Origin of the sequence: Streptomyces sp. NPDC102278 (assembly GCF_044766345.1) — a bacterium.
Lineage (GTDB): Bacteria > Actinomycetota > Actinomycetes > Streptomycetales > Streptomycetaceae > Streptomyces.
Map to the genome: position 1 here is coordinate 1 of NZ_JBIWLV010000018.1, position 55,592 is coordinate 55,592.

Below are 55,592 nucleotides of genomic sequence, written 5' to 3' on the forward strand. Positions count from 1 at the left end.
AGGTCGCGGATGGCCTGCGGCGGCGGACCGATCCACGTCAGGCCCGCGTCCAGGACGGCCTGGGCGAACTCGGCGTTCTCCGACAGGAACCCGTACCCGGGGTGGATGGCGTCCGCGCCGGAGTCCGCCGCCGCCCGCAGGACCTTCGCGATGTCGAGGTAACTGGCGGCCGGGGTGTCACCGCCCAACGCGAAAGCCTCGTCCGCCGCACGCACGTGCAGAGCGTCCCGGTCCGGATCCGCGTAAACAGCCACACTCCCGATACCCGCATCCCGGCAAGCCCGAGCAACGCGGACAGCGATTTCACCACGGTTGGCGATGAGCACCTTGCGCACGATGGACGTCTCCTGACTCATTCGGAGTCACCAGACTGTGCGGTGTTCGGCCATTTGTTCAATGAGCCCGTTTACAGGACTCCGTCAGAATCGCCAAGACGGCTACATCCGTCATACGCCCGTGTCGGAATTTGGGAAAGAAACGGCCAGGTGTCCGTCAAACCGGTCGGACGGGGACGCGGACGCGTCCACCATGTGCGGGTGCGGCAGCACCGCGCCGCCGCACCCGCGAGGTGATATCCGGTCAGGCCGCCCGGACCAGTTCCCGGTACCACTCCCCCGTCGCGGGGAATTCCTCCTCGAATCCCGGGCCGGGTGTCATGCCGAGGTCGGTCCACAAGGGTGCGCTGTCGAACCAGTGGCCGGTGGCCAGCATGTCGATCGCCTTCGTCGCGTACGCGTCCCCCGCCAGGAGGGCGCGCGCCTCGTCGACCGTCGCGCCGCCCCCCGCGGAAGGCAGCCCGGCGCAGCGGGCCACCGCGGCCAACAGCGCCCCCGCGGTGACGGGGCGGGGGTGGGCGGCGTGGTAGACGGACGCGGTCAGGCTCGTGGCAGGCGCGCGTGCGACTCCCACCAGCAGGGTGGCCAGTTCGGCCGCGGAGACCATCGACATGCGCGCGGTCCAGTCCGGTACGCCTGCGGGCAGCGCGCTCAGGAGCCGGACCAGGCCCGGCACGATCCAGCGGTCCCCCCTGCCGTACACGAGGTGGGGGCGCAGGACGATCCCGCCGGCGTCCAGGACCGTGTCCTCGGCCGCCGCCCGGGTTCGGGAGGTGGGCGAGGACGGGCGGCGGGTGAGCCGCTCCGGGCGGGCACGGTGGTAGGTGCCCCGCCCGTAGACGGAGGCGGTGCCGAGGTACACGATGCGGGACACGCCCGCACGCCGGGCCTCGGCGACCAGGGCGGCGGTGCCCCGGGCGTTGACGGCCTCGTTGTCCTCGGCCGTCCCTCCGATGCGGGAGGCGCAGTGCACCAGTACGTCGATTCCCTCGCACACTCCCCGCAGCGAGCGCGGTTCGGCGAGGTCGGCCCGTACGACACGGACGGGACCGGCGATTGGGAGGGCGGAGGCGGACGGAGCGGGCGGGCGGTGGTGGGTCATCACCGTCAGTGCCGCGCCATGACGGCCGGCTTCACGTGTGACATGGCTTCCGACGAAACCGGCCGCACCAGTGATCATGATCGTGAGCACGCGGACTCCCGTCAGGATGGGATCAACCGTTGCGGGGACTGAGCACCAGGTCGGCGGCGAAGACGGTCTGGTCGTCCTGGAAACCGCAGACCTGTACGAGGATGTGGCCGGCGGCGTCGACGAGGCCGGGGTGGGCCACGATGCGGCAGGGCCTGTCGAGTTCGGCGTAGCGGGCGAAAGTGCTGTCGAGGCTGATGACGAGGGCGTCGGGCAGGCCGGTGGAGGCGTGCGCGGCCTGTCGGGCGGCCTCCAGGAGCACCATCCCCGGGACGTGGTCGACCGGGTGGTCGAAGAAGATCGGGTGCGTGCTGTCGACGCGCAACTCCCACTGGTGGTGGTCCCGCTCGGCCGTGGGGTCCTCGGTGAGGACCACGTGCGTGGGGGCTGTACGACCGACCAGGGCCGGGTCGATCGGGCGACCCGGGACGCGGTCCGTGGTGGTGGGGCGGTCCCCTCGCAGTCTTCGGTGCACGGCCGGGCTGGTGCAACTGAACGCCGCGCCCGCGGTGGCCAGCGGCACGCCGTCGACCAGGGCGGTGACGTCGTACCGCATCCCGGAGAGGACCCTGCCGCGACGGACCACGTCGTGGCACACGGTGCGCAGTTCCACCTCGGCGGGAGCGGGGCCGGCCACGAGGAGGTCCTTGGTGGTGGCGAAGGACATGTCCCACATCAGGAACTGGTGACCGAAGGGGACCTCGAACTCGGCGTGCGAGAGCAGGGCGCCGATCTGGCGTACGGACTCGATCAGCAGCATCGGGTCCTGGTAGCCACCGGTCTGGGAGAACAGCGAGTGTCCTCGGGGCCATTGGGACCGGACGACGAAGGCGTCGGGTCCGTCGGAACAACCGCCGGGGCCGGGCCGGGCACCCGGGTGGAGGGCGGACGGGTCAGCGGTGGCCGGCTCCCATCCGGTGAGCAGGACTTCGGAGACGGCGGCGCGGTGGACGTACTCACGCGGGACGGTCGTGGTGAGGCCGGGCTGCGTGGTGGGCCCGGGCTGCGTGGTGGTGGTGCGAGGTTGGGGAACCGCAGGGCGAGGCTGCGGAACCGCGGTGCGAGGCTGCGGAACTAAGGCGCCGTTCCGACGGGGCTCGCGGGTCGTGGACGCAAGAGACGGCATGCGTAGCACTCCTGATCTGATGCTGGGCAGGGGTCGGCGAGCCAAACACCAGCAGCCACCCCCCGTGGCTGACGCTCTGTTGCGGCCTCAAGATACAGACAGGTCGGTTCGGTAGGTCAAGTAAAGGCTTGGTCTGCAAATCGCCCAGAACCCGTGCAGTGCACACCTTCCTCACCCCCTCGCCCCCCAGACTCTCGCAGAGCATTCCGGACGGAGGTGGATACGTCCTGACGTGCGCGTTTCGGCCACCCGACGACCAGCCACCCCGTCGGGAACCCGACCCCTCCGACCTCGTTAAACATACAAAGCTGCCCGATTTCCGTGGGGTTACGAAAAGCCGGCACAGCGACTCCTGTCCGCACCGAACACCCGGCCGACCTGCTGGAATCGATCAAACCCCCGTCACCTTAGGGTTGGTGACGGTTCGTCAGAACCGATACCAGCACGTGCGAGGTGCGTTGACAATCAGACAAGTCTGTTTGGTATCTTCGACAAACGCGAGCATTCAGCAGGCCGTGATGCGACGCCGTGCCTCAGGAGGAACAGATGAACCGGCAGGCCTTAGAGCTACTCGAACCCCGCACAGAGCGGCATCACCCCTTGATCCACCAGCCGCACCGCCCCACACCCGCTCCGCAGGCCGCCCCGGCCACCGCCGAGCGCGCCCCGCTGCGCCTCCTGGTCGTCGAGAACGAGCCGCGAGCCGCCGACGCGCTCGTCCAGGGCCTGCTCAGGCAGGGATACCTGGCCGAGAGCGTGGCCACCGGCGGGGAGGCCCTGCAATCGCACCCGCGGGTCGACCTGGTCCTGCTCGACCTCGACCTGCCGGACCTGGACGGCCTGGAGGTCTGCCGGGGCATCAGGGCCGTCAGCGACACCCCGATCATCGCCGTCACCGCCCGCGGCAGCGAGCTGGACCGGGTGCTGGGGCTCCAGGCCGGCTCCGACGACTACATGGTCAAGCCGTACGGATTCCGCGAACTCCTGGCCCGCATCGAGGCGGTGATGCGCCGGGCCCGGCCCCGCCAGACGGCCGCCCGCGCCATCGACCACGGGCCCCTGCACATCGACGCGACGACCCGCGAGACCACGCTGCACGGGCGCCCGGTGGACCTCACCCTCAAGGAGTTCGACCTGCTGCACGCCCTGGCCTCCCAGCCCGGCGCCGTGCTCTCCCGGCGCCAGTTGATGACCCAGGTGTGGGAAGACGCCTGGTCGCACCGGGGCCGCACCATCGACACGCACGTCAGCAGCCTTCGCGGCAAGCTCGGTTCGAGCAACTGGATCATCACGGTCCGCGGAGTCGGCTTCCGCCTCGGGCACCCTTGACACGTCCGTACGACCCCGGCCGGGGCTCCCGAGGGGCGCCTCGCCCGGGAGCGCCGTTCCGGTTCGCCGGCGCCCGTTGCTCCCGCCCCGCCCGTCTGGCAATAGGATGCAGACAAGTCGGTTCGATATCCAGGCGAGTGCGAGGGTCCGGGATGGGACAGCAAGAACGCGGAACGCGGTCGCGGCGCTCGATTCTCGAGGCTGCGGCGCGGGTCTTCGACGTACGCGGATTCGACGCCGCGAGCACCAACGAGATCCTGGCGAGCACCGGGCTGACCAGAGGGGCGCTCTATCACCACTTCCCCTCGAAGGAGGCCATCGCCGTCGCCCTGATGGCCGCGCACAGCGAGGCCCTGGTGGTGCCGGAACAGCCGGTGAAACTGCAGGCCATCATCGATCTGACGCTGGAGTTCGCCTGCCGGCTGCAGCGAGACCCGGTGCTGCGCGCCAGCGTGCGGCTGGCGGTGGAGCAGACCTCCTTCCCCCGCCCCGCGATCACCCCCTACGAACAGTCGAGCGCGGCCATCCTCGGTCTGCTCGAACAGGCCCGGGCGCAGGGCGAGACGCTGCCGGGACTGAACCTGCCGGAGGCGACGGACATCATCGTCGGGACGTTCACCGGCATGCAGGTGATGTCGCAGGTGTACACCGACCGACGCGACCTGATCGAACGCGTCAGCACGCTGTGGCGGTTCCTGCTGCCCGGCATCGCCGGCGCGGGCATGATCGGGCTGCTCCGGGTCACGCCGCCGCCGACCGCCGGATCCGAGGCGCAGAGCCCCCGGATCCCCGCTCAGCCCTGATCCGTCCCGCCCGGGCCATCGGTGCCGTCCGTGCCCGAGGTGCCGTCCCTGTCGGCGGTGTCGTGCGCACGGGCGGAAGCGGAACCGGACGCGGCCGGCTCCGCGGCGTCGGCCGGCTCCGCCCCGGCGGCCTCCTCGAACAGGGGCAGCACCATGGCCCAGATCCGTCGGGCCGTCCGGGGGTCCCACCACCGGACGTCGGTGTGACCCAGCGACTCCAGGCCCGCGGTCACCACGACGGCGAGGTCGGCCAGGTCCTCCGGACGCGCGTCGGACGATCCGCGCCGACCGGTCGCGGCGCCGTGACGGGCCCCCTCGACGACCCGGGCGTGCACCCGGTCCAGGAGTTCGTCACGCAGCCACGGCGGCTCCTCGGAGCCTTCGGCGCTCAGTCGCATGCCCGCGCGCACCAACCGGTCCTCGCCCATCGCGGCGCCGAGGGTCGCGCTGAACCGGGCCGGTGCGCCGGCCCCGGAACCCTCGAAGCTCTCCTCCGCCAGGGCGGTCGTCCGTGCGTGCGCCTGCGCGTACACCTCGGCGACCAACTCCGCGGTGGAGGAGAAGTGGTGGTACAGCGCACCCCGGCTCACCCCGGCGATGCGACAGATGTTCACCAGGCCGGCGTCGGCGAGCCGGCCGTTCGCGATGAGCTCCGTCGCCGCCCGGACGAGGGCCTGGCGAGTCAGCTCTGACCGCTTCTGCATCGCGCTGTGCCTGCCTCTTCCTCGACATGACCATTCAAAGAGGGGCAGAGCGCACGGACCGGCGTCACCACCCAAGCGGAACAATACAACCCTGCCTGTTTCTACTGACACCCCCTAGGTGAATCATCCCCCGCACTCCACCAAGATTCCGTCAGTTTTGGAGCACAGAAGCCGACTTGACGGATTTCCCCGTCTCGATTTGCATCCGGTGAGGTATTGACAATCAGACAGGTCTGTTTGTTATGTTCGGGCCGTCGTCAGCGGCCCCGAACGTCGAGGAGTTCCGATGCACAGCTCGACCGCCACCCTCGCGGGAAGCGGCTTCAGCGAGGCCCTGAACGAAGGACTGCTGCGCGCCGCCCCGCGTCTGTACCGGCCGCGCACCGCGCCGGTGGTCACGGGCTCGCGCCGCGACCCGGCCACGCCCGACTCACCGTCCCCGGCGGGGACCACCACCGCCCCGGTACTGGCGACGTGGGAGACCGCGGCCGTCCTGGAGCGGTTCGCGGTCCGGCTGCCGTCCGTACTGACCCCCGCCGAGGCGGACCTGCCCGAACTGCGCGCCACGTTGGTGTCGTTCGCCCGGACCGTCCTTTCGCGCGCCGGCGATCCGGACCTGCCGGAGAGCGCCGAGGAGGCCGTCCCGCCCGCGGTCGCCGGGCACCGGCTCGTCGGCGCCGCCTCGTTGCTCTTCGAGTGCGCCCTGCTGCACGTCATGGAGCACGGAGCGGCCCACAACGGCACCGGACTGCTGCGCGCGGTGGCCGTCGTACGGAGTCTCGGCGAGGCCATGTCCGGTGCGGGCGCGGACTTCTGGCAGGGCGACGGCGGCTGGAGCGACAGCCGCCGGCTGGCCCGGCAGTTGCACGACGAGTTGGGCGGCGCGCTCGCCGCGGCCCGCAGGAGCCTCACCCTGGCAGGGCGCGAGCCGGAGGCCGTCGCGTCCCATCTGGCCGCCGCCGGCAGGGCGTTGGACGAGGCCGGGCAGGAGAACCGGGCTCTGGTCGACGGACTGCGCAGGCGTTCGCGACTGCCCTCGCTCCGCGAGGCCCTCGACTCCTTCCTCGCGGCCGCCCGGCCCGCCGCGAGCGTGAGCGTGCGGGTGACGGGCGACGAGACGCTGCTCCCCGAACGGTTCCGACAGGAGCTGTTCCTGGTCCTGCGCGAGGCGCTGCGCAACGCTTTCGCGCACGCCGCCGCCGAGCGCGTAGAGGTGGGCGTGCGCACGACGCGCCGCTGGCTGTACGCGAAGGTGGAGGACTTCGGTCCCGGTGCGGTCCCGGAAGCGCAGGCGCAGGCGCAGGCCGCGCCCGGTCCGGCGTACGGGCTGTGCTCGATGACCGAGCGCGTGGAGGGACTCGGTGGTCGACTGCGGATCTCCGCCGGTGAACACGGCGGCACGCTCGTGGAGATCCACCTGCCGCTGGCCCCGCGCGTGTAGGCCCTGTCGTCGTGCGGTGACCGGGAACCCTCCCTCGCGGCACTCCCCCGGGACCCGCCCGTGTCTCCGGGCGGAACCCGGGAGGGCGCGCGGACACGGCCGCGGGGGTCGGCCGGTCCGCGCGCCGGCCGCCGACCGGCTCGGATCTCCGGTCAGGTCGATGCGCCCGTCTCGGGGGCAGGCCGCGGGAGGGCGCCGCGACGAGCATCCGGCGCCGCGCCCCGCGAGGAATCCCTCGAACGCGCCGTCCCTCAGGCGCGCGTGCTCCGACTGAGGACGTGGCTCAGGCCCTTGACCATCTCCGTCGCCATGACCGCCTGTCCCGAGGTCGAGAAGTGGATGCGGTCCTCGCTCAGCAGGTCGTCCCGGTCGTTGACGGGGTGGTGCCACATGTCGACGACGACTGCCTCGTACTCGGCGGCCAGGCCGCGGGTGATGTCGTTGATCCTGGCGACCCGCTCGCTCCAGTCCGGGAAGACGGGAATCACGTACGCCCTGCCCAGCGTGAACGTCGTCAACTGGGCGCCGGTTTCCGACGCCGCCTCGTACATGCGGCGCAGCTTGCGCTCGATCTCGGCGAAGTCCGGCGTGCGCCGTACGAGGTCGTTCGCCCCGCACGGCAGGTGCAGCAGGTCCGGCTCGAACTCCAGCGCGTGGTCGATCTGCTTTTCGAGGGTCTGCGCCGTCGTCGCTCCGTCCTCGGCCGTGTTCAGGTACGCCAGATCCGGTCGCACCCGACGCAGGACGTCGGCGAGCCGGTCGGACCAGCCCTTGTCCACGTAGCCGGGGCTGGCGTCGCCGGTGCCCGCCGACAGGCTGTCCCCGATCACCGCGAACCGGTGCCACGGGGCGTCGAAGAGCAGCGCCGCGGCGTCCAGCGGCTGCAGGCAGAAGGGGTCGGACTCCTCAGTGAGGCGCGTCGAAGTCATGAGAAAAGAATACGGACGATCGTATGTAGAAGCAAGAGTCAAGCGTCAGGCCCCCGGTCGGCGCCCTCCCCGCCCTCCCGGCCGTCCGCGCGGAACCGGCGGTCCAGGGCCATGGAGAACTCGGCCTCGACCACGCGCTCGGCCAGCGGACGCAGTCGCTCCGCGTCCGCGTCCGCGACGTGGGCCAGCACGGTCGTCGCGAAGACGTCGGCCAGCGCCTCCGCGTGCCGGCGGACCCGGGTCGCGGCCTCCAGGACCGCCGCCAGCGGCACGCCCTCGCGCACCAGCGAGGCCGAGACGTCGAGCAGCCGGCGGCTGACGTGCACGAGGGCGTCGCCGTCGGTGCGGAGGTAGCCGAGGTCGAGGGCGGCGGCGAGGTTCGCGGGCGTGACCTGCCCCTCGAAGTGGTCGGCCAGCTCCTCCGGAGCGAGCCGGACCGGGTCCTCCTCGGCCGGCCGGTCCAGCCCCAGGAGTTCGCCGACGCCCCGCCCCGACTCGAACGCCTCGGTCAGGTCCACGATGGTGCTCAGGGTGTGGCCCCGCTCCAGGAGCGCGATCACGGTGCGCAGGCGGGCCAGGTGGTGGTCGTCGTACCAGGCGATCCGCCCCTCGCGGCGGGGCGGCGGGAGCAGCCCCCGCTCGCGGTAGAAGCGCAGGGTGCGGACCGTGATCCCGGCCTTTCCGGCCAGTTCCTGCGCGCGGTACTCGGCGGGGGCGGTCGCCCGGCCGGCGGCGACGGCCGGGCGGTCACCGTCGCGTCGGCCGCTTCGCGCCCGGGACGCGTGATCCGTTATGACGGCGCGCCGATCATGATGCGTTCCCGGTGGCGCTGCCGTCCGCCCGAGATCGGCGTGAAGCGGGTGGCGGGATCGGAGGTGGCCCGCAGCTCGATGCCGGGCCTGATGCCCAGTTCCCGACTGAGCACGGTCTCCGCGTTGTTGTAGGCCTCGGTCGCCTCGGCGTGCCGTCCCATCCGCTGGAGCGCGATGATGTGCCGCGCGCGCATCGACTCGTTCAGCGGGTCCTCGGAGATGAACTTCCTGGCGTTCAGCACCACCTTCTGGTTGTGGTCGAGGGACAGCCACGCGTCGATGAGCGTTTCCCGTGCCGCCGCGCGCCAGCGGTGGAGTTCGTCCGCCGCCGTGGCGACCAGTGGCCCTTCGAGGGCGTCGATGAGGGCGTCTCCCTGCCACAGCGAGAGGGCGTCCTCCAGGATGGTCGCCACCACGGAGGGGGTGCCCGGCGCGAGGTTGAGCGCGCGCTCCACCAGCCGTACGAACCGGTGGGCGTCCACCGCGTCCCGGTCGATGTTGAGCCGGTAGCCGGAATTGACCGTCTCCAGCAGGTCGGCGTTGCCGCCGTGCCGTTGCAGCCAGCGGCGCAGCCGGGCGACATGGGCGTGCACCGCGTTGATCGCGTCACCGGCCGTCCGGATCAGGTCCAATTCCTCGATCAGTTCGTCACGGCGGACCTCGCTCTCGGCACGGAGCGCGAGAACGGCGAGAATACTTCTCAACTTCGCGCCACTCAGCATGATTTCAGTGTTCTTGAGCTCGATCCGCTGCGGCCCCAGAATATGTATTCCAGCGACGGTCACTGTTCTTCTCCCCCTGTTGTAAGAGATCAGAGACACACGCGGACACCGTCGAGGCCGCCCGAATGCTTGACGCTTTTTGTCCGGAATCGCCAAAAAGACGACCGAGGGAGATCCTATTGGTGCTCAAGTTGCATATGCAGCCGCACGTTCGAGCAGGGGCCTACTCGGCGTGCGCCCCCTCGTTCGAGTAGGGGCCCTACTCGTCCCACGCCGGCCGGCCCGGCCGCTTCGGCCGGCGCACGACGCCCGAATCGGCACATCGGCCGGCAAATGCTGTACGATCGACCGTATGGGTAGTGCTACAGAGCCGGTCACCTCGTCTTCGAGTGGCCCCGGGTCGTCTGCGCTCCTGCCCCAGGAGCAGACCGAGGTCACGGACAAGCGCCTCCTACGGGGCGCCCGTACACGCAAGATCGTGCTCCGCCAGGCTGTGGACGTCGCCTCGCTGGAGGGTCTCGGCAGTGTCAGTTTCGGCCGTCTCGCGCTCGACACGGGGCTGAGCAAAGCGGGCATCCAGACCCTGTTCAAGACAAAGGAAATCCTGCAGCTCTCGGCCGTCGAGTTCGCGCGCGGGCTTTTCATCGACGCCGTCATCCGGCCGGCCAAGTCGGCGCCCCACGGTGTCGCCCGACTGCGCGCCCTGCTCGACCATTGGATCGTCTACGCCGAGACGCCGCTTTTCGCCGGCGGTTGCTTCCGGGCCGCGAACCTCGCGGAGTTCGACAGCCGCCCCGGCCCGGTCCGCGACGCGCTCTTCCACGATCAGCGGGAATGGCGCGAAGTCATCGCGGTCGAATTGCGCCACGCCGTGGAGGCGGGGGAGATCGCGGAACTCGACGTCGAACTCGCCGTCTTCCAGATCGACGCCCTGCTCTGTGCCGCGAACACCGCCTTCCAGACCGGTGACGCGGAAGCGGTGGGCAAGGCCCGCCGCATCATCGAGGGTCTGCTCGTCCCTCCGCGCTGACCCTTCGTTCCGCCCGGGGCACGCGCCTCCCGCACCACACACGCCGATGCGGCGGACCGTCCGGTCCGCCGCATCGGCGTCGTCGCGTTCCCCTCCGACGGACGAGATGTCAGCCGCCGGCCTGCGCCTTCTTGTTCGGCAGCAGGAAGACCAGGACGGCCGCCAGGACCGCGATGGCGAACGTGGTCAGGGAGGACATGGCGAACGCGTGCCCCGCGGCCTCCGTCCGTCCGTCGGTCTCGGGGCGGAACGAGTTGAAGAAGATCGCCCCGATCACGGCGACGCCCAACGCGCCACCGATCTGCTGGGCGGTCGACAGGACGCCCGACGCCATGCCCACGGTCTCCGGCGCGATCCTGCTCAGGACCGTGTTCAGCAGCGGCGTGATCAGCAGTCCGCCGCCGACGCTCTGCAGCATCAGAGTGGGGATGATCAGCCCCGGGGTCAGCCTCGGCCCGGAGAGCAGGACGATCGCGGTCGTCAGGTAGCCGGAGGCGAGCACGACCGCGCCGATCTCCAGGACCCGCCGGCCGTACTTCGGCACGAGCCGACCCGCGATCTTGCTGAAGACGAAGAAGGTCACCGCGGCCGGGGTGTACACCAGGCCGGCGCCGAGCGCGGACATGCCGAGCCCTTCCTGCATGGCGATGGACAGCGCGAGGTAGTAGGAGGTCAGCAGCGCGTACACGGCCAGCACCAGGACGATCCCGAGCGAGAACGAGCGCTGCGCGAACAGGCTCAGCCTCATCAGCGGATCGCCGCCGCGCTTGTCGACCGCGCGTTCCAGCATGACGAACAGACCGAACGCCACGACACTGGCGACGAAGCAGGCCCAGGTCCACCACGGCCAGCCCGCCTCACGCCCCTGGATGAGCGGGAACGTGAGCAGCAGCAGGGCGGCGCTCAGGGCGAGCACGCCGGGGATGTCCAGCTTGCGGTTGCCCGCCGCGCGGGATTCCGGTACGTACTTCACGGCGCAGAGGATCGTGACGATGCCGATCGGCACGTTGACCCAGAACACCGAGCGCCAGCCGGTCCCGAACAGGTCGGCGCCGATCAGCAGACCGCCGACGAGCTGCCCGCTCATGGTCGCCAGACCGATCACGATGCCCAGGGTGCCGAAGACCCGGTGCCGTGCCTTCTCGGCGACGACGAGCGTGATGACCGCGAAGACCTGGGGCACCATCAGGGCCGCGCCCAGGCCCTGGAGGATGCGCGCCCCGATGAGCGTGCCGGGGTCCTGCGCCATGGCGCAGGCCAGCGACGCGAGGGTGAAGACCGCGGTGCCGGTGATGAAGACCCGCTTGCGTCCGTACAGGTCGGCGAGCCGGCCGCCGGTGATCATCAGTACGGCGTAGCTGAGCTGGTAGCCCGCGAGGATCCACTGCAACTGGCCCACGGAGGCGCCCAGGTCGGCCTGGATCGCCGGTCCCGCCACCACGACGATGAACGAGTCGAGGATCGCCATGAACATGCCGACCATGACGACGGACACGGCGGGCCACGGCACCGCGGGAACGGCCTCCGGCTCCGCCGCGACGGCTTCTACTTCGGCATTCGTCACGAATGCATCCCCTTCTCGTCTTTCCACTCCGCGCCGGACACGACGGCCCGGCGGGAGGCGGTCGGAACCGCCCGGGCCGATACCCGTGAGATGAGTGTACGCACGACCGTATGCTTACTTCAATCCGTACGCGGAATCACTCCGCGTCGGTGGGGCTCGGCACCGAGGAGAGCCGGCGGCCGGCGGGGCGGCGCGTCAGCGAGAACGCCCGCGGGTCCGGCCGGCGGGTCGCGCGCCAGTACGAGGTGCCGGTCCCGGGCCAGGACTGCCGGTTGAGTCCCGTGTGGTCCAGGAACCAGCTGTGGCAGCCGCCCGTGTTCCACACGGAACCGGCGAGCTTGCCGTGCAGCCGGGCGTTGAACGCGCGCTGGACGTCCGCGCGCACCTCCATCCGGGTGGCCCGGCGCGCCCTCATCAGGCGCAGGCACTCGACGACGTAGTGGAGCTGGGCCTCGATGACGAACAGGATCGACTGGGCGCCGCCGCCCGAGTTGGGGCCCATCAGCATGAACATGTTCGGGAACCCCGACACCGTCGTGCCCAGGTGCGCGGTCATGCCGTCCCGCCACGCCTCCTGGATGGTGACGCCGTCGCGGCCGACGATGTGCTCCGTGGCGCAGCGGTTGTCCGTGGCGAACCCCGTGCCCAGGATCACCACGTCGGCCTCGTGCAGCTCTCCGTCCGCCGACCTGATCCCCGTCTCGGTGAACTCCGCTATCGGCGAGGTCACCAGGTCCACGTCGGGGCGCTGGAGGGCCGGGTAGTAGTCGTTCGTGAGCAGGATGCGCTTGCATCCGATGGTGTAGTCGGGCGTCAGCTTCGCGCGCAGTTCCGGGTCCGGCACCTGCTTCCTGAGCATGCGCAGCGACGCCGCCTCCAGCACCTTGAGGAACTTCGGGTTCAAGAACGCGAGCACCGGGACCTCGTGCGTCCAGTAGGCCGTGAGCCGGTACAACTGCTGCACGAACGGCAGCGACTTGAACAGCCTGTGCTCCAGGGCCTTCAACGGCCGGTCGGCCTTCGGCAGCACCCAGTGCGCGCTGCGCTGGAAGACGTCGACGTGCGCGGCGGTGCCGGCGATCTCCGGGATGAACTGCGCCGCGCTCGACCCGGTGCCCACGACCGCGACGCGCTTGCCCGACAGGTCGACGGAGTGGTCCCACTGCGCCGAGTGGAACAGCTTTCCCTTGAACCGGCCCATGCCCGGCAGGTCCGGGATGTTGGGCTGGTGCAGCGATCCGTGGGCCAGGACGACGACGCGCGGCCGGTACTCCCGGCCCGACCGGGTCCGTACGGACCACCGGTCGCTCGTCTCGTCGAACTCGTAGGAGACCGCCTCGGTGTTGAACCTGATGTGCGATTCCAGGGCGTGGTCTTTGACGACGCGCTTGATGTAGTCGAGGATCTCCGGCTGCGAGGCGTACATCCGGCTCCACGCGCGGTTGGGGGCGAAGGAGTACGAGTACATGACGCTCGCGACGTCGCAGGCACAGCCCGGGTAGGTGTTCTCCCGCCACGTGCCGCCCACGTCGTCGGCCTTCTCCAGCACGACGAAGTCCGAGTGGCCGGCCGCGAGCAGTTTCATCGCCATGCCGAGGCCGGCGAACCCGGTTCCCACGATCAGCACGTCCGGCGTTTCGACTGCCTCTGATGTCGCCGGTGTGGAAGCCATCAGGCGTCTCCTTACCTGCTCGATTGCCAAGAGCGGACGATTCATCCTCCGGAACGGCTCTGACACCGTTCTGCCCTGTGACCGGGGGCGGTTCAGAGGCCCGTCAGAGGCGATCTGGGACCATCCGGGTCCATCGTTCGGGACGGGTGTGACGGGAGATCTGATCCCCCCTTGAGTCCTACAAACCAGAACAAGACGACAGACGCCGCGCCCACGGCGTCCGGGCGGGCCGGTCCCCCGGTCGAACCGGGCCGGCGCACGCAGGTCCTCGTGATCGGCGGGGGGCTCGCGGGGCTCGCCGCCGCGATCCGTTTCCGTCGCGAGGGGTGGCACGACTTCCTGGTCCTCGAACGGGGCGACGAGGTCGGCGGCACGTGGCGTGACAACACCTACCCCGGTGCGGCGTGCGACGTGCCGTCGCACCTCTACTCGTACTCCTTCGCCCTGAACCCCGGCTGGAGCCGGTCGTTCTCCACCCAGCCGGAGATCCAGGCGTACATCACCCGGGTGTCGAGGCGGTACCGCGTCCGGGACCGGCACGTCTTCGGGTGCGAGGTGCTGAGCGCGCGCTGGGTGGAGGACTTTGCCCGGTGGGAGGTCGAAACCTCCCGGGGACTGTTCGTCGCGGACGTCCTGGTGGGCGCCTTCGGGGCGCTGTGCGAGCCGTCGCTGCCGGACATACCGGGGATCGAGACCTTCGCCGGGAAGATCTTCCACTCGGCGCGGTGGGACCACGACAGCGACCTGGAGGGCCTGAAGGTCGCGGTCGTCGGAACGGGCGCGTCGGCCGTCCAGATCGTGCCGGCCATCGCCCCCCGGGTCGCCGCACTCCAGGTGTACCAGCGCACCGCCCCGTGGGTGCTGCCCCGACTGGACCGCCCCTACTCCGCGCTCGAACGCCTCGCGTGCCGGTACGTGCCCTTCTACCAGCGGCTCGTGCGCGGCGGGATCTACTGGGCGCACGAGGCGCAGGCCGTCGCCCTGGCGAAGCGGCCCGCGCTGATGCGGCCCGTCGGGGCGTTCGCCCGGGCCAAGTTGCGGCGCGAGGTGCCCGATGCGGCCCTGCGGCGCCGGCTCACGCCCGACTACCGCGCCGGGTGCAAGCGCATCCTGCTGTCCAACACGTACTACCCCACCTTCGGGCAGGACCACGTCACGCTCGTCACCGACGGCATCGCGGAGGTCCGGGAGAAGTCCGTGGTCACCGCGGACGGGACGGTCCGCGAGGTGGACGCCCTGGTCCTGGCCACCGGGTTCCGGGTGACCGACTCCCCCACCTACCGCAGGATCCTCGGCAAGGACGGCCGAAGCCTCGGCGAGGTCTTCGACACCGTGGGCCGGCAGTGCTACAAGGGCACGGCGATCGCGAACTTCCCCAACATGTTCCTGCTGGTCGGCCCCAACACCGGACTCGGCCACAACTCGATGATCTTCATGATCGAGTCCCAGGTGAACTACCTGGTCGACGCCCTCGCGACCATGCGACGACGGCGCGTCCGCTCGCTGGAGGTGCGCGCCGACGCGCAGGAGGACTTCTCCCGGATGCTGCGCCGGCGACTGTCGCGGACCGTCTGGAACGTCGGCGGCTGCGCCAGTTGGTACCTGGACAAGCACGGCGACAACACCACGATGTGGCCCGGCTTCTCGTACGAATTCCGGCGGATCACGCGGAAGTTCGACATCGACGCCTACCACGTCACGACCCGAGGACCACAATGACCAGGAAAGCGGAAGCCGCGGGCTTCGCAGGGAAAGTCGTCGTCATCACCGGTGCGGGATCGGGGATCGGTCGCGCGCTCGCGCTGCGCCTCGCCGACCTCGGCGCCGATCTCGCGCTCTGCGACGTCGACGTCGACGGCGCCGAGGCCACCGCGGTGCGGTGCGAGGCCAAGGGCGTCAGGGTCAAGGTCGACCGGCTCGACGTGACCGAACGGGAGGCCGTCCTGGCGTACGCGGGCGAGGTCCGCGCGCACTTCGGCCACGTCAACCAGGTGTACAACAACGCGGGCGTCGCCTTCTACGGCGAGGTGGCGCGGGAGTCGTTCAAGGACATCGAGCGCGTTCTGGACGTGAACTTCTGGGGCGTGGTGAACATGACCAAGGCCTTCCTGCCCCACCTGATCGAGTCCGGCGACGGCCACGTGGTCAACGTCTCCAGCCTCTTCGGGCTGATCACCTATCCGGGACAGAGCGCTTACAACGCCTCCAAGTTCGCGGTGCGCGGGTTCACCGAGTGCCTGCGCCAGGAGATGCTGCTGGCCCGGCATCCGGTCCGGGTGACCTGCGTGCACCCCGGCGGCATCAAGACCGCCGTCGCCCGCAACGCCACGGCCGCGGCGGGCCTGGACGCGGCCGGCATCGCGCGCGCCTTCGACCGGCGGCTGGCGCTGCACAGCCCGGAGATGGCCGCCGACACCATCGTCGAGGGTGTCGCGCGGGGACGGGCGCGCGTCCTGGTGGGCGCGGAGGCCAAGGCCCTCGACCTGCTGGGCCGGGTCAGCCCGGTGGGCTCCCAGCGGTTCGGCACCTGGATGTCCCGCCTCCTGCGGATCGCCCCGCGCCCCGGGACCACGTCGTGAAGCCCCTACCGACCCTGCCGCTGCCGCTCGCGCGGGTACTGCTGCACCCCGGGTTCCGGCTCGCCTTCCACCACCGCCTGCCGTTCCCGGCGCAGCGCGCGCTGCTGAACGGCCTCGCCCGCCTGCAACCGCTGCCGCCGGGCACTTCCGTACGGGCCCTGCGCCTCGGCGGGCGGCCGGCCGAACGGATCACCGTCGGGCCGACGTCCGGGGCCGGAGCCGTGCTCTACCTGCACGGCGGCGGACACACGGTGGGCTCGCCCGCCACGCACCGCTCGCTCGCCGCCCACCTGGCCCGCGAGATCCGTCGGCCCGTCTACCTGCCGGACTACCGCCTCGCCCCCGAACACCCCTGCCCGGCGTCGACGCGGGACGCGCTCGCCGCGTTCGAGGCGCTGACGACCGTGGAGGGCCACGCCCCCGACACGGTCGTCCTGGCCGGTGACTCGGCGGGCGGCGCCATCGCCCTGGCGACGGCGCAACTGCTCGCCGCCGACCGGGAGCGCCTGCCCTCCGCGCTCGTCCTGGTCTCCCCCTGGACGAACCCCAACCTGGTGGCCGACCGGAGCCGCGATCTGGTGATCAACCGCCGGTGGGCGCTGTCCTGCGCCGCCGCCTACCTGGGCGCCGGCGACCCCGCCGACGCCCGCTACGCCCCGCTGCTCGGTCCGATGGCGGGGCTGCCGCCGACCTACCTCCACACCAACACCCGCGAGCTGCTGTACTCCCAGTGCCTCGACCTCGCCGTGGCCCTGCGGCGGGCGGGCGTCCCGCTGCGCTACGCGGAGAGCGCCGTCCTGTGGCACGCGGCCCAGGCACAGGCGGGGCTGGTCGCGGAGGCGGCCGCGTCGCTGCGCGACATCGGCGACTTCCTGACGGCGAACTGGTCGCGCGGCCGGGCGGAGGCCGCCGCGGCCGCCGGCCGCGACGGGGCGCGCTCCTCTTGAACGCGGGTGGGCCCCGCGCATCGGCCGGTTACCGGCCGTTGCGCGGGGCCCACCCGCGTTCAGGGTCCCGTCGGGGCCAGGCCGAGCTTCTCGGCCCACAGCACGGCGAGTTGCGCGGCCATGCCCGCGGCCGCGTCGCCGCGAAAGCGCCGGCGGGCGGGCGGCGCGGGCGCCGGTTCCGGGAGCGCCGGAACCCCGTCGAGCAGGACGCCACCGCGCGGGGTACACCAGCCGAACGCGGCGGTGTCCACCCACCGGCGGACGCCGGCGGCGCCGCGGATCTCCAGTTGCAGCCGGCCCCGCAGGCCGACCGGCAGCCGTGTGCCGTCGGTGTCGTCGACGATCCGGGCTCCGGTCGGGGCGCCGCCCGGGACGTCCGGCAGGGCCCCCGGCAGTACGGCGAGGGCGGCCGGCGCACGCACGACCCGCGCGGGCGGCGCGAAGGGGATCGAGCCGACCGCGACCGACGGGTCGGCGACGGCCGCGGCGAGCAGGTCACCGTAGTGACGGGCGAGCAGCCGCACCGTGGCCTCGTCGAACAGTTCCTCGGCGTAGCGCAGGACGAGGTCCGTCGCGCTCACGTCGAGGGACACGTCGCACGGGGTCGGCCTCGGGCCGCCGGGCGCGAGCAGCGGGGTGACCTCGGTGACGCCGACGCCCGGCAAGGTCAGCGGCACGGATTCGCCGACCACCCGGAAGGAGAACCGGGGCGCGAGCGCGGGCGCGCCGTCCCGGTCGAGGCCCGCCTGCTCGGCCTCGCGCACGACCAGCGCCTCGAAGGGCTCGTCGGGACGGTACGCGCGGCGCAGCAGGGCGACCGGGTCTGCCTGGCGGCCCGCGCGTTCGGACGGCGTCGGATCGACGGCGCCGGGGTGCGCCACGAGGACGGTGACCTCCCGCGTCCCCGACCAGCGGGCGAGTAGCACCTCCAGGCCGGCGAGCAGGACGACGAACCGGGGCACCCGGCACCGGTACGCCAGGGCCTCGACTCCCGCGAGCACCGCCGGGTCCCACCGGTGGCGCACCACGGCGGCGGTGAAACGATCCGCCGCGGGTTGCGGGAGGGGCGGTACGGCCGGACTCCCGCGGCGCCGGCCCGCGCGGCCGCGCAGGCGCGCCGGCGGGGACGGGGGCGGGGGCGGCGCCTGCGCCTCACGCGCGTACAGCGCGCCCAGTTCGCGGCGGAACACGCCTTCGGCCCGACCGTCCCACGGGCCGCGGCCGGCGCGGACGACGAGGACGTGGTCCCGCGTGCCGAGCCGGAACAGTTCGACGCGCGGTCGCGACGGGGCCGGCGCGGCGGCCGCCGCGCGGGCGGCCGGCAGGTCGCGGAGCGCGGACAGGTCCGGTACGTCCGTAATGGTCAGGGGCGCGGGCGCCTCCTGCCCCGCGCGGGGGGTGAGCGCGCCGAGGGCCCGCTCCAGCGCGTCGACGTCCAGCGCGTGGTCGAGCCGCCAGGCCCGGGCGAGTACGTCGGGCCCGTGGCGCGGTACCGGCCGCGCCGCCGGGCGGCCGGATGTCCGGTCATCGGAGACCGGTGCGGCTTCGACCACGTGACGTTCCCTTCCCTGCTGCCCGGCGCCGGGGCGGGGCCGCGCGGCCGTCGCCACTACTTCGGGAGGTCGGCGGCTCCGCGTCCGGTGTCGGCGCGCACCACCTCGTAGTACTCGGCGACCCGCTTGGAGATGTTCGCCGCGGTGTTGCGGGCGGCGGTGGCCACGAACGGCTCCAGCGTCTTCTCGATCGCCCTGCCGGCGATTCCGCCGGGCAGCCTGAACTCGATGCGGAACTCCACCGTGCTGCGGGTCGCGTCGACTGCGGCGAAATCGAAGGTCGTGGACGAGTCCATGCCGGAGACCGACGTGTAGGCGATGCGGACGTCCTTCTCCCATTCGACCGTCTCGATGGTCGATTTCAGGGTGGACGGGCCGATCTTCGATATGGCCTCGTAGATCGAACCGGGGCCGTGGTCGAGTGCGCCGACCGGTTTGTAACTCGTCATCCCGTGCCAGTATTCGGTCACGTTCCGGTAGTCGTCCAGATAGGCGAAGGTGACGTCGAGAGGGGCGTCGCAGGTCGCGACGAAACGGACTTCGGTCACAGCGGGATCCGTTCTGTGCTCGATGGGGCGGGGCGGAAGGAGCAGGATTCGAACCTGCGTGGGCGTGAGCCCGACCGGGTTTCCCCGGACCTCGTTCGGCCGCTTCGAGTACCCTTCCAGGGTCGTTCTCTCACAGGATGTTCGTCGCCCGTACCACGCTCCACAGGGAACGCGGAGATATTCCTCCGTCGAAGGCGAAGTATTCGGGCAGCACCGCGTTCGGGTACCACTTCGACTTGTATTCGAGTTGGCTCTTGGCCGGATAGACGCGGTCGCCGTGTTCGGCGATCAGACGGATCATCCGGGTGGCGGCGCGGCTCGCGGTCGGCAGCCGGTGGATTTCGTCCAGGCCGGTGAACGGGGTGAAGCCGAAGTGCAGCCAGGGCGCCCCCAGGGCCCGTACGTGGTCGATGGCGTGGGAGTTGATCGCCTCCATGACACCCGGCGGGCAGTCCGGCAGCCGCCGGCTCAGGTCGTGCAGCCAGCCGGGGCGTGATCCGTACACGGGGGCATAGGAGACGTAGCCGATCGCGGCGCCTTCGATCCTTCCGACGAACAGCTTCCGCAGGGGCTGCCACGGGCCGCCGATCTCGCCGATCAGGAAGGTCAGTTCCTTGGTGTGCTTGCCCTTCTCCCGCAGCCACCTCGCGTCGATGTCCGCGATCTCGCCGGCGACGGCGTCGGCCCCGGCGTCGACCACGGAGACCTCCAACCCCGCGCGCTGGGCGCGGGAGATCTTGTTCCGCAGTCGTACGAAGCGCTTGCCGCGCAGGCTGAAATCCGCGAGTTCCACGGCGTAGGACGCCCCGACCTGATTCACGGTCAGTCCCAGTTCCGCCAGGAGTTCGGCGTCCTCGCGCTGGAGTTGCACACCGACGACCCGGCGGCCGTTTCGATGCGCGTGTTCGAGGAACCGGGACTGCAATTCCCTTCTGCCCGGTTTCCCGGTGAACGGCCCCCCGAATTGGATCCACCGCCGGCCGTGCGGCCGGTAGCAGATGAATCCCTCGATGCCGGTGAAGGCGAAGTACTCGTTGCCGCGGTTGAGGGCGAGGAACGCGCTCGGATTGTCCGCGTACCGTTCGAGAGCGGACACCATCGAGGCGGAGTCCTGCGGTTGGAGCGAATCGGGCACCTTCATGCGCTGTCCCCACGATCGGCGATGCGTTGGAACAGACGTTAGCGACCCCCTCTGACGCCCGTCCGACGTCACCGCCCACGGGACGTCAGGGGCGTTTCAGAGCCGCCGTCGATACTGCGGTGACGCACCACTGACGCAGGCGGCCCACCGCCACCGAGTTGTCATCGGAATCCAGATTGCAGAGGTCACTTTGACAGCGAACGTCGAATCCCGACCCATACCTTCACTGAGCAGTTACGTACGCGGAAAGGACGTGGAGAGCGGCCAGTGGGTGTACGTGCTCTCCACGCGCGCCGTGCTGGACGATTCGTTCGCGAGCCTGAGCCTGAAGCGAAAACTCGAGTCGGGCAGGATCTCGCCCGACGAGGTACCGGAGGGCGTGATCGCCGGCCGGGTGGCGGTCGCCGACAAGGAGACGTCCCTGGACGCGCTGGCCGCCGCGGCCGAGGCGACCCGGATCTGGCGCTCGGTACCGCTCACGACGCGGTTCGACGGCTGGATGGAGCTGCTGCGCGCCACCATCGACGAACACGGCGACGAGCTCGTGCGGCTGCTGACCCTGGAGGGTCATCCCCTGGAGCTCGCCAAGTGGGAGATCTCCGGGATGCGCGAGCTGACCCGCAAGGAGACGACGCAGTACCTGCGCGGGCAGCTGTGGCAGGAGTTCGCCGTGGACGGGCGTCGCAACATCGTGCGGCGGCAGGCCGACGGCGTCGTGTGCATCACGCCGCCCGCCAACGCCCCGCTGGTCAGCGCGCTCCTGGGCACCATGTGCATTCCCGGGGGCAACGCGGCCGTCGTGCGCGCCCCGCGCACCGCGCCGTTCGGCGTGACCTACGCGCTGCGCCACCTGATCGCGCCGATCCTGGACGAGATCGGCGCCCCGCCGGGGCTCCTCAACATCGTGTGCGGGCATCCCGGGCCGATGCTGGACGCCTGGATCAACAGCCCGCACGTGGACGACATCATGTACTTCGGTGACGTCCCCAGCGGCCTCAAGCTGGAGGGCCGGTGCATCGAGGCCGGCAAGAAGCCGATCCTCGAACTGGCCGGCAACGACGTGGTCCTGGTCTGGAAGGACGCGGACCTCGACCGGGCCGCCGACGCGCTCGTCGAGAGCTTCTACGGCTCCGGCCAGCTCTGCATGATCCCCAACCAGGCGGTCGTCCACCCGGACGTGGCGGACGACCTGATCGCCCGCGTCGTGGAGCGGGCGAAGGCCCTGCGCCCGGGTTACCCGGACGAGGAGGGCGTGCTGCTCTCCCCCGTTCTTCGGCACGACAAGTTCAACCAGTTCCTGGCCGATGCCGTCGAGCACGGCGCGACCGTCGTCACCGGCGGCCACGGCATGCAGATCGACGGGACCCGGGACAGTTCCGGATTCTTCCTCGAACCGACGGTGCTCCGGGTCGACGGGCTGCGCGGGGCGCGCGAGGCGGACGTGGTCAAACACGAGACGTTCTTCCCGTTGCTTCCGATCGTCGTCCCCGAACCCGCCGACGACGACACCCTGTTCGACAGCTTCGTCGAGTTCGTGAACACGAACCTGTACGGGCTGCGGAACTCGCTGTGGGCGCGGGACGGGTCGGTGATCGACCGGTTCGTGTCCGAGACGGTCAAGGGCGGACTGCTCAAGGTCAACGACTCGCACATCGCCTTCACCGCGCCGCTGCCCTCGCACGGCGGCACCGGGCTGACGGGCGGGGCCTTCGGTGAGGCCAACTACCCCGTGTTGCGGACCACGCACCTGCAAGGGGTGTCCATCGTCGCGAACGACTGCGCGCGACCGTCCGAGGAGGAGGAGCGCGATGCGCACGCTTGACGAGGCCCGCGAGGTCTGTGAGAAGTACCTGCCGGGTCTCCTGGGCAAGCTGTCGGAGATCCCCCTCGCCGAGTTGGAGAAGCCCGGCAACCGCGCCCTGGAGCTGTTCCGGGCGAGCGGTGGTCCGGCCCTGGTCATTCCGAAGAGCTACTCGGGATCGGGCGCCACCCCGCTGGAGGCGATCCAGGTCACCCGCGCGATCGGGGCGGCCGCGCCGTCCCTGGCCGTGGCCTCGACGATGCACCACTTCTCGGTGGCGACCATCTTCACGCTCGCCGAGAGCCTGCGCTCCAGCGGTGTCGAGTGGGCGCTGCTGGAGGGCATCGCCTCGCAGAACTTGTTGGTGTCCTCGGGGTTCGCCGAGGGGAACCCCGGACAGGGGATCCTGTCGCCCACCGTCGGCGGTGTGCGCAAGGACGGCGGCATCGTCGTCAACGGGTCGAAGCGTCCTTGCAGCATCTCGCGCTCGATGGACCTGCTGTCGGCGAGTGTCTCGGTGCCCGCGGAGGGCGGCGGATCCGAGACGGTGCTGATGCTCGTGCCGGCGGACACGCCCGGTGTGTCCGTCCACCCGTTCTGGGGCAGCAACGTGCTGGCCGGCGCGGAGAGCGACGAGGTCCGGCTGACCGACGTCTTCGTCGACGACCGGCTGCTCGTGCCCACCGACATCGGTGACCAGGGCGAGCTCGACGAGTTGCAGACCGTCGGGTTCATGTGGTTCGAGATGCTGATCACCTCCTGCTACCTGGGCATGGCCAGCGCCCTGGTGGAGCGGGCCTTCGCGAGCGGGAAGCTGAGCGCGGAGCAGGTGACGGACCTGGGCGTGCGCGTCGAGAGCGCGGCGCAACTGCTGGAGGGCATCGCCCGGCAGTTGATCGCGAAGGAGGGCGACAACGCCGCCCTCACCAAGGCCATGATCGCCCGGTACGGCGCCCAGGAGGCGATCGTCGACACCGCGAAGCGGGCGGTCGAGGTCCTGGGCGGCATGGCGTTCATCTCGTCGCCCGACGTGGCGTACCTCGCCGCGGCCTGCCACTGCGTGAGCTTCCATCCGCCCTCCAAGGCCGGCACCAGCCGGGCGCTGGCCGCGAACTTCGCCGGCGACGTACTCAGGTTCGAGTGAGGTACCAGATGCCCGACAGAACAGGCACGGACAACACACCGGTCGCGAACGGCGCACCGGCCACGAACGGCGCACCGGTCACTTACGGCGCACCGGTCACGGACACCCCGCCGCCGGCGGACGACGCGTGGGTGGCTTCGGCGTACCGACGCACGATGAGCTCGGGCCGCGCCCGTCTGGCCGACGTACTGGGCGGCCAGGTGGAGGTGGAGTCGTCCGGCGCGTGGATCACCACGAGCCGGGGACAGCGGATCCTGAACGTCGGGGGGTACGGGGTCTTCATCACCGGCGCCCGGCACCCCACCGTGGTGCGCGAGGTCGAGCGCCAGCTGCGGACGCATCCGATCGGCACCCGGATCTTCCTCGACCCGGCGGCAGCGCGGGCGGCCGACCTCCTGACGTCGGTGACCCCGCCGGGCCTGGACCGCGTGCACTTCTCGGGATCCGGGACGGAGGCCGTCGAAGCGGCGATCAAGCTCGCCCGACTCAACGGCCGTCGGCGTCTGGTGTCGATGACGGGCGGCTACCACGGCAAGACCATGGGCGCCCTCTCGGTGACCGCGCGGGAGACGTTCCAAAAGCCGTTCCGGCCGCTGCTGCCGGACGTCGAACACGTACCGTTCGGCGACGTCGAGGCGTTGACGCGGACCCTGAGCCGGCATCCGGGCGAGGCCTGCGTGATCGTCGAACCGGTGCAGGGCGAGGCCGGGGTGGTGATCCCGGCCCCGGGCTACCTCCGGGCCGTGCGCGAGGCGTGCACCCGGTACGGTGCGCTGCTCGTCGTCGACGAGGTGCAGTCGGGTCTCGGCCGGCTCGGCGCGTGGTGGGGTTGTGACGCGGAGGGCGTCAGCCCCGACATCCTCCTGTCGGGGAAGGCGCTGGGCGGTGCGGTGATCCCGGTCGCGGCGACCATCGCGACGCAGGAGACCTTCTCCGTCCTGGACCGCGACCCGATCCTGCACACCTCGACGTTCTCGGCGGCGCCGATCGCGATGGCCGCCGTGTGCGGCGCGATCCTGGCGATCCGGGAGGACGGCCTGGTCGAGCGGGCCGCCGCGCTCGGCGCCCGGCTCACACCGGAGCTGGAGCGGATCATCGCCACGTACCTGCCGCACCATCCGTACGAGGTGCGCGGCGCGGGCCTGCTGATCGGGATCGAGTTCGCGGACCCGGCCATGGCGGCGGACCTGTTCATGGCGCTCGTCACCCACGACGTCATCGCGAACCTCTCGCTCAACTCGGATCACGTCGTGCGGCTGACGCCGCCCGCGACGATGACCGATTCCGACGTGGCCTTTCTTTTCGAACGGTTCGAGCGGGCGGCCAGGTCGGTCGCCGAGCGGAACCCCGAGTACGAGGTGCCGGCACATGCGTAGCCTGGAATTGAAGTTGCAGTCGTTCACCGCGGACGCGGACCTCGCGTACCGGCGCATCACCGACTTCGAGAAGTACCCGGAGTTCGTGGACGAGGTGCGCTCCGTCGTCGTCCACGGGAACAAGGGCGACGAGCCGCTCGTCAGCGAGTGGGACATCCTCTTCCGCAACGGTCCGCTGCGCTGGTCCGAGGTGGACTACCTCCAGCCGGACCTGCGCCGGATCGTCTTCGAACAGACCGCCGGGGACTTCGACGTCTTCCGCGGGTCCTGGCGGGTGGAACCCATCGCGGGCGGCTGCGAGGTGACGTTCGAGGCCAGCTTCGACTTCGGCATCCCGAGCCTGGCCGGCGTGCTGGAGCCCATCGCGACGAAGGTCCTCAAGGAGGCCATCGCCACCATCGTGTACCGGCTGCTCGGGGAGGCGCACGTCGTCGGCGATCCGGCGACGGCCATGGCGGTGACCGCGCGGCTGGGCGCCCGTCGCGAGCCCGACACCGCGCTGTCGGCGTAGTCAGGAGGCCGGCGATGGATCACGTGAACCGGTTCGAGAGCCGGGTGACCTTCCGACTGCTGCGCGCGGAGTACGCCGTCGCGCTCGTCGTGAGCGCGGCGCTCATGCTGCTGCACCTGTCGGAAGTGCGCTGGTGGGTGGCGGTGCTGCTGTTCGTCTACATCGACCTGATCGGCTACATCCCGGGGGCGATCGCGTTCCGGCGCGCCCCGGACGGTCGGATCCCGAAGGTCTACCACGTCCTCTACAACACGATGCACAGCTTCGTCACGCACGCCGTCGTCCTCGGCGTCTGGGCGGCGGTCGCGGGCTTCGAGTGGGCCTTCCTCGCCGTGCCGATCCACCTGTGCGGCGATCGCGCGATCTTCGGCAACTTCCTGAAGTCCTTCCACGTGCGGTTCGAGCCGGTGGCGGTCCCCGCGTTCGTGGAGTTCGAGGAGCGTGTCGTCGCACAGCACACCGCGGAACATTCGACGCCCGAACGGGTCTGAGGTGAGGAACACATGTCCGTGCGCAGTGAACGCCCGATCAGTGAACGCCCGATCATCATCGGCGCGGGGCCGGGCGGCCTCGCGGTGGCCTGGACGCTGAAGGAGGCCGGTCTCGATCCCCTGCTCATCGACCGGGAGAAGATCGCCTGCTCCAGTTGGCACGCCTACTACCCGTCGCTGCGGATGAACTCGTGGCGCCGGTTGAGTTCGCTGCCCGGCATGCGGCTCTCCGCGGAGTTCGGCCCGTGGCCGATGCGCAACGACTTCCTCGCCTACATGAAGAAGTACGTCGAGGTCCTCGACCCGGACGTGCGCTACGAGACCGAGGTGCACCGCGTCGATCGGGAGGCGGGCCGCTGGGTGGTGCGGACCTCGGGCGGGGACCTGCACACGCGCACCGTCGTCGTCGCGACCGGTCTGCACCGCAAGCCCTTCGTGCCGGACTGGCCCGGACTGGACGAGTTCGAGGGCGAGTTCCTGCACGCCCGGTCCTACACGGTGCCCGATTCCTTCGTCGGCAAGGACGTCCTGGTGGTCGGCTGCGGCCCGACCGGGATCGACATCGCGGTGGCGGTGGCGAACGCCGGCGCGTCCCGGGTGCGGATGTCGATCCGCAACATGCCGGTGCTGTTCAAACTCAGCCCGACCACGTCGTTGCTGTGCCAGGCCATCAAGCACGGCCCGCTGCCGCACGCGCTGGTCAACCGGGCCAGTCTGCTGATGCACAAGATGCAGTGGGGCGACCTGTCGGAGTACGGTCTGGCCGCGCCCAAGGAGGGCACGATGGCGGGCGTGGCCCGCATCGGGCACTCGTACGGGGCCATCGACCGCGGCCTGATACCCGCCGTGCGGGACGGGTCGATCGAGGTCGTCACCGGGGTCACCGGGTTCGACAAGAAGGCCGTGCTCCTCGAAGACGGCGCGAGCATCAAGCCGGACGTCGTCATCGCCTCGACCGGACAACGGCCCGACATGGAACGCTTCCTGGGGCACCTGGACGTCCTGGCGCAGCCGGGCGGACGTCCGATCGTCCACGGCGGCCGGACCGCCGCGCACGCGCCCGGAATGTACTTCCAGGGCTACCGGCTGCCCCCCGGGCAGCTGCCCGACATGGCGGTCGACGCCCGGGCCATCGCCCGCGCCGTCACCGGTGGCCGCCGGTTCCCCCTCGCGGGCGTGCGCGGGAGGCGCCGGTGAACGGCTCCGGGACCCCTTGGGCGAGCGGCGGGGACACGGTCGCGCGCCCCCGCCTGCACGGGCGCCTGCGCTGCGACGTCGCCGTCGTCGGCGCGGGGCTGACCGGGCTGTCCACCGCGGTCGAGCTCCTCGAACTCGATCCCGACCTGAGGGTCGTGGTGGTGGAGGCGGACCACGTGGCGGCCGGTGCGAGCGGCCGGGGCACCGGGCTGCTCGGCCCCCGGGTGGGGCCGCCGCTGCGGGTGGCCCGCCGGCGGTACGGCGACGACGTGGCGCGCGCCTGCCACCTGTGGTCGATCGCGGCGGTCCGGCACGTCCTGGACCTGGTGCGGCGCCACGAGATCGCGTGCGACCTGACCCCGGGGAGCCAACTCGTCGTCGCCCGCGACGAGAAGGGCGCCGAGGAACAGCGGCGGGAGGCCGATGCCGCCGGCGCCCTGGGACTGCCCGTCGCGCTGGTCGAGCGGGACGAGCTGCCCGCCGTCGCCTCCCGCCATCTCGGCGGACTGCGCTACGGAGGGGCCGCGACCCTGGACCCGGCCGCGCTCACGGGGCAGCTCGCCAGGATCGGTGAGCAGCGCGGCCTGACCGTCCTCGAACGCAGTCCGGTGCGCGCCGTCCGGCGGGGGCTGCTGACCACGCTCGCCACCGACGACGGCGAGATCGTCGCCGATCACGTCGTGGTGGCGGTCAACGCGTTCGGTGCGGCGCCGGGCGCGCCGGCGGGGGTGGTGGGGGTGCGGGTGCAGGCCGGGGTGACGCGCAAGCTCCCGCAGGAGGCGCTCTCCGCGTTGGACGGTTTGCACTCCGAGCCCCTGATCGAGCACGGCGAGCTGTCGCCGTACTTCCGGCTGACGCCCGACGGGCGGCTGGTGGTCGGCGGCGGCGCGGTGCGGCGGGGCCCCTTCGGTTCCGTGGCGCCCGCGCCGGGCCGGCTGCGGGCGGCCGTACGGGCCCTGTCCCCGACGCTCGCCGACGTGGAGATCGAGTCCTCCTGGGCGGGTCCGGTCGCCATGACGCGCGACGGGCTCCCGATCGTCGGTCACCACCGCGACGAGCCCGGCCTGCTCCACGCCGGGGGGTGCAACGGGCACGGGCTCGCGGTCTCGGCGTACAACGGCGCCCATCTGGCGCGCCGGATCGTCGAGGGCGCCGGGGACGACCTGTCGTTCGCCCTGCCGTGGGTGCGGTCGAAGGGGCCGTGGGTGCCCCGGGGGCGCCTCGTGGACCGGGCGCTCGACCGCTATCTGGCCCATCTGAGCGCCGAGACCGGACGGTCGTCGGCGCCGGGCCCCGGCCCGGTCGCCGCGCCGGCCGGGCGGAGCAGCCACGCACGACGGACGGAGAGCACATGAGCAGGGTCGGGCGCGACAACGCGAGCGCCAACGAGCGGTTGATGACGTCGGCGTCGATCAGCAACGTGTCGATCACCGGGTCGATGGACCGGATGCCTCCGGGACCGTCGGAATCGGTGCTGCGGCAGACCATCAGGTTCCGGCGGGGGCGCCAGCACTACCTGCCGCTGATGCACGACCGGTACGGGGACATCGTGACCCTGCGGGTGGTGCCGGGCGGCCCGTTCGTCATCCTGCGCGATCCCGAGCACATCAAGGAGGTGTTCCGGGGCGCTCCGGAGGTCTTCCACGCGGGCGAGGGGAACTCGCTCCTCGTGCCGATCGTCGGCCGCCATTCGCTGCTGACGCTCGACGCCCCCGATCACAAGCCGGCGCGCAAGCGGATGATGCCGCCGTTCCACCACGACCGCATCGCCGCGCTTACGACGACGATGCGGGAGATGGCCGAGCAGGAGGCGCGCGGTTGGCCGGTCGGCGAACCGGTCCGGTTCCTGGACCGGGCGTACGCGCTCACCCTGGAGATCATGGTCCGGGTGGTGTTCGGCGTCGACGACCTGCGGCGCGCGGCGGAGCTGAGCGCGGCCCTGCGCCGGGTGTCGGACATCGGCCTGTCGGACATCCTGGTGTGGATCCGCCCCGAACTCGGCCGGGTCTGGCCCTGGCGCAACGTGGTGCGCAACCTCGAACACGCCGACGCGCTGATCTACGCGGAGATCGCCCGGCGCCGCCGCGATCCCGGGCGGTCGGGGCGCACGGACGTCCTGTCGATGCTGGTGGAGAGCGAACCCGACGACGAGGTCGTGCGCGACGAGGTGATGACGCTGCTCGTGGCGGGGCACGAGACGACCGCGGTCGCGCTCGCCTGGCTCTTCGAGCGGCTGCTGCGCCACCCCGACGTCCTGGCGCGGGTCCGCGAGGGGCTCGACGATCCCAAGGACGCGTACCGGACCGCGGTCTTCAAGGAGGCGCTGCGGGTCCGGCCGGTGATCCACAACGTGGCCCGGCGACTGACCGAGCCGATCGAGCTGGGGGGGTACCGGCTTCCGGCCGGCGTCGCGGTGCTGCCGTCCGTCGGGGCCGTGCAGTGCGATCCGCGGTTGTGGGGCGCCGACGCGAGGCGCTTCCGGCCGGAGCGGTGGCTGGAGGGCTCGCCGCCGCAGAACGCCTGGATCCCGTTCGGGGGCGGCGTACGCCGGTGCATCGGCGCCATGTTCGCCCAGGTGGAGGTGGAGACGGTGATGGCGGGGGTGCTGCGGACCGTGGAACTGCGGGCCGTCGATCCCGGGGACGAGGGCAGCGCCATGAACCACATCACCATGATCCCCAAGCGGGGGGCGCGGGTCAGCGTCGTGCGCCGGCTCCGTCCGTAGCGCCGGCCGGAGCGCCGTCGCCGGCCGGAGCGCCGTCGCCGGCCGGAGCGCCGTCGCCGGTCCGAGCGCCGTCGCCGGTCGGGAACAGCGTGTCGAGAAGCAGCATCAGGAGAGGTGGGAGCATGACACGAGGTCTGCGCGTCGCCGTGGTGGTCAACCCGGCGGCAGGGGGTGACGGGGATCGGATGGTGGCCGCCCTGGAGGCGGTCGGCGCCGCCGAGGTGCGCACCGTACGGACGACCGCCCCGGGCGATGCCCGCGACATCGCCTTCAAACTGGCCGGCGCGGCGGAGCCGCCCGACCTGATCGTCAGCGTGGGGGGCGACGGCACGGTCTGCGAGGTGGCCACCGGCCTCTTCCGTGCCGGTGAGGCGGGCGCCGGCGCGGTCCCGCCGCTCCTGGTCGCGCCGGGCGGCACCGGGAACTCGGTCTACCGCGGGCTGTGGAACGACGAACCGTGGGAGAAGGTGGCCGCGCTCGCGCTGCGCGGCGGGGCGGCCGTACGGACGATCGACCTGGCCCGGATCGAGCAGAACGACCACGTCGTGGTGCTCGGCTCCGGCAGCGGGCTGTTCGCCGCGACGTTGCTGGCCGCGCGGAACCGGCCGGAGAAGGGCCGGGACCTGTTGATGGCGGCCGCGCTGGCCGCGATGGAGGACCACGAGCCGTACCCGGGACGGGTGACCGTCGACGGGAAGGTGCTCCACGAGGGCGGTGTCGTCGAGACGATCGTCGGCGGATTCCGTTACCGCGGCGGGCTGTTGAACCTGGTTCCGACATCGATCGTCGACGACGGCCTGCTCGACGTCACGGTGGTGACCTCGGCCGTGGACATGGCGGCCTTCGCGCAGGCCGCCGTCCTGGGCGACGTGCACGACGTCCCCGGCATCCTGTGGGGCCGCGGGGAGCGGATCACCGTCGCGGACACCGGTGGTCGGGCGGTGCTGTTCGAACACGACGGCGAGGTCATGCCGCGGAACACGCCCTCCTACGACATCCACGTCGTCCCCGCGGCTCTGACCGTGCTGACGGCGGCGGACGCGCCGGCCTGGTTCAAGGAGGGCTGACCCGTGGTGGGTGTCGGTTCCCTGCGAACGGCCGAGGCGGCGCCGAGCGACGCGTCGTGCCGCGCGTACTTCCGCAAGCTCACGGCCGGCGTCGCCGTCGTGACCGCGTGCGGCGACTCCGGGTGGTCGGGAACGACCGTGAGCACCCTGACGAGCGTGTCGATGGATCCGCCCGTCGTGCTGTGCTGCGTGTCCCGCGAATCGCGCACGGTGGCCGCGATCCGGCACGCCGGGCGCTTCGCCGTGCACCTGTTGTCCGAGGACCAGCGGTACCTGGCGGAGCGGTTCAGCCGGCCGCCCAGCGACAGTGCGCGGTTCGAGGACCTGGGTCACGAGGTCCGGCTGGTCCGCGGCGCCCCGTCGATCGCGGGGGCGCTGACGATCGGCTGGTGCGAGGTGTACTCCCTGGACGAGGTCGGCGACCACGTCGTGGTGTACGGACGGCTGACCGCCGTGCGCGTCGGCGACGGGCGACCGCTGCTGTGGCACGAGCGCGCCTACCGCGCGCTGGAGGACCGGACCGGTTTCCCGAGCGGCACGGGGCGCGCGCTCCCCGTGCCGCCCCACGACGGGGGTACCCGCACATGACGTCCACCAGGCCCGTCGCCGTCGCGCCGGCTCCGCCCGACGACCGTCCGGGGGCGAGCCTGACCACCAGGCTGGCCGCCTGGGCCCGGACGGTGACGTACGAGGACATCCCCGAGCACACCCGGGCGGCGGCGCGCAGTCAGCTCGTCTCGAACCTCGCGGCCGTGCGCGGTTCGTTGGAGCACCCCGTCGGCGCGAGGATCGTCGGCGCGTTCGGTCCCCCGCTCCAGTCCGACGCCGGTCGGTCCGCCTACGTCCTGGCGGCCCTGGCGACGGCGCTCGACTTCGACGAGGTGGCCTACTCGGGGCACGTGTCCGCCGGCGCGGTGAACGTCGCGATCGCCGAGGCGGTACGGGGCGGCCTCGACGGGAGGTCGCTGCTGACCACGATCGTCGTGGCGAACGAGTGCGCGGCGCGCGTCTCGGCGGCCACGATCCTCAGCCCCTTCTTCCGCGGCCAGACGAACACGCACTGCCACCTGGCGAGCGCGGCGGCGGCCCGGCTCCACGCCCGGGGCGCGTCGGAGCGGGAGTGGACGGCGGGGCTGGGCATGGCGTTCGGGATCCTGGCCGTTCCCCTCCACCACGGGGTCGTCACCAGCGACGTCAAGGCGCTCGGCGCGGCGGCGCCGATCCGCCTGGCGCTCGACGCGTGCGACGCCGCGGCCCACGGGTTGGCCGGGCCGGACACGATCCTCGAACACCCCGAGGGGTTGTTGGCGCACCTGTCGGCCGTGCCCCTGCCGGACGCGGTGACCGAGGGGTTGGGGCGGCGCTGGCACACGGACACCCTGACGTACAAGCGCTTCCCGGGCAGCGCCTACCTGCACGCCGCCTTCGACTGCGCCGAACGCCTCCACCGGCGGCTCGGCGCGCTCGACGCCTCTCGCGTGCGGCGCGTCCTCGTCCACGGCTCGCTGCTCACCTGGCAGATGGAACGCAAGGTCGCCCGGGACCTGCACGGCACCGACACCAGTGTGTCCGCCGCGACCCTGTCGATCGGGTACGGCGTCGCCACGCTGCTCTCGACCGGGGCCTTCGGGGTGTCGGACCTGACCCCCGCGGCGATCGCCGACGAGGCCCGCTGGTCCCTGGCGGACAAGGTCACGGTCGAGCACGACATGCTGCTGTCGGAACGGATGGTGCGGGCGACGTCCCCGCTCGGCGAGGCCCTGCGACAGGCGGGCGACCGGGCGCTGGACTGGCCCGAACTGCACACGTGGGGCGGTGCGGACGTGCCGCGGATCCTGGCCGGGCTGGGCGCCCCGGAGGAGACGCTGGAGAACGCCACGATGGCGATCGGCGCCAGGGTCGCCGTCGAACTGGTCGACGGCACCGTCGTGACGGAGGAGTGCGAGGCCTTCATCGGCTCGGCGGGCCCGGCGACGCGCCGGGACCACCGGTCCCTCGTCCGCGCGAAGTTCCGGGCCGTCGGTGGCGCGGACGACGTGCTGTCCGAGTTGGAGGACGTCGACGTGCTCGATCCGGCCGGGACGGAGCGGGCCCTGCGCGGGGCGGTGCGCGTGGATCACCACTGAGTCCGGCGGTCGCGGATCGGGCGGTCGCGGCTCCGGTGGTCGCGGCTCCGGTGGTCAGGAGTCCGGTGGTCGGTCGAACTGCGCGACGATCGGGCCGAGTTTGACGCGCGTCGAGATCGAGAGCTTGCGGAAGATGTTGCGCAGGTGGAAGTTGACGGTGTGCGGGGAGAGGTCGAGTTGCTTGGCGACCTGTTGGTTGGTCATGCCGCGGCCCACGAACCGCGCGATCTCGCTCTCCCTCAGGCTCAGTGAGGCGATCGGCCTCGGCTCGGGGGGCGCGGGGTCGGCGGCTTCGGCCCGCGCCCGCGCCTGCGCGGTACGCGCGTGGTCGTCCGCGGCGGCCGTCGGTCGGGCGGCAGGTTGTGGGGCGGTCGGTCGCCGGGGGCGGGCCGGGGCGGCGGCGAGCGGCTTCGGGTCGGGGGCCGCCGGCGGGGAGGGCCGGTGCGGCGCCGGGGCCGCGGGCTGCCGGTCCGCGCCGAAGTCCAGGAGCGAGGTCAGTTCGGGCTTCTCCCCCGCCGCCGCGGCCCGCGCGCTCTGCGCGGCGCTCTCCAGCAGGGTGAACCCGCGGTTGTCGTTCGCCAGCCGTTCGATGGCCCGCAGGCAGCGGTCGGCGAGGGCGGTGTCCCCGGCCCGGCGTGCGACGGCGATCAGCCACGCCGGTCGTGCGGGGTCCTCGATGAGGCTCGCCGAACCGGTGTTGAGCAGGTGCCACTTGGCACGTATCTGCTCGGCGGCCGCGTGGGGCCCCTCCTGCGCGGCGACGAGGGCCGTTTCGGCGAACGCGGCGCGCGCGACGGAGTCGGGCAGGGCGTAGTGGTCGACCTTCGCGTGGAAGGAGTCCAGGGATTTCACGGCCCGGCCCCAGTCGCCGAGCGCCAGGTGGGCGGTCGCCGCGACGGAGAGGGCGAGCTTCACGCCGACGGCCGAGTCGTGTTCGTCGCTGACGCGCACGGCCGACGAGGCCGCCTCGATCGCCTGGTCGAACCGACCGGCCTGGAGGTGCAGTACCGAGCGCAGTGCCTCGGGCAGGGACCCGAGCACGTGGAGACCGGTGCTGTCGATGAGGTTGTCGAGGTCGCGCACGACGCGGTGTGCCTGGAGGGAGATGTGGATGTCACTGAGCTTCTTGGCGAAGAGCAGGTAGGCGTAGACGCGCCATACCGGGGCCACGTCGTGGGAGTGCTCGACGGCGGAGCGGTTGAGCGACAACCCCTGGAGCAGGCTCCCGGAATGCCAGTGCTCGTCCGATTCGACGCACAGGGCGGCCACTTTGAGCGCGTCCGACCCGGAAACGCTCTCGTCGGCCGCCTCGGCCATCCATCGCTTCGAGTCAGCGCCGATCACGGACCCCATGAACAGCCGGAGCGCGATCACGTCCCGGTACCCGGGCATGGACCCGTCCAACTCGTCGAGCGTCCGGTCGACGGCGGCCAGCGCGTCGCCGATGTCACCTCGGACGAATGCGATCCGTGCGTCGTCGAGCGTCCGGAGGATATCGATGGGTAATGATCCGGAGCAATAGGAATTGATGAGGTAGAGAATATCGCTCATGGATGTCGGGGCGGCGGATTCTAAATTGGATGAATTCCGAACCTTCCGCTCCGCGCCGCTCTGCGGCCCTTCCATCTTTCCCCCCGGTTGAGCTTCAAGGTCGGGCCGGCCGCCGCCGGTCCGCCGCCCGCCTCCGACGACGGCTCCGACTCGGTCCGCACCGGCAGGGGGTGACGGGACACGAACGGCCGCCATCGGCGGTGATTTGCGGCAGCCTCGCCGGGGACCGGAGTGAATGAGGTCGACCCCTTTACCACACGACCCTTGCCTCCTGTCCACACATTGACCCATTTCCGCATGGCCCGGGCAACCCTAAATCGCGCGGGTGTTCAATTGCTAGACCTACCCACAAGTCACCCGGATCCTCGTACGAATTCCCCACGAATGAGAATGGCCAATTTTCGAGCCCGACTTGGTGCCGGGAATCCCGTTCATTTCGCTTGTCAGTGATTGGCCTGATTGCATCGGTTTCATGCCGTTCCTCGCCACCGGTCGCGGGCGGCGAGGCACGGCCGGAGGCCGCGCACGACGGCGAGGGCGGCCCGGCGGGGGTGACGCGGACGACACGGTCGCCGAATGAAATCGGCCCGGACCACGAGGTCGTGGTCCGGGCCGCGATCGGGCCTGGCGTTCGGTGCCGGGCGCGGGGCGCCGGGCTCAGCCGCGCAGCGCGGAGGCGAAGATTCCGGGCAGCGCCGACCAGCGGGGCGCGGCGGCGAAGTCGGCGAGCAGCCGGCCGGTGCCGGCGGCGGTCCGGTTGCCGACGAACCACGGGGGCTTCGGGGACAGGGAGAGCTCCCCGTGCACGAGGGAGCGCGGAGCCGGACGGAACGGGCCGCGTACGACAGTCCGTTCGGGGCCGTCGAGCAGGATCGCGTTGTGCACGACCCCGATGCCGCTCTGCACGTCGTCCACGGTGTGCCCGGGGAAGGCGCCCCACGAGGCGTTCGCCGTCAGGTAGCCGACACCGGTCCAGGCGTTCACCGCGACGGTGCCGTACCGCAGTTCGGCGATCGCCTCGTCCAGCGCGGGGCCGAGGTCGGCGAGGGTGCCCGGGTGCGCGATGAGGTTCACGCCGAGCGTGCCGGCGAAGTCCTCGTTGGCGGTGCGGACGGCGACGTCCAGGAACTCCCGCGCGTTGCCGGGCAGTTCGACGACGCCGAGTACGGGGGCGAAGTACTCGGTGGTCAGCAGCGGTCCCGGCGCGCTCGGGTCGACGCCCTCGACGAGGACGCGTTCGTCGAGGACCCGGGCGTCCGGGTAGGCGTCCAGGGCCTGCCGCACCCGGTCGTCGCTGCCCGGGTAGTAGGCGGGGCGCGTCGGGGCCTGGGCCAGCGCCGCGCGCAGATGGGTGAGGAAACGGTCCTTCTGGGCCCAGTCGGAGCCGATGACCACGACCTGGGACGCCACGCAGTTGTACCCGCCGTTGTGGAGCCGCTGGGTGGCCACGTGCTCGGCCTGGAAGCGCAGGTCCGCCTCCGACCAGGCGCCGGGGAGCACGAGGGTCGGCGAGACGCCGCCGAGTTCGCTGGTGACGGGCTTGGTCAGCAGCGGCGTCCCGTTCCTCTTGCGGTCGGCGCCCTCGGCGCCGGCGCCGAAGACGATCGCGTCGTGCGTGGCGGCGCTGCCGGTCATGTGCACGTGCCCGACGGACGGGTGGTGGACGAGCCGGGCCCCGACGTCGGCGCCGCCCGTCAGGATCCGTACCGCCCCCACCTCGATCAGCGGGGCCAGCACCGCGCTGAACACGTCGAACAGGCCGTCGGTGATCGGGTTGAGCTTGAGGGCGACGACGCGGTTGTGGGCGTACAGCTCGTACAGCACGTCCAGCACCGGGATGGAGGTGATGTTGCCGGCGCCGAGGACCACCCCGACCCCCGCCGTCCGCTCGGGCCGGCGCTGGCCGAGGCCGGCCCGCTCGCGCATCCGGGCGGCGCTCACCCCCGGGGGCATCCACACCTCGGCGGAGAACCCGCTCAGCAGCAGCCGGTCGTGGATCCCGTGCGGCAGCACCCGTACGGCGACGCGTCCGCCCGGCGCCTCGGCGAGGGAGAACCCGTCGACCGGGCTGCGTCCGCCCGCCAGGGCGCGCACGCTCTCGGCGAGCGCGGCCGTACCGGTCAGCACCGGGTAGGGGCCGGACATCCACTCCTCGCCGAGCAGCGGGCTGCCGTCGGGCAGGCGCTTGTACGCCGCCGCCGCGCGCACCCAGGCCTCGGACTGCGCGGCGGTGGCGGCGCGCACCTGCTCCAGCAGCCGCGCGCGCCGCGGGAGGTCGCAGGCCGCCCAGGCGGCCTCGCCCCGAACGAGTTCGGCCAGGGCCCGATCGACCCGCGCCTCCTGCTCCGCGGTCGGCGCCGACGTGGTCATCGCACGGTCTCCTTGATGAGGTCGGCCGCCTTCTCCGCGGCCATGATCGTGGGGGCGTTGGTGTTGCCCCGGGGGACCGTCGGGAACACCGACGCGTCGACGACCCGCAGCCCCTCCACCCCCAGGACGCGCAGCTCGGGATCGACCACGGACCCGATGGCACAGGTCGAGGTCGGGTGGAACAAGGTCATCCCGGACCGGCGCGCCCAGGCCAGCACGTCGGGCGCGGAGTCCGACTCGGGGACGTCGAACTGCCCGGTGATCATGTCGGCCAGTGGGGCCTGCGCCGTGATGTCGAGGGCGATCCGGACCCCTTCGACGAGGCAGTCGCGGTCCTCGGCCGTCGTCAGGTAGTTGTGCAGGATCCGCGGGGCGGCGTCCGGTCGCGGCGAGCGCAGCGTCACCTGGCCGCGGCTGGTCGGGGCGAGCACGCAGGGGCCGAGCGCGAACCCGTGTTCCGCGACGGGGCCCAGACCCTCCTGGTGGAACAGCACCGGGGCCATGTGGAGCTGCCCGTCGGGGAGCGCGACGTCCTCGCGGCTGCGGAAGAACCCGCCGGCCTCGCCGATGTTGGAGGTCAGCGGGCCGCGGCCCTCACCCTGGAGGAGGGCGGCGTTCTCCGGCGCCGCGGCGCTCAGCAGCGACTCCACGTGGGTGCGGAAGTTCAGCAGCGCCATGTAGTGGTCCTGAAGCCCGCGGCCGACGGGGAGGTCCGCCACCACGTCGATGCCGAACGGCGCCAGCGCGGCGGCCGATCCGACTCCGGACAGCATCAGCAGCTTCGGGGACTCGTAGACGCCGGCGGAGAGGATCACCTCCCGTTCGGCGCGGACCAGCTCGACGGCGCCGCCGCGTTCCACCTCCACCCCGGTCGCCCGGCCGCCTGCGATCAGCACCCGGTGGGCCCGGGTCGCCGGCAGCACCGTGAGGTTGTCCCGGGACAGCGCGGGGTGGAGCCAGGCGACGGCCGTACTGCACCGCATCCCGTCGCGCTGGGTCAACTGGTACGTGCCGACGCCCAGTTGGGTCTCACCGTTGAAGTCGTCGTTGCGTTTGTGCCCGACCCGTACGGCGGATTCGACGAAGGCGGCGGCCAGCGGGTGCCGGGACCGGCCCTCGCTCACCCGCAGGGGCCCTCCCACCCCGTGGAAGGCGTCCTCCCCGCGCTCGTTGTCCTCGGAGCGCCGGAAGTACGGCAGCACCTCGTCGTAGGACCAGCCGGTGGCCCCGGCCGCCGCCCAGCCGTCGTAGTCGGCCGGGTTGCCGCGCATGTAGATCATCGCGTTCATCGAGCTGGACCCGCCGAAGACCCGTCCCCGGGGCAGATAGGCGCGGCGGCCGTCGAGTCCCGGTTCGGGTTCGGTGTCGAGGTCCCAGTCGACCTGGCTCTTGAACAGCGTGCCGAAGGCGGCGGGAACGTGGATCTCCTGGGCGGTGTCCGGGCCGCCCGCCTCGATCAACGCCACGCGGACGTCCGGGTTCTCGGAGAGGCGTGCCGCCAGCACGCACCCCGCCGACCCGGCTCCGACGATGACGTAGTCGTAGGTGTTCATCCGCTCTCCTTTGTTCCGCCACGGTTGTGCGACCGCCGCCTTCGAGGAACGGCGGTGCGACACACGCTGTCCGCGATTTCACCTCTCCACGGCCGATCCGGCCATGGGCAGGAGGCCGGAAAAAGCCCCGTTCCCTTGTGCCCACGCACACACGGCGGCACCTAGAATCGGCGCGTGACAGCAGAGTTGGGATCCGACGAGCGTGTCGCGTCACTGGTCGGCCGGTTGCTGGTCGACGTGGATTCGCTCGCCGACGAGCTGACCGTCGAGATCGTGGACGGCGAGGACTCCTACGCCCAGAGCACGGTGCTGGACCGGGACCGGTTGCGCGCCGTGGTCCGCGACAACCTCCTGACGCTGCTGACGGCGTTGCGGGGCGGGCCGAGCACGCTGGAGGCCCCGCGCGCGGCCGGACGGCTCAAGGCCGAGCAGGGCATCCCGCTGGCGGCGCTCCTGCACGCCTACCGGATGGCCGGGCGGTTCATCTGGGACCGGCTGCTCGTGCTGACCTCGGAAGAGGAGTGCGCGACCGAGTTGCTGCCCAAGGTGTCCGACATCTGGATGGCGATCGACGAGTACTCCAGCGCGGCCGCCGAGGCCTACCGGACCACGGTCGAGGTCCGGGTCCGACGCGACACCGCGGCGCGCAGGGTGATGCTGGCGACCCTGCTGGACGGCCGGGCCGGGACCAGCGCCGGCGCGTGGGAGATCGCGCGGGTCCTGAAACTGGACCGCAAGGGGCTGTTCCTCGTGGTGTGCGCCGAGACCCACGACGGCGAGGACTCGCTGCTCGGCATGGGCGACCGGCTCCGGGCCGTCGGCATCGGCTCCGAGTGGGTCGCCCAGATCGGCGCCCTGGCGGGTCTGATGACGCTTCCGAACGAGCACATGGTGGAGACGGCCGTCGACCGGCTCACGGACACCGCGCGCTGCCGCCTCGGTGTCAGCCGCCCCTTCAGCGCCCCGATCAACGCCCCCACGGCGTGGCGCGAGGCCCAACTGGCGGTGCAGTGCCTCCCGCCGGAGGCCAACGGGGTCCACCTGTACGGAAGTTCCCCGATCGCCATCCTCGCGGCCGCCTCCCCGGACACCGCGGCGGAGGTGGCCCAGGCCGTGCTGGGGCCGCTGCGCGCGTTGCCCGAGGTGGAGCAGACCACGCTGCTGGAGACCCTGCACACCTGGTTCGCCAGCGGCGGTTCCACGGCGGTGGCGGCGAAGCGTCTGCACTGCCACCGCAACACGGTCCTGTACCGCCTCAACCGGATCGCCGAACTGACCGGACGGCGCACCACGGACGCCGAGTCGTCCGCGGAGCTGTACGTCGCCCTCCAGGCCGTCCGGCTGGGCTCCGGCCTCAGGATCGCGTGACCTCCCCCGGGTCCCGCGCCGGCGCGGGGTGCAGCGGGGTCGCGCCCAGGGCCTCGCGGTCCTCGGTCCCGAAGGTGGACCAGAGCGCGGCGGTCAGGACGAGGAGCAGACCGAAGGCGAGGTAGATCGCCTGTCCGCCGAAACGGTCGAAGAGGAAGCCCGTCACCAGGATCGCCGCCGCGCTGACGATGCGGATGACCGCGTCGAGGAGGCCGTTCCAGGTACCGAGGACCGCCGAGGGCGCGCGCAGTTGGATCAGCAGCCCGGCGGACCGGAGGTAGACGGTGAAGCCCAGCCCGAACAGGATCAGCCCGGCCGCCAGCAGCCACCGCGTCTGGCCGAGGAACGCGGCTGTCAGGGCCCCCGCGCCGGCGAGGGCGGGGGCCCAGCGGAGGCTCGTGTAGATCCCGTCCGGGCCGGCCTTGGCGACGGCGAGGCCGCCGATGATCGCGCCGATGGTCGAGAAGGCCAGGAAGGATCCGGCGCCCGCCGCGGTCATGTGGAGCGTCTCGCGCATCAGGGAGAGCACGGAGAGGATCACCGTGGAGAGCGCGAGGACGGTCAGCCCGTGGAAGGTGGTGAACCTCCGCCACGCCCGGCTGCCGGTCAGCGTCCGGGCCACCTCCCGCCGGGAGGGCAGCGGGGCGCGCTCGGCGCCCCCGCCGTCCCCGGCGGCGTCCGGCTCGGCCGCGTCGTCCGGTGTGCTCCGCCGCAGGGGGCCCTGCGCCCGGATCACGACGGCGACGAAGGCGGCGAACAGGGCCAGCGCGAGGACCTGGAGACCCGCGGCGACGAGCAGGGCGCGCGAGCCCGGGAGGAGGGCGATGACGAGGCCGGCCACGACCGGGGAGAGCAGTTCGGAGGCCGACCGGACGGTGCCGCCGAGGGCCTGGACCCGGACGAGGGCCCGCGCGTCGAGGATCCTCGGCAGGAGGACGAACAGGGCCATCTCGCCGACGTGGTGGACGAGGTCCACCGTCGCCGCCGCGACGACGATCGCCCACAGGTGTGAGGAGAGGAAGGTGCTGCCGAGTCCGATGAGGACGAAGACGCCGATCTTGACGAGGTAGGACACCACCAGGACGGTCTTCGGGTCACCCCGGTCCAGCAGCGGGCCGGCGGCGACGGACGCGACGACCTCGACGCCGTACCCGACGAAGTACACCAGGCCGACGGTGCTCACCAGCCCGGAGAGGTCCAGCGCCAGGTTGGCGAACGCGATGTCGTAGATGCCCTCGCTCATCGAGCGGGCCAGCACCAGTGCGGCGAAGACCACGAGCAGCAGGGTCAGCCGGGGGGAGCGGACGGCGAGGGTGGGGTGTTCCTTCGCCGCCGGCTTCTGGTTCGTCGCGGTCACCGGTAGGCCAACTCCCTGACGACGGTCTCCGCGAGGGCGGCACCGGGCGGATCGAAGGTGGGGGGTAAGGCGTCGTCGGGGACGGGGACGAACAGCCGCGGCATCCGCGCGGTCGCGTCGTGGACCTCGTACTCCACGCGGTAGTGCAGCGTCCCGCTGCCGCGTGCGCGCATCAGCACGCCGGGCTCGATCGTCAGCACGACGCGCGGGTCGCGGGGGAAGGGGATGACCTGGGTGGCCCCGAAGGTCGGGGAGTCGGCCCGGCGGTCGACCAGTTGCAGTTCCATCTCGGGATTGTCGTACAGGAGGGGGGACAGCTTGAGGGTGAGATGGGGATGGGCGCTGAAATGTCGCGGCCATTGGCCGGGAAGGTCGCAGACCATGGTGTCGGCGAGGCCGTTGCCGACGTTGGCGCCGATCCCGTACGAGTCGTCGCGGATGGACTGGTAGGAGCCGACGGCGGCGCCCACCGTGGCGAGGTCCGAGCCGGGCAGCTCCGGCCGGTCGCGGCCGAGGTCCTGGTCGAGGTAGTAGCGCCGCAGCTCGCCGTCGATCTCCGCGGTGGCGACCACGCCTTGTTCCGTGGCGCCGCCGCGCCAGCTGCGGGAGACCGCCTTGGAGATCAGGAACTGGGCGGGCACGGGAAGCTCGACCGTGTTGGCGACGGTCCTGGGGCGGCCGGCCCGCATGGTCTCGACGGGGTACGTCGCGTTGTCCTCCAGGGGGTGCCACGGCGAGGAGGAGTCCTCGGGGGCGAGCACCGAGTAGTCGTTGCGGGTGGTGACGCTGCCGAGCCCCTCGAACCAGTGGGCGTAGCCGGGGGGAACGGCCAGGACGCACGATCCGTCCGCCGGCACCTCGATCTCCAGTTTGCGGTCGTACTCGGGCGAGTTCTCGCGGCAGTCGTACATGTGCACGGTGACGGGCGGGGCGTCGGCCTCGCCGTAGAAGGACAGCCGGTCGTACTGCCCGAGGTGCAGGGCGTACTCCTCGTAGGCGAAGTGCGGGCTGTGGACCATGTAGTGGTACGGCCGGTCGTTGCGCGAGGACCTCACGTGCCGCGCACCCGGCAGGCCGGATTCGGGGCCCGTGGTGCGGGTCTTGGTCATGATCAGGTGCGGCTTCGGGAGGGCGACGGGCATGGCCGGCTTCCTTTCTGAACGCCTGCGGAGCGGGCGCACGCGTGGGTGCGCCCGCTCCGTGCGGCCTGCGGGACTACTGGATGGTGGTGACCGAGACGCCCTCCGGCAGGGCGGCCTTGAACTCCTCCACGTCACCGAAGGCGCGGGAGGTGATCTTCTCCTCCGTCTCGGGGTCCAGGACCGACGACGCGATCTTGCCGAGGATGCTGCGGAAGTACTCGGGGGTCTCGAAGTACGGCTCCAGGGCCGAACGGAGGTTGCCGAGGGCCGCACGCGCCTCCGGGTCCGTGACGTCGTCGAACATGGCGTCGAGGTCGTTCTTCCAGGCGTTGGTCTCAGCGCTGGTGATGGACATGGGGTACTTCCTTCCGGTGGGTGAGGGAGATCGCCTTCGCCTCCATGCGGGCGAGGGCGTGCAGTGCGGCCCCGGGCAGGTACGGTGCGTCGTCCCGCTCGGGAGTGCTGGGACCGGTCTCGGACGGGTCCGCCGTGGTGGCGTCGCGGCCGAGCCGGTGGCGGGGACCCCAGGGACTGAGGTCCAGCAGCTCCGTCTCGGCGCGCAGCCAGATGCGGCCGCTGCCGGTCAGCCGGTACCAGGTACCGGGTGGGACGCGGACGCCGATCGTGGGGTCGCCGAGACGGATGACGGAACGTTCGCCGTCCGCGTCCACCACCTCGATCCGCGCGTCCGTGCTGCCCGCCAGCCAGGTGAGGCGCCGGCGGGAGAACTGGTGCCGGACGAACCGGCCGTCCTGACCGTCGAGTTCCACTTCGAGGACGTCCGAGGTGCAGCTGTCCGTCGAGGGGACGACGGTGAAGGACTCGGGTCCGGTCAGGACGAAGTTGTTGCGGCTGATCAGTGGATGGGCGTCCGCGGGGGTCGCCTCGGCCGCCCGCCAGTCGGGCCTGATCGTGGCGTAGGTCGTCCGGCCGCCGATGGACACCCGGAACCGCGCGGCGTACGCCTCCTGGATCTGGGAGTTCGTCCGCTGCGACATGCGGGACAGCAGCATGTGGGCGGAGACCGGCAGCAGGTGGCGGTTGGTGCGCACCACGGGGGCCCGGTCGGCCGTGCGCAGGAAGGACACCAGGTCGTTGTCCGGTTCCCAGTCGGGGTTCCGGTCGGCGTACCAGACGGGTTCGTCGCGGGTGACGACTCCGCCGAGGCCGTCGAGGGTGTGGGCGACGCCCTTCGGGATGATCAGGACGCGGTGCGGCGAGACGTCCAGCTCGATGGTGATCTCGTCCCCGAGCTGTGGCGAGTCCTCGCGGCAGTCGATCAGGTGCACGCTGATGCGCCGGCGCTCGCCGAAGAAGGTGAGGCGGTCGTCCTGGCCGACGTGGATGCCGAAGGTGGAGTAGGCGAAGTCCTGCTCGTGCGTGACGTAGTCGGTGATGCCCGGCCCGTTGGAGATGCGGGTCACGCTCACCACCGCGGTCGTGCCGTCGCCGGTACTGACGTTGTTCTGCCGGAGCTGCACGCCGGGGAGGGGGAAGTCCCGGTCGTTGACCTCGTCGGGGACCGGGAAGGTTCCGATGTGGCGGCGCCCGGTGGTGCGGTCGAGTGCCGCGGGGGACCCCGCGTCGGCGGTTTCGAGCATGGTCGATTCCTCTCTGTGCCTCGATCGTGGTGGCCGGCGGAGGGGCGCGGCGGGCCGGGCCGGGGAGCGCGGTGGGTGGGCCCGGGGGGCGTGGTGGGTCGGGGGGCGTGGTGGGCCGGCGGGCGTGGTGGCCGGGGCGTGCGCCTATGCGGGGTCGCGCCGGTCCTCGTTGGTGGTCCCGTTGGCGTGCGGGTCGTCCGACAGGCGCCAGGTGGTGAGTCGCGGGGTGTGCTCGATGGCCCGCAGGCAGGCCGCGCGGGCGGCCAGCAGGGCCTCGGCCTCGCAGTCGGCGAGGAGGAACAGCACCAGGTCGATCCGGCCGGGTTCGACGCGTGTCCAGAGGTGCTCGACCCGGTCCGCCGGTGTGAAGCGGGCCATGAGCAGTTCGGTGAGGGTGGCCGGGGCGGGGTGCGTTCCGGGACCGACCAGCCGCATCGTGATCATGTGCATGTGGCCTCCGGTCGTGCGCCCGCGCCGTGGGTCGTGCGCCCGCGCCGTGGAGGGGCCGGTGTTCCGCGGCCCGTGTACCGCGGCCCGCGATCCGTACTCCGTGGACCGTGCTCCGCGTTCGCTCGCGTGGCGGGGGGAGCGTCAGCCGATGTGCAGGGGGGTGCCGCCGCCGTCGACTGGTGAACCGCCGTCGCCGAGGGGGGTGCCCCATCCGTAGCCGTCGCCGGCCGTCACGTGCCGGACCGGCGCGGGTTCGGCGGCGGCGATGGCGGCGGTGGAGGTCCCCGGGACGGTGAGCAGGGCGACGGAGGTGAGCACCAAGGCGACGATCCGGGACATGACGAACTCCACCCTTCGAGGTCATTTGGTTCGCGACTGTTCCTGCGCTTTCACCCTGTTTTGCGGGGTGTTGCGGTCGATGGCTCAAGACTGTCCGACCGCGGGCCCGATGTCACCAGCCCGAGGCGGGCCTCAAGGTGCCTGGCACCTTGGAGCCACTTCGGCGCCCGCTCCCGGATCATGCCCGGCCCGGCTCCGGGCGCGGCTCCGGGCGCCGCTCCGGGCGCGGCTCCGCCCGCACGCCCCGGGCCGGATGACGGTCGGTTGTCTCCAATTGGGGCTTGAGGAGTTCTCGGCCATGCGCAAGCCTGGACCGACCTGACGGAGGTCGCGACCAGGGGGAGACCGCCATGCTGCAACTGCTCGGGCTGTCACCACACGCGGAGGCCGTCTACCGGGCGACGCTCCGCCATCCCGATCACGGAGTGGCGGCCCTGCTGGAGGACACCGGCCTGTCCGAGCGCCAGGTACGGGCCGCCCTGGACGAGCTGGCGGCCCTGACCCTCCTCAAACCGTCCGACCAGTTCAACGGCCGGCTGAGACCCGTCAGCCCCGAAGTGGGTCTCGCCGCGCTCCTGGCCTCGGCCCAGGCCGAGTTGGCGTCCCACCAGGCCCGGGTCGAGACCACGCGCGCGGAGATCGCCGCCATCGCCGCCGAGCACCGCGGGGCCCGCGCGTTCGACGGCGCCACCCGGCTCGAAGGGCTGGACGCGGTCCGGGTCCGGCTGGAGGAGTTACAGCGGATCACCGAGTTCGAGTGCCTGTCCCTCAACCCGGGCGGTGCGCACCGGCCCGACGCCCGGAACGCCGCGACCCCCCTCAACGAACAGGCCCTGGAACGCGGCGTCGTCATCCGGGCGGTGTGCCGGGACAGCTTCCGCAACGACACCGACACCCTCGCCTACGCCCGCTGGCTGATCGAGCACGGCGGTCGGATGCGCACCGTACCCACCGTGCCCATCCAGATGATCATCGTTGACCGCAGGGTCGCGATCCTCCCCCTGGACCCGGCCGAACCCCGCGCGGGCGCGCTGGAGGTGCACAGTCCCGGCGTCGTGGTCGCCCTGTGCGCGCTCTTCGAGCAGATCTGGGAGGCCGGCTCCCCCGTCGGCGAGCAGACGCCCGCCGACGACAACGGGTGCACTCCGATGGACCGCACCCTGCTGGGAATGATCGCCGCCGGGGACACCGACGAGTCGGCCGCCCGCAAACTCGGCATCTCGCTGCGCACGGTCCGCCGCATGATGGCGAACCTCATGGAGCGCCTGGAGGCGGCCAGTCGCTTCCAAGCGGGCGTGAACGCCACGAAGCGGGGGTGGCTGTAGACCCGCTGTGGGACCGCCCGCACGATGCGGGGGCCCGTAGCGCGCTACATCGGCGCCGACCAGACCTCGGGTCCCCCGCCGCGCCATTCCACGAATCCCGGGTCGGCCAGGTCGGCGTCCTGCGCGTCCTCCATTCCGGCGGCGGCCAGGAAGATCGCGATGTCCTCGTACCGGTAGGCGGTGCCCAGGCTCCGCCCGTCGCACAGCACCCGGCGCCATCCGCGACCGTCCGGCGGGTGGACGACCAGACGGGGCACGGCCGAGCCGCCCTCGCCGAACCGCTCGCCCGGGTCCTCCGACCGGTCGGGTTCCTGACAGGAATCCCTCATGCCGCCGTCACCCAACCGCGTGCTCGCGCCAGCCGGCGCAGTTCCACCCGACCGGCCGGCGACCTGTTCGGCTCCGCCCAGTAGGCGTGCGCCGCGATACGGCAGGACAGGACGATCAGACGACGGCGCAGCACGGCCGTACCGGCCTCGGCGGGCAGCCGGGCCAGCTCCCGATAGATGCGGAGCCATTGGACCTGGAGTTCCACCAGGTCGTCGGGGAAGGGAGTGCGTGCCATCCCCTAATTCAATCACGTGTTCGATTTCCAGCGCGAACGCGCACCTCCGGGCCGCACGGCGTGTGCCCAAGTTCGTGCGGGGCCACGACGTGGTCGCGGCGCGGCATCGCGCTCAGCTGGCCGGGGCGCCGAACCACCTGGGGAGTGCGTCCAGCAGGTCCCGCTGGTCGTCGCCCACCCAGGCCACGTGGCCGTCCGGCCGCAGCAGCGCCGCGGGCGCGTCCGGTTCCTCGTCGACGTCGACGACGTGGTGGACCCGGTCGGTCCAGCCTTCGACGGAGAGCCCGCCGGTCCGGTCGAGGAGGATCCCGCGGCCGTCGCGCATCAGCTCGTAGAGGCGACCGCGCTTCAGCTCCACGTCCCGCATCCGTCGACCGAGCAGTTCGTGCCCCTCGCCGAGGTCGTAGCGGACGTCGACGGCGGTGATCATCCCGGTCACGTACCGGTTCACCTCCTCGAAGTCCATCAGCTTGGAGAACAGCTCGCGCAGCGCGGTCGCACCGGGATCGGCCCCCAGCAGGGTCATCTGCGCGCGGGTGTTCTCCAGTACGTCGGCGCCCACCGGATGCCGCTCGGCGTGGTAGGTGTCCAACAGGCCTTCCGGAGCCCACCCGTTGACCGCGGCGGCCAGCTTCCAGCCGAGGTTGAACGCGTCCTGCACGCCGAGGTTGAGTCCCTGCCCGCCGGTCGGCGGGTGGATGTGCGCCGCGTCGCCGGCGAGCAGCACCCGGCCCACCCGGTAGCGCTCGGCCTGCCGGGTGGCATCGCCGAAGCGGGAGAGCCAACGCGGCGAGTGCGCCCCGAAGTCGGTGCCCGCGCAGTCCCGCATCCGCTCCTTGAACTCCTCCAGGGTGGGCGCGGTCGCACGCTCCTCGGTCACCCCCGCGGCGGGCACCACGACGCGGTACACCCCCTGGTTCCCGTCCACGTCGGGTTGGACACCGAACCGCAGTTGCCTCGTACGGACTTCCTCGACCACGGCGGCGATCGTCGCCGGGTCCTCGGTCAGCTCCATGTCCCCCAGCAGGGTCTCGACCCTGGCGGGCTCGCCGGGGAAGCCGACGCCGAGCAGCTTGCGCACCGTGCTGCGGCCACCGTCGCAGCCGACGACGTAGCGCGAACGCAGATGCGTACCGTCCGCCAGTTCGACGCTCACGCCGTCCTCGTCCTGGCTCAGCCCCACCAGCTCGCAGCCGCGCCGGATCTCGGTCCCGAGTTCGAGGGCCCGTTCGTCGAGCAGCCGCTCGGTGACCGGCTGCGGGGTGGCGAGGCCGTAGGGATGGGCGGTGTCCAAGCGGTCCGGCCACGGTTTGACGACTCCACCGAAGAGCCCGCCGACCTGGAACTTCTCACTGACGGCGAGGAACCGGTCCAGGAGGCCGCGCTGGTCCATCAGCTCGACGCTGCGCGCGTGCAGGCCGCGACCGCGGGACTGCCCGGTCGGCTCGGTCAGCTTCTCCAACACGACCACGTTCACTCCGGCCGGCCTCAGTTCGCAGGCCAGCATCAAACCGGTCGGTCCGCCACCGACCACGATCACGTCAATCATCACAACGCCCATTCAACGATTCGATTTCGGCCGGTCGCTCCGCGCATTCCGATGGGGGGGCCGATGCCGATCCCCGAAACCGCGACAGCGACAGCGACAGCGACAGCGACAGCGACAGCACGACATCGACAACCGGGATCAACACCCCGGATTGACGAAGCGCGCGGATTCGCGCATCCGGGATGTCCGCGGATTCCGGCTTCGATCGGAGATTCTGCGGCACGACGGGGGCCTTGCCGCAAGGCCCCCCGTGCGCTATATCTTGAACATGGCAAGGAGTGGGCATCTCCTTGCCATTGCTGTTTTCTGGACCCGGATCCTCAGGACGTGCGGGACGTGCGGGACGCGGAGGACGTGCGGGACGCGGGGAGCCTGGTGGCCGGGGCGGTGCGGGTCTCGCGGCTGCGCAGGACCGACGCGAGAACCGCCCTCTGGAATGGCGGCAGCGTCGGTGCCACGCGGCGGCTCAACTCCGACAACCGGCAAGACGTCTTCTCAGTCATGCGCCGCGTCTACCCCGCGCGAGGCCGCGGACGCACACGGCGAACACCTCGGCGGTTCACCTCACGGGCAGACGTGAGGTGAACCGCCGAGGTGTTCGTCGCGCGGGGCAACGTCAGCGTCTGCGCCCCCATCCCGACCGGCGACCGGTGCCACCGCCCGTGCGGGCGCCCGAACCGACGCCCCCGAGGTGCAGGGCCAGTACCGCCAGTCCCAGCAGCATCATGTTGACGGATGACAGGACGTCATTCGTGTCGATACCCGCCGCGTTGATGACGAACGCGATGAAGAACAGTACCGCCGCAGCGATGGCCAGCATGTGGACCTCCCTCTCGAACAACCGTGCCGACCGTGTGCCCCGCATCCCCCCGCGCACACCGGCCGGTCCGGGAGGTCAGGGGCGCAGGACCGCGCAGGTGGTGGTGCCGTGGGCGTAGAGCTTGCCGTCGTGGGTGCCGATGACGCGGGCCTCGGCGGTGGCGGTGGTGCGACCCACGTGCAGGGCGGTGCCCTCGCAGCGCAGGGTCGGGGTGTCGGCGAGGACGGGGCGGATCAGGTGGACGCCCAGTTGGACGGTGGCGTAGGTGGTGCCCGCGGGCAGACGGGTCATCACGGACGAGCCGAGGGCCGAGTCCAGGAGGGTGGCGAGGAAGCCGCCGTGCACGGTGCCCATGTAGTTGAGCAGGTGGTCGCCCGGGTCTCCCTCGAAGGCGACGAAGCCCTCGGCGACGTCGGTGAGCCGAAAGCTCATCGTGCTCATGATCGAGGCGTCGGGCAGGGTCCCCTTGAGGGTGGCGCGGAGCATGTCGAGGCCGCTCATGCCGTGCAGTTCGGGCGCCTCGGGGCCGGGCTGCCGGTCGTGGGTACGGGAGCGGGCCGGGGCGGGGTCGGTCGTCTCGTGCGAGGTCATCGCTCGACCCTAGGGGCACCGGACCGTGGCACGGGAGGGACGGATCCGGCATCTTCTGGCGCGATTGCGCCGTGGTCCGCGCCTCGACTCCCGCGCTCGACTCCCGCCCCGGTCGCCGCCGCCTCGGTCACCCCGTCTCGGTAGCCCTGTCTCGGTCGCCCCGTCTCGGTCGCCCCGCCCCGGTCGCCCCGCCCCGGTCGCGCCCGTCTCGGTCCCGTGCGGGCGTGGGGAACCGCGGTCGTGGGACGCGGCGTCCCTCCACACACCCGGAGATCATGAACATGAGGACCCTGCCCATGACCGCGACCGCGACCGCCGTTCGATACCTCTACCTCGCCCGACACGGCGAGGCCTCGCCGGACGAGAGCGAGCTGACGGACGCCGGTCGCCGGCAGGCCGCGCTGCTGGGTGAGCGACTCGCGGCGGTCGCGCTCTCCACGGTCCACCACGGCCCGCTGCCGAGGGCGGCGCGGACCGCCGCCCTGATCGGCGAGCGGCTCGACGGGGTTTCCGTACGGGAGTCGGACCTCGCCGGGGACTACGTCCCGTACCTGCCGCGGCGCGAGGAACTGCCGGCGGACTCGGCCGACGCGATGTGGGAGCGGCTTGCGGCCTTCCCCGCCGAGGAGCGGGAGGGCGGTCCGGAGCGGGCGCGGGCGGCGCTCGCGCGGTTCGCCTGCCCGGTGGCGGGCGACGAACCCCGTCACGAGTTGGTCGTCACCCACGCGTTCCTCATCGGCTGGCTCGTACGGGCCGCCCTGGACGCGCCGAAGTGGCGGTGGATGGGCCTCAACCCCGCCCATGCCTCGCTGACCGTCATCCGGTACGCGCCGGACCGACCGGCGTCCGTGCTCCTGTACAACGACATGGGGCATCTGCCGGCGGAGTTGCGGTGGACGGGTTTCCCCGCCGAAGCGCGGATCTGAGGGGGGGGGTTCGGAGGTGGAGGGTGCGCGGGTCGGGGCGTCGCGTCTGATCGGCATGTCCCCGGTGCTCACGGCATCGGCCGTGCTGCTCGCCGCCCTGCTGGCCCTGCACGGCCTCGTGCCCGACCTGCCGGGGCGGCCGGGGAGTCTGCTGGAGACGTTCCTGCCGTGGCTCGGTCTGCTGATCCCGGTGCAGATCGGGGCGGCGGTGCTGCGCCGGTCGGCCGTCGCCTCGTTCGCGGCGCTGCTGCCGGTCGCCGCCTGGCTCGCGCTGTTCGGCGCTCTGCCGCTGTCCGGTACACCCGGTACACCCGGTACGGAAGGCGGTCGCGCTCTCCTTGCCGTGCAGCACAACGTCGCCGACGACAACCCCGATCCGGCGGGCACGGCGAGGGCGCTGGCCGCCGCCGACGCGGACCTGGTCGCGTTGGAGGAGCTGACGCCGGCCGCGCTGCCCTCGTACAGGACCGTCCTGGCCGCCGGGTACCCGTACCACGTCGTCCACGGCACGGTCGGGCTCTGGTCGAGGTATCCGCTGACGGACGCGCGTCCGGTGGACATCAGGCCCGCCGGGGTGGGGCCCGAATGGAACCGCGGGCTGCGGGCGACGGCCAGGACCCCGCGGGGGGAGATCGCCGTGTACGTGGCCCACCTGCCGTCCCTGCGGATCGGCGCCCACGGCTTCGGCTCGGCGCGGCGGGACGAGAGCGCGGTGCGGCTCGGCGCGGCGGTCGCGGCCGAGGCGTCGGAGCGGGTACTGCTGCTCGGGGACCTGAACGGCACGGTGGACGACCGGGGGCTGGCTCCGGTCACCTCGCGGCTGACGGCGCCGGGTTCGGGTTTCGCGTTCAGCTGGCCGGCCCGCTTCCCGCTGGCCAGGATCGATCAGGTCCTGGCCCGGTCGGCGACCGTCATCCGGGTCTGGTCGCTGCCCCGGACCGGCAGCGACCACCTCCCCGTGGCCGCGCGCGTCACGCTGTGACCCGGCGTCCCACACCGCCACGCTCCCGACATCGCCCCACACCCGGAGCACCGGGCCCGGTGAGAACTCCCGGCCCCGGTCAGAACCCCCGGGCACGTCAGAACTCCCCGGTCCGGTCAGAACTCCCGGGCCACGTCCTGCGGCGGCAGTGCCGCGCCGCGGGCGAAGGCCGCCTCGAAGGCGGCGCGGCCCAGGGCGGATCGGGTCGTGGCGGTGGTCCGGTCGACGTCGGCGCGTTCGGCGGGTGGCAGGGGCGCCCCGGCGAAGCGGCGGGCGGCGTCGGCGGCGCCGAGCAGGGCGGCCGAACCGTCCGGGTCCGAGCCGGCCCGGGCCCCGGCGAGACCCTCGTAGGCCAGCGCGAGGGCGCGGGGATCGCCGGTGGTGCGGGCCATGGCGAGGCCCTCCCGTTGGAGGGCGAGCGCGGCCGGGGCGTCCCCGCGCAGTTCGGCGATGTAGCCCAACTCGGCCAGGACGAGCGCGTTGGCCCCGTCGAGGCCCACGGAGGTGTGCCAGTCCAGGACGCGGCGCATGTGCCGCTCGGCCTCGGCCAGGTCACCGGTGCGGCGGGCGCCGAGGCCCAAGCCCAGGACGGCGTTGATCTCCCCGGCCCGGAAGCCCTGTTCGGCGGCGAGTCGTCGGGATCGTTCGTGCAGGTCACGGGCGGCTTCCGGGTCACCGGTCAGCAGGGCGCTGCGGCCCAGTCCGGAGAGCAGGTCGGCGGCCTGGGTGGTCAGGCCGAGGCTTTCCGCGGTCTCCAGGCCCTCGCGGCGCAGCCGGGTGGCCTCGGGGTAGTCGCCGTGGATCTCGGCGAGGGAGGCCAGGGGGTAGACCGTCCAGAGCCGGGCGGCTCCGTCACCGAGTTCCTGGAAGAGCGCCGCGCTGCGGGTGGCGTCGCGGGCGGCGCCTTCGAGGTCTCCCTTGAGGAGCAGTTGGGAGGCCCGGTCTGCCATGGCGGCCGCCGTTCCCCAGGTGTCACCGAGGGCGGTGAACCCGGCGAGGGCCTGTTCGGTGAGTTCCTGTCCGCCGGTCAGGTCGCCGGTTCCGCACAGGGCGTGGGCGAGGAACCAGCGGGCCCGGGACTCCTCGTACGGCCCGGGCCGGGTCTCGTCGTACGCGCTCAGGTCCCGGCGGATGCGGGTCGTACGCGACGCCCCCTCCCCCGCCATGACGGCGAACCCGGTGCGCAGGACCCCGACGTGGGCGCGCAGTTCGGGCGCCGCCTGCCCGGTGGCGGCGAGGGCCGCCTCCAGGGAGCGGCGTCCCTCGCCGAGACGGCCGCGCAGGATCCAGTACCAGGAGAGGGCCGAGACCAGGCGCAGGGCGTCGTCGGCGGACCCGCCGGCCAGGGCGTGGGCGAGGGCGGCGCGCAGGTTGGCGGTCTCCGTGTCGAGGCGGTCCATCCAGGTCCGCTGTCCGGCGGCCCGCAGGCGGGGGTCGGCCTGTTCGGCGAGGGCCAGGTGGTGGGCGAGGTGGCGGGCGCGTGCGGGGCCCGTCTCGGCCGCCTCCTCCAGGCGTTCGACGCAGTACGCGGCCACCGACTCCAGCAGCCGGTAGCGGGGCCCCGTCGGGCCGGGGGTGAGGGCGACCAGCGAGCGGTCGACGAGGCGTGCGAGGAGGTCCAGTACCTCGGAGGGGTCGAGGTCGCCGTCCGCGCAGACCTCCTCGGCGGCTTCCAGGGTGCAGCCCTCGGCGTGGACGGCGAGCCGGCGCAGGACGGCCCGCTCGGGCCCGGTGAGCAGCTCCCAGCTCCAGTCGATGACGGCGCGCAGGGTCTGTTGGCGGGCGGGCGCGCCGCGGCGGCCGGAGCTGAGGAGCCGGAAGCGGTCGTCGAGTCTCTCCAGGAGCCGGTGCACGCCGAGGGCGCGGACGCGGGTCGCGGCGAGTTCGAGGGCCAGCGGGATGCCGTCGAGGCGGCGGCAGACGGCCTCGACCGTCTCGGCGGTGTCGGGGTCGAGGACGAACCCGGGGGCGGTCGCGGCGGCGCGGGCCGTGAACAGCTCGACGGCGGCCTGGAGTTCGAGGGTCGGCACCGTCCACAGGGTCTCGCCGGCGAGGGCGAGGGGCTCTTGACTGGTCGTCAGGATTCGCAGGCCGGGAGCGCCGCGCAGCAGGAGTTCGACGAGGGCGGCCACCTCGTCGACGACGTGTTCGCAGTTGTCGAGTACGAGGAGCAGCTCGCGGTCGCGCAGGGTCGCGGCGAGCCGCCGGCCGGGCGTGAGGGCTTGTTGCGCGGTGGGCGGCACGCCCCACACCACGTCGTCGCGGATGCCGAGGGCGGCCGCGACCGTGTCGGCGACGGTGTCGGCGGCCTCGCCCTTCATTACGCCCGCGAGTTCGACGAGCCAGACGCCGTCGCGGAAGGCGTGCCCGAGCCCGCCGGCGGTCTCGATGGCGAGGCGGGTCTTGCCGACGCCGCCGGGGCCGGTGAGGGTGACCAGCCGGCGGGTGGCGGCGAGTTCGCGTACGGCGGCGACGGCCTGCTCGCGGCCGACGAGCGGGGAGAGGGAGGCGGGGAGGTTGGTGTGCGGGGCTGCGGCGCCCGGGGCGTGTGCGGCGCCCGGGACGTCTGCGGCGTCCGGGCCGGTGGTTGCGCCCGGAGTGCGGGCGGCCGGGACGGTGGCGGTGACCGCGACGGGCGGGGGCGGCGCCGCCAGGGCGGGGTCCTGGTTCAGGATCGCCCGCTGGAGGGCGACGAGCGCGGGGCTGGGGTCGAGGCCGAGGTCGTCGGCGAGGCGGGCGCGCAGCTCCTCGTACCCGGCGAGGGCCTCGCCCTGCCGGCCGGAGCGGTAGAGGGCCCGCAGTTGGACGGCGCGCAGGCGTTCGCGCAGCGGGTGCCGTGCGACGAGCTCGGCGAGTTCCCCGACGAGGAGCGCGTGTTCTCCGATGTCGAGGCGGGCCTCGGCCTGTTCTTCCAGGACGACGAGGCGTTCTTCCTCCAGGCGGTGGGCGGCGGCCCTGGTGAAGGCCTCCTGTTCGAAGTCCGCGAAGGCGGGGCCGCGCCAGACGGCGAGGGCGTCCGCGAACAGGGAGGCCCGTACGGAGGGTTCGGCGCTCGCGCGGGCCCGGCCGGCGAGGGCGGCGAACGCCGCCGTGTCCAGACCGGCCTCGGGGGGTGTCAGTACGTAGCCGGGCGCCTGGGAACGCACGAGGTCGCGGGCGCCCGGCTGGGCCTCGTCGAGCGCGCGGCGCAGTTGGGAGACCTTCGCCTGGAGGGCGCGGGTGGGGTTGCCGGGCGGTTCGTCGCCCCACAGGTCGTCGATCAGGCGGTGGGTGGCCACGGGGCGGCCGGCGTCGACGAGGAGGGAGGCGAGGAGGGTCCGTACCTTCAGTTCGGGAACCCTGACGGGTGTTCCGTCGGTCGTCCACACGCCCAGCTGCCCCAGTACCCCGAATCGCATGGCGTCACCGTAACCCCTGGTCCGAAGGTAACCCCTGGTCCGAACGGGGCCGTAACAAAACCCGAGCCAAACCCGAGTCGCTCGACCGCATCCTGAATCACGTCGAAGCCGCCAGGCGGCGAAGACGACGGTGTGTGAACGCGATGACGCAATGACGCAATGACGACGATGCGATGACGCGATGCGATGACTACGACGACGATGACAACGACGAGGGAGCCCGCCATGGGAAAGCTTGACGGAAAGACTGCACTGGTGACCGGTTCGAGCCGCGGTATCGGCCGGAGCATCGCCCTGGCGCTGGCCGCCGAGGGGGCCAGGGTCGCCGTGCACTACGCGGGGAACGAGGCCGCCGCGAAGGAGACGGTGAACTCGATCGAGGCGGCGGGCGGGCAGGCGTTCGCGATCCGCGCGGAGTTGGGTCTGCCGGGTGACGCCGACACCCTGTGGGCGGCCTTCGACGAGCACGCCGACGGCCTGGACATCCTGGTGAACAACGCGGGGATCGCGGGCCCGGGCCTGATCCACGAGGTCTCCGAGGCCGACTACGACAAGGTCTTCGCGATCAACGCCAAGGCCCCCTTCTTCATCATCCAAAAGGGCCTGGACCGCCTGCGCGACGGCGGCCGCATCATCAACATCTCCTCCGGCGTCACCAAGGTCGCCTTCCCCGGCATGACCTCCTACGCCGCCAGCAAGGGCGCCGTCGAGGTCCTCACCCTCACCCTCGCCCAGACCCTCGGCAGCCGCCAGATCACCGTCAACGCCGTCTCCCCCGGCACCATCGAAACCGACATCCACCCCTGGATGGCCATCCCCGAGGCCAAGGCCCAGGCCGCCGCC

At 72.1% G+C, this 55,592-nt stretch carries 51 protein-coding genes and 1 tRNA gene (1 of these 52 running past the window's edge); 23 read left to right on the top strand and 29 right to left on the bottom strand.

Annotation, left to right across the window (positions count from 1 at the left end):
* The 3 genes from ACIRO3_RS30850 to ACIRO3_RS30860 form a co-directional block, all read right to left on the bottom strand.
* A partial coding sequence (locus tag ACIRO3_RS30850; RefSeq protein ID WP_366148815.1) for a biotin carboxylase N-terminal domain-containing protein occupies positions 1 to 335 on the bottom strand: 335 nt, incomplete at its 3' end.
* Positions 336 to 579: 244 nt separating this feature from the next.
* On the bottom strand, positions 580 to 1,515 hold the full coding sequence (locus ACIRO3_RS30855; protein ID WP_404142410.1) for an NAD-dependent epimerase/dehydratase family protein: 936 nt from the start codon (positions 1,513 to 1,515) through the stop codon (positions 580 to 582).
* A gap of 34 nt (positions 1,516 to 1,549) precedes the next feature.
* Positions 1,550 to 2,650 (bottom strand): ScbA/BarX family gamma-butyrolactone biosynthesis protein, encoded by a 1,101-nt coding sequence (locus tag ACIRO3_RS30860; RefSeq protein ID WP_404142265.1) that lies wholly within the window; start codon positions 2,648 to 2,650, stop codon positions 1,550 to 1,552.
* Between the two features lie 546 nt (positions 2,651 to 3,196).
* On the opposite strand from ACIRO3_RS30860, the gene ACIRO3_RS30865 reads away from it, so the two are divergent.
* Together ACIRO3_RS30865 and ACIRO3_RS30870 are read left to right on the top strand one after the other, a co-directional pair.
* Positions 3,197 to 3,979 (top strand): response regulator transcription factor, encoded by a 783-nt coding sequence (locus tag ACIRO3_RS30865; RefSeq protein ID WP_361784774.1) that lies wholly within the window; start codon positions 3,197 to 3,199, stop codon positions 3,977 to 3,979.
* 152 nt (positions 3,980 to 4,131) lie between these two features.
* Positions 4,132 to 4,782 (top strand): ScbR family autoregulator-binding transcription factor, encoded by a 651-nt coding sequence (locus tag ACIRO3_RS30870; protein WP_361784777.1) that lies wholly within the window; start codon positions 4,132 to 4,134, stop codon positions 4,780 to 4,782.
* Here the strand turns inward: ACIRO3_RS30870 and ACIRO3_RS30875 are convergent.
* On the bottom strand, positions 4,773 to 5,486 hold the full coding sequence (locus ACIRO3_RS30875; RefSeq protein ID WP_404142269.1) for a TetR family transcriptional regulator: 714 nt from the start codon (positions 5,484 to 5,486) through the stop codon (positions 4,773 to 4,775). The two genes, ACIRO3_RS30870 and ACIRO3_RS30875, sit on opposite strands and share 10 nt — an antisense overlap.
* Before the next feature lie 286 nt (positions 5,487 to 5,772).
* On the opposite strand from ACIRO3_RS30875, the gene ACIRO3_RS30880 reads away from it, so the two are divergent.
* Complete coding sequence (locus ACIRO3_RS30880) at positions 5,773 to 6,927, top strand: sensor histidine kinase (RefSeq protein ID WP_404142272.1); 1,155 nt, start codon at positions 5,773 to 5,775, stop codon at positions 6,925 to 6,927.
* Positions 6,928 to 7,178: 251 nt separating this feature from the next.
* Here ACIRO3_RS30880 and ACIRO3_RS30885 read toward each other — a convergent pair whose 3' ends face one another.
* The 3 genes from ACIRO3_RS30885 to ACIRO3_RS30895 are packed head-to-tail and all read right to left on the bottom strand — an operon-like array spanning position 7,179 to position 9,390.
* Positions 7,179 to 7,856: an SGNH/GDSL hydrolase family protein gene (locus ACIRO3_RS30885; protein ID WP_361784786.1), complete on the bottom strand. Its 678-nt coding sequence runs from the start codon at positions 7,854 to 7,856 to the stop codon at positions 7,179 to 7,181.
* A gap of 38 nt (positions 7,857 to 7,894) precedes the next feature.
* A complete protein-coding gene (locus tag ACIRO3_RS30890; protein ID WP_404142413.1) occupies positions 7,895 to 8,650 on the bottom strand; it encodes a MerR family transcriptional regulator in 756 nt (251 codons plus the stop codon).
* Positions 8,647 to 9,390 carry a BTAD domain-containing putative transcriptional regulator gene (locus tag ACIRO3_RS30895; RefSeq protein WP_366001629.1) on the bottom strand — a complete coding sequence of 248 codons (744 nt, stop codon included), beginning with the start codon at positions 9,388 to 9,390 and terminating at the stop codon, positions 8,647 to 8,649. Before ACIRO3_RS30895 ends, ACIRO3_RS30890 begins: the two co-directional genes overlap by 4 nt.
* A 352-nt stretch (positions 9,391 to 9,742) precedes the next feature.
* Here ACIRO3_RS30895 and ACIRO3_RS30900 point away from each other — a divergent pair, with 352 nt between their 5' ends.
* The gene (locus ACIRO3_RS30900) at positions 9,743 to 10,420 is read left to right on the top strand and encodes a TetR/AcrR family transcriptional regulator (RefSeq protein ID WP_404142275.1); all 678 of its coding nucleotides are present in this window, start codon (positions 9,743 to 9,745) and stop codon (positions 10,418 to 10,420) included.
* A 109-nt stretch (positions 10,421 to 10,529) separates the two neighbouring features.
* Here ACIRO3_RS30900 and ACIRO3_RS30905 read toward each other — a convergent pair whose 3' ends face one another.
* A complete protein-coding gene (locus ACIRO3_RS30905) occupies positions 10,530 to 11,984 on the bottom strand; it encodes an MFS transporter (protein ID WP_404142277.1) in 1,455 nt (484 codons plus the stop codon).
* Between the two features lie 136 nt (positions 11,985 to 12,120).
* A complete protein-coding gene (locus tag ACIRO3_RS30910; protein ID WP_404142280.1) occupies positions 12,121 to 13,656 on the bottom strand; it encodes a flavin-containing monooxygenase in 1,536 nt (511 codons plus the stop codon).
* 171 nt (positions 13,657 to 13,827) lie between these two features.
* Between ACIRO3_RS30910 and ACIRO3_RS30915 the strand changes: the two genes are divergently transcribed.
* From ACIRO3_RS30915 to ACIRO3_RS30925, 3 genes are read left to right on the top strand one after another with little or no spacing between them, the layout of a single operon-like run.
* The gene (locus tag ACIRO3_RS30915; RefSeq protein ID WP_404142283.1) at positions 13,828 to 15,375 is read left to right on the top strand and encodes a flavin-containing monooxygenase; all 1,548 of its coding nucleotides are present in this window, start codon (positions 13,828 to 13,830) and stop codon (positions 15,373 to 15,375) included.
* Positions 15,372 to 16,235 (top strand): SDR family oxidoreductase, encoded by an 864-nt coding sequence (locus tag ACIRO3_RS30920; RefSeq protein ID WP_366001624.1) that lies wholly within the window; start codon positions 15,372 to 15,374, stop codon positions 16,233 to 16,235. Before ACIRO3_RS30915 ends, ACIRO3_RS30920 begins: the two co-directional genes overlap by 4 nt.
* Positions 16,232 to 17,182 (top strand): alpha/beta hydrolase fold domain-containing protein, encoded by a 951-nt coding sequence (locus tag ACIRO3_RS30925; RefSeq protein WP_404142285.1) that lies wholly within the window; start codon positions 16,232 to 16,234, stop codon positions 17,180 to 17,182. Before ACIRO3_RS30920 ends, ACIRO3_RS30925 begins: the two co-directional genes overlap by 4 nt.
* 59 nt (positions 17,183 to 17,241) lie before the next feature.
* Here ACIRO3_RS30925 and ACIRO3_RS30930 read toward each other — a convergent pair whose 3' ends face one another.
* The 4 genes from ACIRO3_RS30930 to ACIRO3_RS30945 form a co-directional block, all read right to left on the bottom strand.
* On the bottom strand, positions 17,242 to 18,735 hold the full coding sequence (locus ACIRO3_RS30930; RefSeq protein WP_404142288.1) for a hypothetical protein: 1,494 nt from the start codon (positions 18,733 to 18,735) through the stop codon (positions 17,242 to 17,244).
* Between the two features lie 56 nt (positions 18,736 to 18,791).
* Positions 18,792 to 19,283 (bottom strand): SRPBCC family protein, encoded by a 492-nt coding sequence (locus ACIRO3_RS30935; RefSeq protein WP_361784813.1) that lies wholly within the window; start codon positions 19,281 to 19,283, stop codon positions 18,792 to 18,794.
* 33 nt (positions 19,284 to 19,316) lie between these two features.
* Positions 19,317 to 19,401 (bottom strand) — tRNA-Phe (locus tag ACIRO3_RS30940).
* 12 nt (positions 19,402 to 19,413) lie between these two features.
* Positions 19,414 to 20,424, bottom strand: coding sequence for a DUF2156 domain-containing protein (locus tag ACIRO3_RS30945; protein ID WP_366001331.1), 1,011 nt, complete (start codon positions 20,422 to 20,424; stop codon positions 19,414 to 19,416).
* 253 nt (positions 20,425 to 20,677) lie between these two features.
* On the opposite strand from ACIRO3_RS30945, the gene ACIRO3_RS30950 reads away from it, so the two are divergent.
* The 11 genes from ACIRO3_RS30950 to ACIRO3_RS31000 all read left to right on the top strand — a co-directional run bounded on the left by ACIRO3_RS30950 (position 20,678) and on the right by ACIRO3_RS31000 (position 32,862).
* Complete coding sequence (locus tag ACIRO3_RS30950) at positions 20,678 to 22,246, top strand: aldehyde dehydrogenase (RefSeq protein ID WP_361784819.1); 1,569 nt, start codon at positions 20,678 to 20,680, stop codon at positions 22,244 to 22,246.
* Positions 22,233 to 23,369 carry an acyl-CoA dehydrogenase family protein gene (locus tag ACIRO3_RS30955; protein ID WP_361784822.1) on the top strand — a complete coding sequence of 379 codons (1,137 nt, stop codon included), beginning with the start codon at positions 22,233 to 22,235 and terminating at the stop codon, positions 23,367 to 23,369. Before ACIRO3_RS30950 ends, ACIRO3_RS30955 begins: the two co-directional genes overlap by 14 nt.
* A gap of 155 nt (positions 23,370 to 23,524) precedes the next feature.
* Positions 23,525 to 24,745 carry an aminotransferase class III-fold pyridoxal phosphate-dependent enzyme gene (locus ACIRO3_RS30960; protein ID WP_361784825.1) on the top strand — a complete coding sequence of 407 codons (1,221 nt, stop codon included), beginning with the start codon at positions 23,525 to 23,527 and terminating at the stop codon, positions 24,743 to 24,745.
* Complete coding sequence (locus tag ACIRO3_RS30965) at positions 24,738 to 25,256, top strand: SRPBCC family protein (protein WP_361784828.1); 519 nt, start codon at positions 24,738 to 24,740, stop codon at positions 25,254 to 25,256. Before ACIRO3_RS30960 ends, ACIRO3_RS30965 begins: the two co-directional genes overlap by 8 nt.
* 14 nt (positions 25,257 to 25,270) lie before the next feature.
* Positions 25,271 to 25,747 carry a hypothetical protein gene (locus ACIRO3_RS30970; protein ID WP_404142294.1) on the top strand — a complete coding sequence of 159 codons (477 nt, stop codon included), beginning with the start codon at positions 25,271 to 25,273 and terminating at the stop codon, positions 25,745 to 25,747.
* A 12-nt stretch (positions 25,748 to 25,759) separates the two neighbouring features.
* Complete coding sequence (locus tag ACIRO3_RS30975; protein ID WP_404142297.1) at positions 25,760 to 26,944, top strand: flavin-containing monooxygenase; 1,185 nt, start codon at positions 25,760 to 25,762, stop codon at positions 26,942 to 26,944.
* Entirely contained in the window at positions 26,941 to 28,299 is a 1,359-nt protein-coding gene (locus ACIRO3_RS30980) for an NAD(P)/FAD-dependent oxidoreductase (protein ID WP_404142300.1), read from the top strand. The genes ACIRO3_RS30975 and ACIRO3_RS30980 overlap by 4 nt, the downstream gene beginning before the upstream one ends.
* Positions 28,296 to 29,669, top strand: coding sequence for a cytochrome P450 (locus tag ACIRO3_RS30985; RefSeq protein ID WP_404142302.1), 1,374 nt, complete (start codon positions 28,296 to 28,298; stop codon positions 29,667 to 29,669). The genes ACIRO3_RS30980 and ACIRO3_RS30985 overlap by 4 nt, the downstream gene beginning before the upstream one ends.
* A gap of 122 nt (positions 29,670 to 29,791) precedes the next feature.
* Positions 29,792 to 30,736 (top strand): diacylglycerol kinase family protein, encoded by a 945-nt coding sequence (locus tag ACIRO3_RS30990; protein ID WP_366001323.1) that lies wholly within the window; start codon positions 29,792 to 29,794, stop codon positions 30,734 to 30,736.
* 3 nt (positions 30,737 to 30,739) lie between these two features.
* Complete coding sequence (locus ACIRO3_RS30995) at positions 30,740 to 31,324, top strand: flavin reductase family protein (RefSeq protein WP_404142305.1); 585 nt, start codon at positions 30,740 to 30,742, stop codon at positions 31,322 to 31,324.
* Entirely contained in the window at positions 31,321 to 32,862 is a 1,542-nt protein-coding gene (locus ACIRO3_RS31000) for an MmgE/PrpD family protein (RefSeq protein WP_404142307.1), read from the top strand. The genes ACIRO3_RS30995 and ACIRO3_RS31000 overlap by 4 nt, the downstream gene beginning before the upstream one ends.
* A gap of 54 nt (positions 32,863 to 32,916) precedes the next feature.
* Here the strand turns inward: ACIRO3_RS31000 and ACIRO3_RS31005 are convergent, their stop codons facing one another.
* The 3 genes from ACIRO3_RS31005 to ACIRO3_RS31015 form a co-directional block, all read right to left on the bottom strand.
* Complete coding sequence (locus ACIRO3_RS31005) at positions 32,917 to 34,413, bottom strand: LuxR C-terminal-related transcriptional regulator (RefSeq protein WP_404142310.1); 1,497 nt, start codon at positions 34,411 to 34,413, stop codon at positions 32,917 to 32,919.
* 657 nt (positions 34,414 to 35,070) lie between these two features.
* Entirely contained in the window at positions 35,071 to 36,783 is a 1,713-nt protein-coding gene (locus tag ACIRO3_RS31010) for an aldehyde dehydrogenase family protein (RefSeq protein WP_404142313.1), read from the bottom strand.
* Complete coding sequence (locus ACIRO3_RS31015) at positions 36,780 to 38,336, bottom strand: GMC family oxidoreductase (protein WP_404142316.1); 1,557 nt, start codon at positions 38,334 to 38,336, stop codon at positions 36,780 to 36,782. Before ACIRO3_RS31015 ends, ACIRO3_RS31010 begins: the two co-directional genes overlap by 4 nt.
* A gap of 174 nt (positions 38,337 to 38,510) precedes the next feature.
* On the opposite strand from ACIRO3_RS31015, the gene ACIRO3_RS31020 reads away from it, so the two are divergent.
* On the top strand, positions 38,511 to 39,704 hold the full coding sequence (locus tag ACIRO3_RS31020) for a helix-turn-helix domain-containing protein (RefSeq protein ID WP_366148774.1): 1,194 nt from the start codon (positions 38,511 to 38,513) through the stop codon (positions 39,702 to 39,704).
* Here the strand turns inward: ACIRO3_RS31020 and ACIRO3_RS31025 are convergent.
* The 6 genes from ACIRO3_RS31025 to ACIRO3_RS31050 form a co-directional block, all read right to left on the bottom strand.
* Entirely contained in the window at positions 39,691 to 41,061 is a 1,371-nt protein-coding gene (locus tag ACIRO3_RS31025) for an MFS transporter (protein ID WP_404142319.1), read from the bottom strand. The genes ACIRO3_RS31020 and ACIRO3_RS31025 overlap by 14 nt on opposite strands.
* Entirely contained in the window at positions 41,058 to 42,203 is a 1,146-nt protein-coding gene (locus tag ACIRO3_RS31030) for a hypothetical protein (protein ID WP_404142321.1), read from the bottom strand. The genes ACIRO3_RS31025 and ACIRO3_RS31030 overlap by 4 nt, the downstream gene beginning before the upstream one ends.
* A 73-nt stretch (positions 42,204 to 42,276) precedes the next feature.
* On the bottom strand, positions 42,277 to 42,558 hold the full coding sequence (locus ACIRO3_RS31035) for a hypothetical protein (RefSeq protein ID WP_361784869.1): 282 nt from the start codon (positions 42,556 to 42,558) through the stop codon (positions 42,277 to 42,279).
* The gene (locus ACIRO3_RS31040; RefSeq protein ID WP_366148777.1) at positions 42,539 to 43,804 is read right to left on the bottom strand and encodes a hypothetical protein; all 1,266 of its coding nucleotides are present in this window, start codon (positions 43,802 to 43,804) and stop codon (positions 42,539 to 42,541) included. Before ACIRO3_RS31040 ends, ACIRO3_RS31035 begins: the two co-directional genes overlap by 20 nt.
* A 144-nt stretch (positions 43,805 to 43,948) precedes the next feature.
* Complete coding sequence (locus tag ACIRO3_RS31045; RefSeq protein WP_404142324.1) at positions 43,949 to 44,254, bottom strand: hypothetical protein; 306 nt, start codon at positions 44,252 to 44,254, stop codon at positions 43,949 to 43,951.
* Positions 44,255 to 44,395: 141 nt separating this feature from the next.
* Complete coding sequence (locus ACIRO3_RS31050) at positions 44,396 to 44,593, bottom strand: hypothetical protein (protein ID WP_404142325.1); 198 nt, start codon at positions 44,591 to 44,593, stop codon at positions 44,396 to 44,398.
* 350 nt (positions 44,594 to 44,943) lie between these two features.
* On the opposite strand from ACIRO3_RS31050, the gene ACIRO3_RS31055 reads away from it, so the two are divergent.
* A complete protein-coding gene (locus tag ACIRO3_RS31055; protein WP_404142328.1) occupies positions 44,944 to 45,918 on the top strand; it encodes a LuxR C-terminal-related transcriptional regulator in 975 nt (324 codons plus the stop codon).
* Positions 45,919 to 45,962: 44 nt separating this feature from the next.
* Here the strand turns inward: ACIRO3_RS31055 and ACIRO3_RS31060 are convergent, their stop codons facing one another.
* The 6 genes from ACIRO3_RS31060 to ACIRO3_RS31085 form a co-directional block, all read right to left on the bottom strand.
* On the bottom strand, positions 45,963 to 46,247 hold the full coding sequence (locus ACIRO3_RS31060) for a hypothetical protein (protein ID WP_366001308.1): 285 nt from the start codon (positions 46,245 to 46,247) through the stop codon (positions 45,963 to 45,965).
* The gene (locus ACIRO3_RS31065; protein WP_361784887.1) at positions 46,244 to 46,483 is read right to left on the bottom strand and encodes a hypothetical protein; all 240 of its coding nucleotides are present in this window, start codon (positions 46,481 to 46,483) and stop codon (positions 46,244 to 46,246) included. Before ACIRO3_RS31065 ends, ACIRO3_RS31060 begins: the two co-directional genes overlap by 4 nt.
* Before the next feature lie 112 nt (positions 46,484 to 46,595).
* Positions 46,596 to 48,032 carry a rifampin monooxygenase gene (gene rox / locus ACIRO3_RS31070; RefSeq protein ID WP_404142333.1) on the bottom strand — a complete coding sequence of 479 codons (1,437 nt, stop codon included), beginning with the start codon at positions 48,030 to 48,032 and terminating at the stop codon, positions 46,596 to 46,598.
* Positions 48,025 to 48,255, bottom strand: a complete 231-nt coding sequence (locus ACIRO3_RS31075; protein WP_404142335.1) for a hypothetical protein — start codon at positions 48,253 to 48,255, stop codon at positions 48,025 to 48,027. Before ACIRO3_RS31075 ends, rox begins: the two co-directional genes overlap by 8 nt.
* A gap of 393 nt (positions 48,256 to 48,648) precedes the next feature.
* Entirely contained in the window at positions 48,649 to 48,852 is a 204-nt protein-coding gene (locus tag ACIRO3_RS31080) for a hypothetical protein (protein WP_404142338.1), read from the bottom strand.
* A 75-nt stretch (positions 48,853 to 48,927) separates the two neighbouring features.
* A complete protein-coding gene (locus ACIRO3_RS31085; protein WP_404142340.1) occupies positions 48,928 to 49,443 on the bottom strand; it encodes a PaaI family thioesterase in 516 nt (171 codons plus the stop codon).
* Between the two features lie 296 nt (positions 49,444 to 49,739).
* Between ACIRO3_RS31085 and ACIRO3_RS31090 the strand changes: the two genes are divergently transcribed.
* Together ACIRO3_RS31090 and ACIRO3_RS31095 are read left to right on the top strand one after the other, a co-directional pair.
* On the top strand, positions 49,740 to 50,369 hold the full coding sequence (locus tag ACIRO3_RS31090; protein ID WP_404142342.1) for a histidine phosphatase family protein: 630 nt from the start codon (positions 49,740 to 49,742) through the stop codon (positions 50,367 to 50,369).
* A 55-nt stretch (positions 50,370 to 50,424) separates the two neighbouring features.
* Positions 50,425 to 51,351, top strand: coding sequence for an endonuclease/exonuclease/phosphatase family protein (locus tag ACIRO3_RS31095; RefSeq protein ID WP_404142345.1), 927 nt, complete (start codon positions 50,425 to 50,427; stop codon positions 51,349 to 51,351).
* 116 nt (positions 51,352 to 51,467) lie between these two features.
* On the opposite strand, the gene ACIRO3_RS31100 is transcribed toward ACIRO3_RS31095, so the two are convergent.
* Complete coding sequence (locus ACIRO3_RS31100) at positions 51,468 to 54,749, bottom strand: AfsR/SARP family transcriptional regulator (protein WP_404142348.1); 3,282 nt, start codon at positions 54,747 to 54,749, stop codon at positions 51,468 to 51,470.
* Between the two features lie 225 nt (positions 54,750 to 54,974).
* Between ACIRO3_RS31100 and ACIRO3_RS31105 the strand changes: the two genes are divergently transcribed.
* Positions 54,975 to 55,592, top strand: partial view of an SDR family oxidoreductase gene (locus tag ACIRO3_RS31105; RefSeq protein ID WP_366148783.1) — the 5' portion only. Its footprint extends 132 nt past the window's final position; only the first 618 of its 750 coding nucleotides appear in the window; it begins with the start codon at positions 54,975 to 54,977; its stop codon lies off the right edge, out of view.

Excerpts from the sequence above, each read along its gene's own strand:
- ACIRO3_RS30855 (WP_404142410.1), bottom strand. The coding sequence starts at position 1,515 with ATGATCACTGGTGCGGCCGGTTTCGTCGGAAGCCATGTCACACGTGAA.
- ACIRO3_RS30860 (WP_404142265.1), bottom strand. The coding sequence starts at position 2,650 with ATGCCGTCTCTTGCGTCCACGACCCGCGAGCCCCGTCGGAACGGCGCC.
- ACIRO3_RS30865 (WP_361784774.1), top strand. The coding sequence starts at position 3,197 with ATGAACCGGCAGGCCTTAGAGCTACTCGAACCCCGCACAGAGCGGCAT.
- ACIRO3_RS30870 (WP_361784777.1), top strand. The coding sequence starts at position 4,132 with ATGGGACAGCAAGAACGCGGAACGCGGTCGCGGCGCTCGATTCTCGAG.
- ACIRO3_RS30875 (WP_404142269.1), bottom strand. The coding sequence starts at position 5,486 with ATGCAGAAGCGGTCAGAGCTGACTCGCCAGGCCCTCGTCCGGGCGGCG.
- ACIRO3_RS30880 (WP_404142272.1), top strand. The coding sequence starts at position 5,773 with ATGCACAGCTCGACCGCCACCCTCGCGGGAAGCGGCTTCAGCGAGGCC.
- ACIRO3_RS30885 (WP_361784786.1), bottom strand. The coding sequence starts at position 7,856 with ATGACTTCGACGCGCCTCACTGAGGAGTCCGACCCCTTCTGCCTGCAG.
- ACIRO3_RS30895 (WP_366001629.1), bottom strand. The coding sequence starts at position 9,390 with ATGCTGAGTGGCGCGAAGTTGAGAAGTATTCTCGCCGTTCTCGCGCTC.
- ACIRO3_RS30900 (WP_404142275.1), top strand. The coding sequence starts at position 9,743 with ATGGGTAGTGCTACAGAGCCGGTCACCTCGTCTTCGAGTGGCCCCGGG.
- ACIRO3_RS30910 (WP_404142280.1), bottom strand. The coding sequence starts at position 13,656 with ATGGCTTCCACACCGGCGACATCAGAGGCAGTCGAAACGCCGGACGTG.
- ACIRO3_RS30920 (WP_366001624.1), top strand. The coding sequence starts at position 15,372 with ATGACCAGGAAAGCGGAAGCCGCGGGCTTCGCAGGGAAAGTCGTCGTC.
- ACIRO3_RS30945 (WP_366001331.1), bottom strand. The coding sequence starts at position 20,424 with ATGAAGGTGCCCGATTCGCTCCAACCGCAGGACTCCGCCTCGATGGTG.
- ACIRO3_RS30955 (WP_361784822.1), top strand. The coding sequence starts at position 22,233 with ATGCGCACGCTTGACGAGGCCCGCGAGGTCTGTGAGAAGTACCTGCCG.
- ACIRO3_RS30960 (WP_361784825.1), top strand. The coding sequence starts at position 23,525 with ATGAGCTCGGGCCGCGCCCGTCTGGCCGACGTACTGGGCGGCCAGGTG.
- ACIRO3_RS30965 (WP_361784828.1), top strand. The coding sequence starts at position 24,738 with ATGCGTAGCCTGGAATTGAAGTTGCAGTCGTTCACCGCGGACGCGGAC.
- ACIRO3_RS30970 (WP_404142294.1), top strand. The coding sequence starts at position 25,271 with ATGGATCACGTGAACCGGTTCGAGAGCCGGGTGACCTTCCGACTGCTG.
- ACIRO3_RS30975 (WP_404142297.1), top strand. The coding sequence starts at position 25,760 with ATGTCCGTGCGCAGTGAACGCCCGATCAGTGAACGCCCGATCATCATC.
- ACIRO3_RS30985 (WP_404142302.1), top strand. The coding sequence starts at position 28,296 with ATGAGCAGGGTCGGGCGCGACAACGCGAGCGCCAACGAGCGGTTGATG.
- ACIRO3_RS30990 (WP_366001323.1), top strand. The coding sequence starts at position 29,792 with ATGACACGAGGTCTGCGCGTCGCCGTGGTGGTCAACCCGGCGGCAGGG.
- ACIRO3_RS31000 (WP_404142307.1), top strand. The coding sequence starts at position 31,321 with ATGACGTCCACCAGGCCCGTCGCCGTCGCGCCGGCTCCGCCCGACGAC.
- ACIRO3_RS31005 (WP_404142310.1), bottom strand. The coding sequence starts at position 34,413 with ATGAGCGATATTCTCTACCTCATCAATTCCTATTGCTCCGGATCATTA.
- ACIRO3_RS31010 (WP_404142313.1), bottom strand. The coding sequence starts at position 36,783 with ATGACCACGTCGGCGCCGACCGCGGAGCAGGAGGCGCGGGTCGATCGG.
- ACIRO3_RS31015 (WP_404142316.1), bottom strand. The coding sequence starts at position 38,336 with ATGAACACCTACGACTACGTCATCGTCGGAGCCGGGTCGGCGGGGTGC.
- ACIRO3_RS31030 (WP_404142321.1), bottom strand. The coding sequence starts at position 42,203 with ATGCCCGTCGCCCTCCCGAAGCCGCACCTGATCATGACCAAGACCCGC.
- ACIRO3_RS31035 (WP_361784869.1), bottom strand. The coding sequence starts at position 42,558 with ATGTCCATCACCAGCGCTGAGACCAACGCCTGGAAGAACGACCTCGAC.
- ACIRO3_RS31040 (WP_366148777.1), bottom strand. The coding sequence starts at position 43,804 with ATGCTCGAAACCGCCGACGCGGGGTCCCCCGCGGCACTCGACCGCACC.
- ACIRO3_RS31045 (WP_404142324.1), bottom strand. The coding sequence starts at position 44,254 with ATGCACATGATCACGATGCGGCTGGTCGGTCCCGGAACGCACCCCGCC.
- ACIRO3_RS31050 (WP_404142325.1), bottom strand. The coding sequence starts at position 44,593 with ATGTCCCGGATCGTCGCCTTGGTGCTCACCTCCGTCGCCCTGCTCACC.
- ACIRO3_RS31055 (WP_404142328.1), top strand. The coding sequence starts at position 44,944 with ATGCTGCAACTGCTCGGGCTGTCACCACACGCGGAGGCCGTCTACCGG.
- ACIRO3_RS31060 (WP_366001308.1), bottom strand. The coding sequence starts at position 46,247 with ATGAGGGATTCCTGTCAGGAACCCGACCGGTCGGAGGACCCGGGCGAG.
- ACIRO3_RS31065 (WP_361784887.1), bottom strand. The coding sequence starts at position 46,483 with ATGGCACGCACTCCCTTCCCCGACGACCTGGTGGAACTCCAGGTCCAA.
- rox (WP_404142333.1), bottom strand. The coding sequence starts at position 48,032 with ATGATTGACGTGATCGTGGTCGGTGGCGGACCGACCGGTTTGATGCTG.
- ACIRO3_RS31080 (WP_404142338.1), bottom strand. The coding sequence starts at position 48,852 with ATGCTGGCCATCGCTGCGGCGGTACTGTTCTTCATCGCGTTCGTCATC.
- ACIRO3_RS31085 (WP_404142340.1), bottom strand. The coding sequence starts at position 49,443 with ATGACCTCGCACGAGACGACCGACCCCGCCCCGGCCCGCTCCCGTACC.
- ACIRO3_RS31090 (WP_404142342.1), top strand. The coding sequence starts at position 49,740 with ATGACCGCGACCGCGACCGCCGTTCGATACCTCTACCTCGCCCGACAC.
- ACIRO3_RS31095 (WP_404142345.1), top strand. The coding sequence starts at position 50,425 with ATGTCCCCGGTGCTCACGGCATCGGCCGTGCTGCTCGCCGCCCTGCTG.
- ACIRO3_RS31100 (WP_404142348.1), bottom strand. The coding sequence starts at position 54,749 with ATGCGATTCGGGGTACTGGGGCAGCTGGGCGTGTGGACGACCGACGGA.